This is a genomic window from Pedobacter sp. ASV28 (assembly GCF_016428855.1).
Taxonomy (GTDB): domain Bacteria; phylum Bacteroidota; class Bacteroidia; order Sphingobacteriales; family Sphingobacteriaceae; genus Pedobacter.
In genome coordinates this window covers 1-57,671 of record NZ_JAELTN010000029.1, presented here as the reverse complement: position 1 = coordinate 57,671, position 57,671 = coordinate 1, and the positions used below count along the sequence as shown (strand labels likewise).

The following is a 57,671-nucleotide window of genomic DNA, read 5'->3' as shown; positions in this document are numbered from 1 at the left end:
AATCTGACTGAACACGATTTTTGTTTCGTTCGCTGCTACTTTTTCAGGTGTTGGCTACCACCTGAAAAATGGGTTTCGAAAAACGTTTCCAGACAATGAGGCTTGGTTTTTCTATTTTTATTAATTCACATTCATTGGCATAGTTTCCCTAGTCTGGCCCATGCATAACAAAGTTCCATTTCCCGCCCGACCGCAGGTCGACTTCGTTAAAGGTATTGGTAAAACCCGCAGTACCCCCCACTCTGGCGCAAGCGTCCGCTTGGGCCTAGGTCAAAAAACTTTACCAGCTATTAAGCACAAGCACCGCTATCGATAAAACAGGTACAGGTTACGCTAATGCTTGCGCTAGACAAAAATGCTTAGACTAGAAGGGAATTCAAATCCCATAGAAATATGCAGGGATAGGCATATAACGGCCCTTATAAACAATGTAATTTGTGTTTAACCTTATTTTATAGCTATTCTCCATCTAACACAGGTACAATAGGAAGTAAAAAGGCCATTAGAATAATGGCGCCGACAAGACCAATCCATGCGGCTCTCCAACCAGAATAAGCTTTTGCTCCTTTGTCTAAATGCTGCTGTATGATAGCTCCCTGATATTTCTTGACCAAACTTTGTGCTATAGCTTTTTTTGAAGTTTAAGATCCCTCTATTTGTTAAGTATCTTATCAAGTTTTAAAAATAGGTAAAAAGGGCTTTAATGAAAGGGCCATATTACTATGGCTCCATTTCTATTTGCATTCGAATTTGTGATCAAGTGTGAAAATTATACCTGTGCTTTCGGTTATTACCACCTTAATTACGTTATCTACAGCATCTATGGAGTGGGTAAAAGTTTGTGTATAGCTCTGGGATGGGTATGTCCCCGTGCTCGTAATTTTTGCAATAAGATTTCTCGATGCTTTCCCAAAATATCCTTTAAGTACACCTGTTAGCTCGTAAGGTATAGCGATATCTGGGCCTGTTAGCATGGGGCTACCTTTAGCTTCGACCGCACTGTACTCAACCACATATGTCGTAGTTCCTATTTCTATCTTGGTAAGATTACCATTAGTGTAGCTATAGGTATCTATTGAATTACTTCCAATATGTTTTCGCTGTACAAGATAGCCATTGGCATCATAGAGGTATTGGAAATGCTCATCGGAAACAATTCTGTTCGAGGCATCAAGCTTATAAGTTGTGGTTTGCCCTTCAAAAATCTCCTTTATTTCTGTGGCAGCATAGGTATAATTGGTGGTGTAGGTATCTGTACCTTCTTTTTCAACAAATTTTGTAATTCTGCCATTGGCATCATAGGTATAGGTAAATGTTGTTTTGCTGGTATTGGAACCACTATAGGTATAAGCTGTTTCTGTATGTTGGCAATTTGTTTTTGTTTCTTCTGTTGGTTCATCTTTACTTTTTGAACAAGACATTATGATCGACAGCGTGACTACCGAGAGCATTAAGATTGTTTTTTTCATTTCGGTTATTAATTATTGATTATGAAGTAGCATATGACTAAAAATTGGAACAGCCCAAATTCGAGCACATCAGTCAATTTTAGACAAGAACGGACCTAGCAACGAATATCGACATCTTAAAATTAGGTTCAAAATACTTTTTAAATTTAGTAGTATAGAATAAAAACGCTATAAACACAGCTGTGCTCAGTTAAAGGAATTTCTGAACGCCAGAGGGGAAAGGTTGGTTTTAGCCTTGAACAGTTTACTGATCGACTGGGAATGTTCAAAGCTCCCCCCCTACTCATCCACGTTTCTACTTCAACATGAGCTGCCCTCGCACTTACTTTCTCAGGTCAATGATCTCTTTGTAAACCATAAACGAAAATGTGTTTTCTGTAGGCACTCGGTAAGCGCCCTTTGCTTTCATGAGATAAGCAGTTATGGCGGTCATTTCCCAACCATCATATTCGTCGGCGTACCATTTTCTTTTGGTCAACGGTTCCAATTGATGCTCCCGTCCATAGTCTTTGACTTTTAAAATAGCTGTTTTTATCTTTTCTTCCAGATGCGGATTTGCCCAAGACCAAAGCCATGTTCCACTTATTTTTGAAATGGAGCCCACCTCTTCATATTTTATTTTTAGCTTAATGGTATCTCCATCAGAAAATGTTAAATAACCTGTTGTCTGGTCATAAAACCATTTTTCATATTTTCCAATTCCGTATTTCTCTTCTGTAAGATCTTGTTGTTGATGTAGATATCCATAAGCTTTTTCACTTAAGCGCTTAAATTCTTCCGTGACTTCGGGCTTGTTCAGCTCCGGCACCTCAGCTTGATTGTCAGCCTCTCGTTTTGCGTTTGGCCTGTTCTTAAAAAAAGATAAAATACCCATTGTAAATTATAACGATGATTAATGTGTTTCCTACAGTTAATTAGTCCTAATATAAGCATAACTACAGACATCAGGCGCCTAAAAAAACCCTTGTCTTCGGCAGGTTTCAGTGACCAGAAAGCTTGTCCAATGCCGTTGAAAGGTAAGTCAAGAAATAGATATGCCCTATTTTATTGCTTTCCCAAATAAAATCCTTGATGCTCTTGCTGGTATAGGCACTAAAGTCTCCTACAATGGCCAAACGCACCCTATAATTAGAGAACTTTTGGAGTATTTCGCCTGCCATGCCATTTTTGAGGTCGAAAAAATCAGGGGTGATATTTTGTTGGTGGATAATGATCTTGTCAAAGCCCTGATAATATAAATTGCCCAGTACGTCCAATCCATCCTCTGCCTTTTTAATGATCAGCTCATCCGATATGAGTTCGGCTATCTGGGTGGCCTTGTGTTGGTGGTTTTTTATATTCATTTCCCTATCAATTTTTTGGTGAACAGCACTCTTCTGTCTGTCAAATCCCAGTTGGCAAGATAGCTTTCTACCTGTTCTGGATGTTTCTTTTTAATGTCGCGTAGGGCATTGCCCACCGATTTCCGCAGGTATTCGCTGTCTGCCGAACGGTGTGCACCGATCAGGTCAATGGCCACTTGGGGGTACTCCCTAAAGTAGGGCCTTCCGGTCCAGATTCTCAAGCCTTCAATTACAGCCCTTTTAACATTCGCCTGTCCATCCTGTAGCCAGGCTTTGATTATGGGCAATGCATTTTCATAGCCCAAATGGCTACAATAACGATCAAAAGCCTTGGCCAACATTTCCTGCACCTGCCAGCTTCTATCCTTACTTACCTTTTCCCTGAGTATTTTTAGTGCCTCTTCCTGATGGGCAGCAAGTTCTCCCAACATATAGGTACCCAGCATTCGTGCCTGATGGGCTTCCTGTTCCAACAACGAGCGCGCCAGTGCCAAATGATCTTGCCCACTGATGTGCAAAAGTTCATCGCCTGCGGCGATCATCGGTTTAAAACCGTGCTCTACCTTTTTCAATTCTGCAATAACCGTTTCTATTTTTGACATAAGTTTATGGTATTAGAGCCCTTTATTCGAACATAGGGTTAGACCAATTTACAAATTCTATGGTTCAACTGGCATTTCTAAAAGGTGGCCAAATTTAAATAGGGCTTTATATGGGCAGTTGAACACAGTTCCCCATCTCCCTTTGGCCACCTTAACTAATAGGCATATACCCATGGCTGTTTATGCTGTTGTTTGGCCCTCACCCGTTTCACATGTTCCTGAAACGTTTGGTGCGCAGTAGAGCAGATGCTCATCAAACCAGCTTGTTCATAATGGCTTTGGGCCTTGGCAAAATCCTGTTGTGTTTCGGCATAGGCGCCCAAAACTTCATGCAGCTGCCACTGGCAAACGCCAGCAGTACCAAATGCCTGCTCGGCTATAGCTGCTATCATTTTGTGTTTGCCCAAAGTGACCAACAATTTCAGGTAATGCTCATAAACATCGGGAAAAGCCGGATCTATGGTTATACATTGCTGATAGTAATAGCCTGCGCTTGGATAATCCTTAAATTCATATTGATATAGATTACCCAATCTATAATAAGCCCTGGCATAAGCTGCATCTGCTTTGATTATTTCGTGAAATAAATGAAGTGCTTTGGGCAGTTCGCCATAATATAGCTCTTCAATGGCCTGTAAATATTTTTCCTCTACAGTATATAAAATGTCCATGCGGATAAGTATTGAAAATTTTGATAAATGCCTTAAGGCCTCGATCTTTTAATGATAAAAAAATGAAATGGAATGGTAACGGTATAACGTTAGTGGCCCGAAAGGAAAATAAAATCCATACCCGAGCACTTTAACCCACAAGACGGGTTATGGCTATTTTTTTGGATATGTTTAATGCGTAGCATGATTTTATTTTTTGCAAATATAGCGTTTTTAAGGAATTATGAAATTTATTTTTTAATCTACCCTCCATAAACCACTTAGCTTCAACAGATAGCACCTAAAAAAACACCCTTAAGCCGATCCGTGAAAATAAACCCTGAAGGTAGTACCTTCTCCCAAAATGCTTTCTACTTCAATTTTACCGCCCATGGCCTCGATCTGGTTCTTGGTAAGAAAAAGGCCAAAGCCCCTGGCATCGCTATTGCCGTTAAAGGTTTGGTTAAGCCCAAAGAGCTTATCTCCATTCCGTTCCAAATCTATGCCCAGTCCATTGTCAGAAATGCTCAATACCCAATCGTCCGCTTTTCTTTCGCAGCTTAGGTTAATAATGGGTTTCCTGTCTGGATGGCTATAGCGCAGGGCATTGGAAATAAGATTGAGCAGTACGCTTTCCAAATAGGCTTTATTAAATACAACAGATACATGGGCGCCTACCTCATTGATCAAGACAGCCCGCTTGTTCAATAATTGGCTTTCTTGGGTGTGGATGGCCTTATCCAAATATTCCTTCAGGTTTAAAGGTTCTTTGACCACATCAATACTGGTCTGGATATTAACAATGTTGTTGAGGTTGTATAGTGTATCATTTAAATTGCCCACTACCTTTTGCAGCAGTTGGATCATTTCTGTTCTTTCCTCCTCGGTATCGGCATTGCTGATCAATGAAGTGATGCCATCAATATTACTGGCATGTGACCTGAGGTTATGGGAAACGATATAAGAAAAATTAAGCAGCCGTTTATTCTGTTCATTGACCAGCTCAAATGACTGGTTAAGCGCTTCTTCAGCATTTTTCACACTGGTAATGTCGAGCATAATACCCCTCAAAGTTTCTGGTTGTGCCAAACTGGGCGCAATATTTACAATATCCCTGATCCAGATTAACGAACCATCTTTTGCAATAACCCTATACTCATGCACATGCCTTTGCTTGGTATACAGTTCCTTTTCTATATAATCGAAAAATGCCTTTTTGTCTTCTTCATATATTTTACCATAGAGAAAATTAGGTTCGCTTACCCATTCTTGAGGGGTGTAGCCCAGAATATCATAAACCTTATTGCTAATGAAGGTATTGGCAAAATTATTCTTGATACTCGCTTCCCAAACGATCCCATCAATAGAGTTGATCAGTTCTTCGATATGTTTCTGTGAGGCGATCAGCTTGGTTTCATATTCCACTCTTTGGGTAATGTCTTCAACAATGACAATATGTTGGCTGGGCTTTTCATCTTGATTCCACAATGGCGTGATTACCGCATTGGCCCAGATTACTTCATTATTTTTATTGACATAACGCCTCACCGAAGAAAACTGTCTGATTTCGTTTCTAAGCAGCTGTTTAAAGTTTTTTGCATCTGCATCCAAATCTTCCAAATGGATAAGCGATTTGATTTTTTTATGTGTCAGTTCTTTTTGTGAATAACCAAAAAGCTTACAGAGAAAGGCATTGGCTTCCAGGAACTCCCCTGTTTTCGAATCTACCCGCCCTATGCCCACGGCCGCAAAGTCGAAAATGGTTTTATACTTGTTTTCAGCGGTGGCCAGCTGGTCATATTGTTGGTCTACCGTTTTAAACAGTTGCGATTGCTTGAGCAATAAACGCATTAACAGGTAACTGGTAAAGGCAGAGAGTATGACACCAAAGATGACCAGGGAACCCAACTGGTAAACGGCATAATTTTCCCTTATATCGATCAGGTACACCTTCCAATCGCCCTCATCGAACATCTTGGTCTTATAATTTTTATCCCTCAGTTCAAAGTCGTTCTCTACAAAAAATTCTTCTATGCCACTAACTGGATTAACCTTGGAGAACTGAAATTTGTAGAATTCATATTTTTCATTATCTATACCTGCATTTTTCAACAATTTGTCCAATCTGATCACTACCGCAGCAAACCCCCAGAATTCATTATTTATATATAGGGGCAAACGGCCAATTACGCCTACATTCCCCTGTACCAGTTTTACGGGTCCCTGAAAATACATTTTCTGTAGGAGTATGGCTTTTTTGGCTTCTAATGCACTGGCCTTACTGGCACTGAACAGGTTTAATCCCTTGGCATCTTCATTGCCCTTTAGTGGATAAATATATTTGATTACCCCATTGGGCACCAGTTGTAGCGCCTGCAGGTGTGGGTTGGCCTTCATAATCTTTTCGGCCACTGCTTCGAAATGCTGGGGTTCGCCGCGTTCATCGAGGGTAAGTGCCAGGGTTAATGCAATGTTCTGGGAGTTCTTCAGCAACTGATCGAAGCGCAGCTCTACATCTTCTAAGATGTCTGCAATATCTTTATCCCTATTTTCCTTTAGAATCTGATGCCGCTGATGGGCCATCAAAAAGATAATACCCAGTAAAAATGCAAAGAAAATAAGAGCGGTTAGGCGAGGGTTGGAGATCAACCAATTTCTGGTAAGTATTTTCTGCTTGCGGGTGAACATTATTAGGTTAAGCGTAAATTTTGGATTCGTTAATCTTATGGTCTAACCTGTATAAAGTAGTAGTATTTATCTATTTTAAGCATAAAGTTATAAATACCCACCTCATCAACTTTCTATCCCCATGCTTTATCACTACCTACAGTAGACCATCAACTTCAAACATAATGATTATCAATCACATCGCCTAAACCAATATTTCAACAATAAAAAAATATTGGATCACGGCCTTTCTACGCTTAAAACTCTGTTCTTAATTAATGGTGATAGCCCAACTATTATCCTATTACCATAAGAAGAACAGCTAGGGTAAGAAGTTGTTTTCGCCAGTGCTTATAATTTATCCAACAATTGCTTTGCCTTAACAGAATGGCTTGTTCCTTCTGGAATAAGCTTTAGCCATTTCCTGCAGTTCTCCTTATCTTTTTCTTTTAGATAGCTTAAGGCAATGACATATGCCGAGTTATATTTATATACAGATTCTCCGTTGAACAATGTCCGTAATACTTCCCTGCCTTTACCCAAGGTTCCAATTTCCAATAGACTGGAACCATAATAGTAAGCTAGCATAGCATTTTGTGGGTCTTTAGCATAAAGAGCGGACAAGATCGGTTCCGCTTCTGTGTATTTTTTTTCATTGTAAAGTGCTGCCGCTTTGTCTAAACTGGTTTCTTCGGCCGCTCCCCTTTCTACTACCCACATCTGATCGGCCACTGCAAATTGCCGATAGAGGTTTCCACGCCAAGGGGCCCATACCAATAAGCCTATGATCAATACCGCTGCTACACCACTTACCCATTTCAGGTAGGAACGGAAAGTCATTACTTTTGGGCCGGTCTCTGCGAAATGCGATTTGTTAAAGCCAGATAGGGTCTTTTCCAATGCCTTTCTCCCTTCATCAACGGCCAAATGTATACGTAAACCTTGATGTACTTCCCTATACTCTTTCAGGTATTCCTGTAATTCCATATCTGAAAGCAGGTGCTTTTCAAAATCGGCATGTGCTGTTTCGCTTAGTTCTCCCTCCACATACCTTGCCACCCATAAAATTTTATCTTCAGTCATGATTTTTCTTAATTAGCTTCATTAAACTTGCCATACATTCTGATTTTTTCTTTCTTAAATAACCATAAGTTACCCCCAGGGCATCGGCAACCTTCTCTTGGGCATCGCCCTGCATGCTCCATCTTATAATCTCCCTGCAGCGTTCTCCCAATTTCTCAAATGCCTTTAAGAACAGATCGGCCTGTTCCTTTTGCTGTGCTAAAAGGTCGGCCTGTTCAAAAGTATCCTCGCCAATATGTAATAAATCGTCTTCGGTTTTTGTTACCGGTATAATTGATTTTTTTTTCAGTTCGTTGAGCCATTTTCGTTTACAGACCAATAAAAGAAAGGGTTCAAATGGGCAGCTCAGTTGCAAATCCTTATATTTTGCCTGATTGTAGATATCTATCAACGCCTCCTGAAAAATATCGGCAGCATCGTCTACGCTCCCATTATTAAACAGCACAAATGATTTTACCTTGGCCGCACATTTCTTATAGATTTCGTTAACCAAAGCTACATCATTGTTCAATAGGGCAATAACATAACGCTGGTCTTCATGTACTTTTTTGGTCATTTATAGTCGATTTATCCTAAATGTAAAACTAATTAGGGAAAGTTTAAAAAACTGTTTGAGTTTCAGGAAAGAAAAGGCCCAGGTGGGCAGGAACATCTGCCCACAGCTCGTTAGCCAGTGTATCATGCGCTCGCCAGACACCCCCGATTAACCTTCCCTCCATTTTTAAAGAGGTCCCGGTAAATCTGCTTTAACACAAAATAGTTTCTCCGCTATCGCCCTGCAGGGCAACACCTTTTGTCGCTAAACACTTTACTCCATAACATTAGGGCTTGGCCAGATCAATTCGTATCGTTTACCTGGCCTGCTAAACCCGACAATAGCGAGCACGAAGCCGAAGTTTATGCTGGGCAAAGTAAAGCGGATGGCGGGACATTACTTAAATAGTCGCACCGCTCTTGCTTTTCTAAACCAGAAAAAATAGCTGATCCATTAGTGCACAAGACCTACTTAAAGGCCTTTTTTGGATATTTTTTTATTTTTTTTCAAAAAGTAGGGTAACATTTTTTCCTAAAGCTTGATATACCTACAAAACACGAAAATGGCGGTTGCTGAAAAGCCCTAAAAGAGTAAGCTTAACTAAATACAAAAGATGATGAGAACTTTAAACTTAAAAAATACCTTAACTGCTATGGCTCTCCTATTAACGTTTACCGCTTTTTTACAAGCTTGTAAAAAAGACAAGAGCAACAGGAACTCGGCCAGTAATGCCAAAGAGTTTACAGCACTATTTGGTCCACAGGTACAGCGCATACAAATTAACGCCAGTACCACCAATACCTTTACCCTGCAGGGAGGCACCAAAGTGACCATTCCTGCCGGTGCCTTTAAAAAAGATGGCAATACAGTAACCGGAACGGTCATGATCAGTGCCAGGGAATTTTTAAAAAGAAGCAGTGTTATTTTTGGTGGCACCAACACCAACCATATTAGTGGCGCCCCATTAATGTCCGATGGTTTTATCTACCTCAGTGCAAGTGTTAATGGCAACCAGGTAGACAAAGCGTTAAGCAGCAATATTTCTATAGCCATTCCTGCCAAGAGAAGTGGGGTAACCCAAATTTGGGAAGGCATAGAGCAAGTGGGCAATGCCAATCAAATGGCCTGGCAGGCACCAGTAAGAAATCCAAATGGTGGCGGCGGCATTAAACTGGAAACGGGCGAAGTACAGGGCTTTTATAATTTTGACATGGGCAATTTAGGTTGGATCAACTGCGATGTATTTTATGCCTATACCAATCCTAAAACCACCACAAGAGTAGGCCTAGTGAACAATCCAGGTAGTTTTGCCACCTTCATGGGGCTAACAGGCGAAACTTTTGTATTCTTTTGTGCAAAGGGCAGCAATGTAGTGGCACAATTGTACAATACCGATGGACCCAATGCAGTAAAGAGCTACGACAACATGATGCCAATTGGTGTACAAGGAAAATATGTTTCTTTTTCCATAAAAGATGGCAAGTATTATTATGCAGAATTGGAAACTACCATTACAGCAGACCAACAGGTGACTCTGACCCTGACAGAAACCAATGAGGCCACCATACAACAGGTGATCAATAGCTTGGATAATTATTAATATCCCTCCTAATTAACAGTGAAGGGGGTGTCCAAAATTCCATTCGTTATTCCGAACTTGATGCCAACCTCACCAATAGGAACGGAGCGCTAAGATGGCCAACACCGTTTACCGTTTAACCGACAAGGGCATGGGGCAGCAAGTTGAACATAACAGAAAAAGAGGATTTTGGACACCCTCTTTTCGTTTTTAAAGGATTGAAATTATATATATATTTAACTATGCGGACAACGTTATACCTTATCTTATTGATCTTATGCACTACAAGGCTTAGTGCACAGGTATTGCCCAGTGATACCATACCTGCGATCATCCACCATCAAACGGAAAATGGGCTAACCAAATTTACCAGCGAATTGAGGCCCTTAAGGCAAATTGCTGGAGCTCCGGCTCCGTTTTACACCTATTTTTGGGAATTTGGAGATGGTGGTTTCAGCTTTGAAAATGAACCTTCGCATCACTATACCCGTTACGATTCGATCGTGGTCAGGCTTTTTGCGACCAATAATTATGATGATGGCAAAAGGCCGCCCACCCGTCCAAAACCCATTAAGCCCACAGGCACCAAACCTTTGATGGCCTCCCTACCACTCCCCTCTTCTAATTTGTTCAAAATGGGGGGGAACATTGAAATGAAAACCAACTGCATGCCCAAGCCGGGAGATGACATGATGTTGGTTTTTGGCTATAGGAACAAAGTGGAAAACGGACAGCAGAACCTTAATGGAACCCTAGCCATACTCTATAATGATGTGGAGTTTAACCACAACAATTTTGAACTGCTGGAATCCAGAACCTATCACCAGGAAAAAAAATCGGATTTAAGACCCTTATTGGAGATGGCTTACCTGCCCTCTAAGTCTAATAAACCCATCTACTATGCTTCCCTTGAAAATGATCTTGGCCACCTATCAGTAGCCGCAAAAGAAAAAATATTACTGAAGGACAGGGCCAAAGCTTTTAGAAGCCAGCAGAGCTGGAAGTTTGACAACCTAAAGCCAAATGAAGAACGTTTCATTTTCATGCATTTTAAAACCACACCAGAAATGCTGAAAGACACGAATGCCGTAGTGCGCATTTCGGGAGCATTTATTCCCGACAATCCCTTGGTAGAAACCGAATTCTTCAACCTAGAACTACAGATTGTGGCCTCTCACGACCCTAACAAGATGGTATTGAGAAAAAGCAGAATGAACTACAGGTTTACCAGCAAAAACCGTGAGCTCACCTATAAGGTGCGTTTTCAGAATACGGGCAAGGGCCCTGCAAAAAAAATAGACGTGGGTGTCAATCTTTCTCCGGTATTCGATCCTGCAAGTCTTAAAATCGTAAAAACAAAACCCGAAGTGCTAAGCTGCGATTCGGCCTACAGCAATCAGAGCTGCCTAAGCACCACCCTTAAGGCAGATAGTATCCACTTTGTGTTCAACAATATTTACCTGCCCGGACTACAACAAAAGGGAGTAAACGATGCCGATTCCACCATGGGCTTTGTAGAGTACAAGATCAGGTTTAAGGAAAAACCGGAAAAACTGCCCATTAAAAGTGGCGCAGCCATTGTGTTCGACAAAAATGAACCCATTTATACGAACAGGGCCGTTGGCAGATTCAAGATGGGCCTTTCACCAGGCCTTATTTTAGGCTATGGCTTCCCATTTGAAACGAATAATCAAAGCTATCTCAACCATAAAAACCTAGTGATAGGTGCCAGTCTATCTCCCTATGCCTCGCACCGCTATTATTGGCAGGTAGAACTTTACTTCAATTCATTTAAGGAGAACACTTATTTGGCAGGCACCGATTTGAGCAGAAAAGACACTGTTATCAACAATACCGCCTACCAGGTATTGGCCAAGGAACTTTACAAGACCAATAAAGTAATGACCCTCAATGCAGTGCCCCTACAGATGAGGTACAATATCAATAAATACATAGGGGCAGGAGCCGGCACTTTGGTTGCCCTTGATCTTTACCAAAAAACCAGTGATGAGCTCAGGTACAAATTAAGAAATACAAATGCCCAGGGTACTTCAACAGACAGCGAGCTGAATAGAGATGTAGGTTCCATAAAAGATAATTTTTCTGATTTCAGGCTTTCGTTTTTTGCAGATGTACAGATAGGATGGGTAAGGGTTGGTCCTGCCCTGGGCCTTAGGTACCTATATGATACAAAAAGCAGTAACAACCGCCTGTCTACCTATATAGCCTGGAAGTTTTGAGCGAGTTGTTATCGTTTACCTATTGATCATTTTCCGGAAATAACAAATCTATTTAATAAATTAGCTGAAATGCAAAAATTATGCGTTCAGCTTTAAGGTATTGTGCTTTTATCCTACTATTTCTCGGTACCGCCATGGTAGCACAGGGCGATGAAATCGATGCGAAGCTACAAGCCTTAAAAACCCAAAACGATCTCAGCAATTGGATATATGAGCGGTTGGATTATGTAAATGAAAATGCCGACCAAAGGTTAAGTTTTCTGATGGCCAGCCAAAAGGACATATGGCGAAAACCAAAGACGGCCGATGAACAGTATGCATGGCTCCATATGCTCAGCACACAAGGCTATTATCAACTTTTGAACGGTAACATACTGGGTTCTATCAACAGCTATGAGAATGCACTTGGTTTTTATCTTGAACACCACATTGACACCTACGACATTGTGGAGTACATCCTTAAACCACTCAGTAATAACTACACGCGTTTAGGCGACTATGAACGGGCCTTATACCTGCAACAGCGCAGCATCAAGTTTCAATCGCTCATTGATAAAAACCCCGAAAAGATAGCCGCCATTTATTGCAACATGGCCATTTCCTATCGCGCTATGGGACGATTGGACGACGCCACCCTTACCCTTAAGAAAGGGCTAAGCTTAACCCAACCCAATACTACATTGACCATTATGTTGACCAATGTACATGCCGATATTTTATACGATCAGGGGCATTATGCCACAGCGGCCGCCCTCATTGAAAACAACATCAAAAAGCAAAAGCTGCTCAATACAGAAAGTGCCTATTGGCTAATGGGCTCTTATACTACTGCCGGCAATGTTTATCTGGAACTACAGGAGTTGAGAAAAGCAGCTCAATATTACCACAGGGCAATCGCCATATTAGACAAGTATTACCTTGGCACAAGAATTAGGGAAAGGGCAAGTTTGTACACCCAAATTGGCAAAACAGCATTGCAGTTAAACCAGCCCCAAGTTGCCCTCCAGTTTTTTAAGGAAACATTATCAACCCTTAAGATTTCAGATGGAAAGGGACAGGTGATGGCAAACAAAATTTATGGAGACAATAAGCTTGTAGAAGTTTTTGAACAAATGGCCAGTGTTCACCTGCTCCTCAAAAACCCCAGAGAAGCGCTTGTTAACATCAAGTTCTCTCTGTTGGCGGCAAATAAGATCAGAAGCGAGTTTGCCGACGACAAAACCAAGGAACGGCTACAGCGCTACCTAAAGCTCATCGCCGAAAAGGGTATAGAGATCAGCTATCAGCAATACCAACAGGCCAAGGACAAAAAACTGTTAAGTGAAATTCTAGAGTTTGCCGAACAGACCAAGAGCCGCACTTTACTGGATCAGATCAATAGCAATAAACAGCATAGTTCCATACTGGCAAAAGACAGTTTATTCATCAGAAAACTTACCCTAGAACGGGCCATCATCTATCAGGAGAAACAGGAAATAGAATCCAAATCACCAACCAGTACCAGCTCCATTGCTGCATTAAAGTACAACCTGTCTTTTATTAACAAACAGATTAAACAGAAATATGGCCATATTGACCCTGAAGATTATTCCCTAAACCTAAATACCACCAAACTACCAAAAGGAAGAACCATAGAGTATTTTTTCGGAAAGCATGCCCTATACCTGATCGACATTGATCAAGGTAGGCCAAACCATATGGTGAAGATCGAAAATGCGGCATTGGTCAAATCGGAAATTCAACATTATGTCAACACCTATTTTCAGGATGGGCCAGCGGCAATGCTGAATGCTCCCAAAGCATTTTACCAAAGCTCTTTCCACCTCTACCAAACACTACTTGGGAAAATCACTTTTGCCCCAAATGAGCACATCACCATTATCCCCGATGAAGTGCTTGGCTACATTTCCTTTGATGGACTGATGACCAAAGACCATTTCACGCCCAATATTTCAAGTTGGCCTTTCTTCATTAAACAGCACACCATCAGTTACGCATTTTCCCTGAAAACCCTCGCCCTAAACCAAACTAAGAACAGCAAAGGATCATTCACTGGATTTTTTATTACCCACCAAAAGGGCCATAACAAGCCATTAAAGGCCATAGCGGACGAAGCCAAGGGAATTCAACAATTGGTAAGTGGAAATTTTATATTTAATGAGCGGGTAAACGCTTCGTCATTTATGAATGCCTTTGAGAACAGCAAGGTGCTTCATATTGGCACGCACGCTTATCTATCTGGCCTCAACAAAGAACCCACACTCGATCTGGGAAGTGAAAAAGTCTATCTTTTTGAATTTGCAGATCAGCAACATGCACCTGACCTGGTGGTGCTCAGTGCCTGCCGCACTGCCGACGGATTGTTGGCCAACGGCGAAGGAATTATTAGTCTGTCTAGGGGCTTTAATGCCATTGGCACATCCAGTACCATAGCTGGTTTATGGAATGTAAACGATAGGGCTGCTTCGCTAATTACCCATACTTTATATCAAAATTTAAAGGCTGGCGAAACAGGCAGTGAAGCACTTCGCAAGGCAAAGCTGGCATGGCTCACCACTGAAAAACCAAATGATGGACTATACCTGCCCTATTATTGGGACAGCCTCATTTACATGGGCAGGGACCAGTCATTTGAACTTCGGTCGCCAGTTCATAATTTATTGATATGGGGCATGGGTTTGGCTTTAATTCTTGCTACTTTACCCCTAGTTGCCATGTTTATTAAGTACATTAAAAGAAAGGCCAACTAAGCTATCTTCGAACATTAAACGCCTACGGACACGGGCTTGGACAGTTTACCCAACAGTTCCTGGGCCTGATGATAATACAAGGTACCTTTTGGGATCTTAACCAACCACTGCTGGCAATCTAACGAACTACCTTGTTTTAAATAACTCAAGGCCATCATATAGGCTGCATCATATTTATGGGCCGACTTACCATCATATATAGGCATTAGCACCTCGCTGATCGTTTCAAAGCAATTATTCTCCAACAACATCACGCCATAATAATAGCCCAATTCTACATCCTCCGGATTTTTCATATACAGTTTAGCGACCACCTGCTTGGCTTCATCATACTGTTTTTCATTATAATATTTTGCGGCTAAGCTAAAATCTTGATAAGGTGCTTTGTCCAGATTGGCAGTTAAGTATTGCTCATTGATTTTAAACTGGTCATAAAGACTAGATTTCCAAGGCTGCCATAGCAATAGGGCAGTAACCATTGCTAATGCGACCGTAAAAAACCATAAGCGATCCAATCCGTAAGAAAGCTCTTCCGCTACATAAGGTTTATCTTGTGTTACTTTTGCTTTTTTAAAGCTTGGCAAGGCCAGTACATCCCTTATTTGAAGCCCTAGGTTACGGTGCATATCCCTATAGTACAACAAATACTCCTGCAATTCTTTATCGTATTTTACTGTATTCTCAAATTCAGTATATTCATTTTCGCTTAAATCACCCTCTACATAACGAGCCGTAAATAAAATTTTGTCCATGATTATAGGCATTAATTTTCCACTCTATTTTCATTATAAATCCACACTGTATATTTATTTCCCCAAAATTCATTTCGAAATAAACGTGTATTATTTTCTACAAAAACACACAATAAGAGTAAATCATTACCCAAAATACAATATATTACCCAATATATAAAATAAAAAGGAGATTTTTTTGAAATTTAAACCAGCGCACCACCACAAACACCAAACACAGAGAAATAAAAAAACAAATAACAGTAGAATTTTTTCCACACAATCAACCAAAAAAGCCTTTCAACATGAGCTCGTTTGCGTTAGAAAGGCTATCAGTTATGGGTTAGAGTTTATGGAAATTGACAGGCCGGGTAACTTCTAAAAAGTTAGATCGATGTAGCAGGCTGCCTAAATTTCACTCTACACTTGTTCCGCTACGTCGGAATAGACTTTTATAAAATCCAAAGCCCACAGAATATCCAGGAATGGAGGTCTCCTATCCTCGACATGACATTTTTTTTTACGGATATTGCTTATGAGGAGGGTTGTGGGTTGTGTTATATGCCAGAATTAGGCCAACACCTTAAAGCGCGGCGAAATAAATACGCTGGGGGTATTCATCAAAAATAAATTCGGCAACTTCACACAACCAGACCTTAAGATCAACTTTATTTTCCTGGTAGCTTTCAAGGAAATAATTTCCCCCTCCACCCAGATTAGGCTCGCCGATGCGTATCAGGGTTAAGAAATCTGCCCCTTCAAACTTTGCATTGGCTATGGCCACCTCAATCCTATCTCTATTTTCACCAAGCAGATCGAGCCATTGGTCCGCCCCTTCAATCATCTGGAGATCTTCGGGATCACCTTTCCATTCGGGCAGCTCCAAATACCACTCGTCCTTTTTATGCTTATAAAAAACGAACACTCTTTTTACCATCAGCTCTCCTTTTTAAAGACGACAACTCCCAATGGAGGCACATTAACTAAAATAGATTGATGTTGACGATGATACGGTATACCCTCTGTTTGTTTAGCGCCTATGTTCAGGTTTCCACTTCCAAAGAATTCCACTGCATCCGTATTAAAGATCTCTCTCCATTTTCCCTTCACAGGAATACCTATCCTAAAGTCCTGCCTATAAACGGGCGTAAGGTTTAGCACCACCACCAGTGTATCCTTAACCTGTGCAGACTTCCTTAGGTATATATATATTGAATGGTCTGCATCATCTGCCTCTAGCCATTCAAAGCCCTCACTAGAAAAATTATATTTATATAGGGCTGCTTCTTTTCGATAGAGCTGATTCAAAGCCCTCACCAATTTCTGCATCCCTTGATGTGGCGCATGCCGTAGGAGATCCCAGTTTAACGACTCCATGTAATTCCACTCTGACGTTTGGGCAAACTCATCGCCCATAAACAAGAGCTTGGCACCTGGATGGGTAAACATATAGGCATACAGCGCCCTGAGGTTAGCAAACTTTTGCCATTCATCGCCAGGCATTTTATAGATCATTGGAGACTTGCCATGTACCACCTCATCATGCGAAAAGGGCAACATAAAGTTTTCGGTAAAAGCATAGGCCATACTAAAGGTCAGCTGATGATGGGCATGTTTCCGGCTAATGGGATCCTGCTTGAAATACTTCAAGGTATCGTTCATCCAACCCATCATCCACTTCATACCAAAACCCAATCCGCCGGCATATACAGGCCGGGTTACCCCATCATAGGTACTGCTTTCTTCAGCAATGGTCTGTATGCCCTTAAAATTACCATAAGCCGCTTCGTTCATATCCTTTAAGAATTTCACCGCCCCCAGGTTCTCGCTTCCTCCAAATTCATTGGCCCCCGACTCTTCCGGCGTTCTACTGAAATCAAAATACAGCATGGAAGCTACCGCATCTACCCTTAGGCCATCTGCATGGTATTGGTCTAACCAGAACATGGCATTACTAATGAGAAAAGACCGCACCTCATTTCTATCGTAGTTAAAAATATACGATTTCCAATCTGGATGGAAACCCTTGCGCATGTCGGCATGTTCGTAAAGGTGTGTTCCATCAAAATGATACAAACCATTGGCATCTCCAGGAAAATGCGAGGGAACCCAATCTAATATAACAGCAATATCATGTCGATGAAGCTCATCGATTAAAAACATGAGATCTTGCGGTGAACCATGACGTGAACTTGCCGCATAATAGCCCGTTACCTGATAGCCCCACGAAGGGTAATAGGGATATTCCATAATGGGCAGGAACTCTACGTGCGTAAACCCCATATCCAATACATAAGGCACCAATGATTTGGCAATTTCCCCATAGCTTAGCACCCTTTCCGGATTGGAAGGATCTCGTTGCCAAGAACCCAAATGCAATTCGTAAACGGAAATAGGCTGGTCAAGTGCATTGCGCTTAGGCCGTTTGTTCATCCATGCCTTATCATTCCACTGATATAGCGTATCCCAAACAACAGAAGCTTTATGGGGCGGATGTTCAGCATGCAATGCATAGGGATCACTTTTTTCCAGATCACTACCATCAAAGCCTTTAATATAATATTTATAAACTTCCCCTTTTTTAAGATGAGGAATAAAACCTTCCCAAATTCCCGATTCGTCCCACCTGTTAAAGAGCAAGTGGCTTTCCCTATTCCATCCATTAAAGTTTGCCATGAGGCAAACCTTTTTTGCATTGGGTGCCCAAACGGCAAAATAAACACCCGCCACACCATCAACCTCGCAAAGATGCGCACCTAGCTTCTCATATAACCTGAAATGCTTTCCCAAAAGAAACAGCGAAATATCAAACTCGGTCAGCAAACTATGTTGCCAAACAGCCGAATTTAACCTTTCTGCCACCTGATCTGCTTTTTCAGTACTGTTCTTGGGTATTTTAGTTTTTTGCTTAGTCATATGGTCGTTTTTCCTGAGTAAGATAACAATTATTTTAGTCGCTTGTGTTGGGCAAGTAACCATAGCGCTTTAGATCGTCTACCGTATCGATATGGTAATTACTTCCATTATTTAACAATACCATACGGCTTGCAAATTGCAGTATGTGGCTATAATAGTGATCTGTAATTACAAAACCTTTATGGGGCAGCATGAATAAGATATTGGCCTTAATTTCCTCTATCATCAATGGCGACAACTGCGAGAAAGGCTCATCAAGCAAGACATACCTTGCGTCGCTATATATCATCAATAAAGCTTCTACAAGCCTTCTATTCCCTCCCGACAGATGACCGATCTTTTCGTTCAAATTATCCCTAACCACCTCTTGTTGTAGCAATTGCGCTCTATATTTATTTACATAAAGTTCTACCAAGGTGACCACCCGCATATAACGGGGAATAAAATAGGATTGCGGAAGATAAACGACTTCCCCACTTAAATATCCTTTTTCAATTATTTTGCCATCAATTCTCAAGTGCTTATTATGCGGACTGATGCTGCCAAAAATAGCCTTCAACAAGGTAGACTTGCCACCACCATTTCTTCCGAAAACACCTACTATTTCCCCTGCACCACACCTTAAATATACCTGGCTAAGCACATGCCCATTGCCAAAGCGATGATCTACGCTGTCTATACAAAGCTCGTACATAGCCAACAAAACATTAAAAGCACAGCACACAGCACGAAATCAATGGCAAAAAAAATACCTAACACCTTCCTATAACCTAAACCTAAATTATAATAGTAAAATTTACGACGGTCAAAAAGCAACTTCTCTGTCAGTAAAGTTACGACATAGCCCATCAGCTTAAATGCAGTCAATATATTATATAGGCCAACTTTACCAAAGCCTTTCAGGTAGAATAAATGGAGAAAGAATAAGCTCAAACCTAAATTCAGAACAAATACCAATTTGAAATGATTAGTATAAATGATCTTTAGTTTATTATACATGCAAATTCTTTCTATAAGTCTTTACCATGACCAGAACCTCTCTACAAAACAACAGCCCCAAACACGCCTGGTTATACACCTCTCATCACTATGCTTTCAGGATGTTAATGCGCATAAAGTTTTTGTTCGATTTAAATCTCAGGCATTTTTGTTCGTCAATGCTAAAATCAAAGATTTCTTTGTCATCTACAAAAATCTTACCCACGGTAAAAGGCAACCCTATTACATTATAATCATACAATTCATAATTTGGCGTATATAGTCCCTCGATAGACTGTTCGATATGCAGGCTACGCCCATCTCCTTTTACATTGAATTTCTTTTCCAGATAGATATCCTGCTCATAAGCAAAGGTATCACCATGATCTTCATACATAAAGGAATTGACTTCATAATCGGCATAATAAACGTTCAGCCATACTTCATCAATTGGTTTTTCGCCCACATATTGCATCACCGGATATTCTGGAACAATGGAACCTGCCCTAACAAAAAGCGGCATGGTTTCCAATGGGGTATCGATCACATATTCATCCTCTCCATTCAACAGTTCGTGCGACCAAAAGTTGTACCATTTCCCTTTAGGCAAATAAATCCGTCTTGAAGTAGCACCTTGCTCTAGTACAGGGCAGACCAAGATCTTATCTCCAAATGTAAATTCATCTTGACGGAAGTGATTGGCAATATTTTCCTGTTCCAACATGGCCAAAGGCCTGAGGATGGGAAATCCATAGCGGTGATGCTCCCAGAACACAGAATAGATATAAGGCATTAGCTTATATCTTAATTCAATAAACTTACGGTTGATACTGGTAAACGGTTCTCCAAAACTCCAAGGCTCACGCTCTGAGGTATCGCCCGCAGAATGAGCACGCATAAACGGTGAAAATACACCCAATTGTATCCAACGGGTAAACAATTCGCCATCTGGTTCTCCACTGAAACCACCTATATCGGTACCACAGAAGGGCACTCCAGAAATGGACATTCGCTGGCACTGGATATTGGCTATTTTCAAATGTTCCCAAGTGGCCACATTATCTCCGGTCCAAACGCAGGCATAACGCTGCATACCCGAATAGCCTGCCCTGGTAATGGTAAACGGCCGCTTGTTACGTTGCAATTTCTTTAGGCCATCATAGGTAGAACGTACCATTTGCATCCCATAAACATTATGGGCCTTGCGGTGCGAACCCCTACGCCCATCGTAATTATGCCTTACATCATTTGGAAAAGTACCCGAACCAAAAACAGCAGGCTCATTCATATCGTTCCAAACACCTGCCACTCCTAAATCTACCAATTCTTTATACAAACCTCCCCACCATTCCCTCACTTCGGGATTGGTAAAATCTGGGAACTGACAACGACCTGGCCATACATGGCCTTCCATAAAATAATCATCACTTCGGCGACAGAAATAATTGTTTTCCTTCCCTTCCTTAAACACCCAATAATTATCGTCTACCTTAATTCCAGGATCTATCATGACTACGGTTTTCATGCCTATATTGGCCAAATCCTTGATCATCTTCTTAGGATCGGGGAAATATTTCTTGTTCCAGGTGAAACAACGATATCCATCCATATAGTCTATATCTAAATAAATGGCATCGCATGGAATTTCACGAGACCTGAAACCTTCCGCTATTTCCCTCACCTTACTTTCCGGGTAATAGCTCCATCGACATTGATGATAACCGATAGCCCATTTTGGGGGCAATTGGTGTGTTCCAGTTAGGGATTGGTATCGCTTAACGACGTCCATCATATGTGGACCATGCATATAATAGTACTGTAATTCTCCGCCATCTGCCCAAAAGCTCGTTTTTACATTATCCTCTTTTCCAAAATCGAAATAAGATCTAAAAGTATTATCGAAGAATATACCGTAAGTGGCGCCTTCATTAATTCCCATATAGAACGGAATGGTCCTATATAGCGGATCTTGATCCCAACCATAGGAATAGGCATCGGTATTCCAATTTTGGAATTTCCTTCCCCTAAGGTTCATATTGCCCGACTTATCGCCCAAACCAAAGAAATTCTCCTCTGGCTGACAATGTTTGGTCGCAAATACATAGTATCCTCCAAATTCCACATTCTCCTCCCAGTGCATGGCAGAAGCATCACTACCGCTTACCAAGCCCGTGTGGATATCTATAAACGAGATCAGAAAATCGGCCTTACTTACCCTACAAGTAACCACATTGGTAGAAATGAGATAATGGTCTGTTGTTTCTTCCAACCTGAACAAGGTAACCTTTTGGTCTACCTGTGGTACAGCATAGGAGAAATCATCCAAAAAAACACCATGTGGTGCTAAGCGCACCCTAATAATTTCATCGCTAACCACCCTTACTTCTACCCTAGCGCTTCCATCAGAAAAATAGAACTTATTATTTTCTTTCTTAACCTCCTTAACCGAGGTTAGATATTGCTTCACTATAGGCTTTAAATCCGTTACCGGATTGTTTAAGTGTTGTATGCCCTCTTCATCGGGTATATTTTCATTCAGTGGTGATATATGATCTAGCTCGTTATTTAAACTTTCTTCCATACTATATGCTATTATAAACTTCTTGTTAAAACAAAAAACTGAGAGAATTATCTTTTTCGAAATGTATTTCCGGTTCTGGAACTACATTGTAAATATATAACAAATACCAAGCAAACAAAATCAAATTATGCTTTAATGAAGCTAGGGCACCGATATCCGCAAAAAAGCGACCGCCCCCCATACTGTCCTAATTCCATTTGCTTTAACCGCAGCTCTTTCAGCAGTAGCAAATACTTTACACATTGATAGGTTGCTATTTAAGTGCTTATCTTATTTTTGTAGCCTAGCGCAATTGGCACATGATCTCAATTCAATCTGTTTCACATCAATATGCCCCTGGACAAGTACTAAAATTTGCCGATTGGCAGGTTGACAATGGGGAACAATGGCTGTTATTAGGACAGTCTGGCAGCGGAAAAACTACTTTACTGCACATTCTGACCGGCTTACTTAATCCCACAGGTGGCAATATAAAGATAAACGGCACCAGCCTTTACCAACTTTCCTCCAAAAAACTAGACGAATTTAGGGGGCAGCATATTGGCATTATTTTTCAAAAGCCACACCTGATCAAAAGCCTGAACATTACCGAAAACCTATTATTGGCCCAAAGTTTTGCAGGCTTGCCCACAAGCAAAAAACGTATTGAAGAGGTGCTCGATTCTCTGGCTATGCTGGCCAAGAAAAATGCCTACCCTCAAGAGCTAAGCCAAGGACAACTACAACGTGTTACCATTGCCAGGGCAGTCCTCAACAAACCTGCCCTGCTCATTGCCGATGAGCCTACATCGAGCCTTGACGATGGAAATGCAGCAGCCGTATTGGCCTTATTGAAAGAACAATCGGAGCTTAACCGGGCTACCCTGGTTGTAGCTACCCACGATAAAAGAGTGAAAGATGCATTTACCCTTACCTACCATTTAACATGAGCCCATTTAACATTAGCTGGAAAAACCTTTGGTCCAAACCATTAAACGCAGCGCTCAACATCTTACTGATTGCCTTTGGAACGGGCATTTTAACTGTTCTGCTATTGGCTTCTACACAAATTGAAGACAAGCTGGAGAAAAACTCAAAAGATATTGACCTGGTAGTGGGTGCAAAGGGAAGTCCATTGCAGTTAATTTTAAGTAGCATTTACTACATCGATTTTCCAACGGGAAACATTCCGATGAAAGAGGCGAAGGCCTTAATGCGCAACCCTTTTGTAAAACGGGCAGTTCCTTTGGCCCTGGGCGATAATTACAATGGCGTGCGTATTGTAGGTACCGATAGCAATTACATCAGTCTTTATGGCCTAAAAATACAAAGCGGAAGATTTTGGCAAGCCGACCTAGAGGCCACCATTGGCGCCAACGTAGCCAAAGCACAAAACCTGAAAGTTGGAGACACTTTTTTGGGCGGTCATGGCCTCACCGAAATGAAAGACGAACACAAGGAGCATGCTTATCAAGTGGTCGGTATTTTAACTCCGCAACACAACGTAACGGACAACCTTATTTTGACCAATATTTCCAGTGTATGGAAAATGCATGGCGACGAGGGGGAAGAGCATCCTGACCAGAACAACAATAATGCTACAGACCATGATAAAGACAGAGAGTTTACTTCACTCCTGATCCAATACCGCTCGCCTATGGCCGTAGCCATGTTCCCTCAAATGGTCAATCAAACCACCACTATGCAGGCTGCAAGTCCTGCACAAGAAAGCACCCGTTTGTTTTCTTTAATTGGGATAGGAGTAGATACCCTGCAATGGTTTGCCCTATTGATTATGCTTATTGCGGCCGTTAGCGTATTTGTAAATCTTTACAACTCCCTAAAAGAAAGAGCTTACGACTTGGCCATTATGCGTACATTGGGCGCCTCTAAAAGTAAACTCTTTTTCATTATTATTTTAGAAGGCTTAATTTTGACTTTAATAGGTACGTTTATAGGCATAGCTTTGGGCCATGGCATTTTACAATGGATAGGCAGCTACCAGGAAAGTAGCCAGGCCAGAATAAACGGTATATTGTTTATTAAGGAAGAATTTTATTTATTGGCTGCAGGTTTATTGATTGGCATAATAGCCGCCATCATTCCTGCTGTACAGGCCTACAGATCAAATATATCTAAGATTTTAGCAAAAAACTAACACCATGAAACAACTCGGATTTGCATTTTTATTATTTATTGGCTTTACCTTTTCTGCAAAGGCGCAACATGACCCCAGCGACCAGATTATATCGGCTAATTGGGACATTATAGGCGATGTTGAATTTAAAATGTCTAAGGATGATACAGAAATGTATGCCATTTTTAACAACGACATTAAAAAACGTGCAGGAAAACCCTTCGAACTGGAAGGCTATATTGTACCCATTAAAGATGGCATGAAACAGACCAAATTCATGTTGTCTACCCTACCTATAAACCAATGCTTTTACTGCGGAAAAAACGGTGTGCCCATTATGGTCGAGGTGCAATTAACAGAACCTATAAAATTCACCTATCAGACCATTAAGGTAAAGGGCATTTTAAAGTTAAGCACCACCAACGCCATGGATAGTTCACCTATTACTTTGCTGAATGGAACGGTGGTGAAATAAATATAAACCGTCATTTGGAACGCATGTGAGAATTGAAAATCAACTAAGTTAATTCTGTTCTATAGAAGTTTTTTACTTGCAGATTTCTCAGTTGTACCTCCTTCGAAATGACGACATGAGTACATAAAAAAATCCCTAGGCGTTTTGCTAGGGATTTTTTATGCGCTGTCTACTGTCATCCAGAGCGTAGCGAAAGATCTACATATTTTTCAGATTCCTCGTAAACCAGGAATGACAAAAGCCTTAAAGCTTATTAATGTCCTGAATGGCCATCTGCACCATGTGCGTGACCATGACTTAGCTCGTCGGCAGTTGCTTCTCTTACCGTTAAGATTTTACCAGCAAAGATCAGGTTTTTACCTGCCATTGGGTGGTTCAAGTCAACTGATACATATTCTTCATGTACACCGGTTACACCTGCACGGAACTGGTTACCTTGGTTGTCCTGCAATGGAATTACATCGCCTACGTTTGGCAATTCACCACCAGCTTCCTTAAACATGCTTATGGGCAGGTCTACATGGGCAGCTGCATCAATTTCTCCATATCCGTCTGCTGGCGAAAGTTCAAAACTATACTCATCACCTACGGTTAAACCTTGTAAGTGCTCTTCAAATTTAGGCAACATCATGCCTACACCGTATAAAAATACTAGTGGGTTTTCTTCGTTAGCTTTTTCAACAAAAACTTGCTGACCTTCTGGAGTGGTAGTGTGAAGCTCATAAGTTAGAGAAACTACCGTGTTAGAACTAATATTCATTCTTTTGCTTTTAATTTATAAAATGTTACGCCTCATCAACTGTGTTTAGCAGGCAGCTGGCAAGTTTTATTTCGGCAAATGTACCCTTATTATTAAGTTTAACAAAAAACCACTTTGATTGTTGATAAAAAGGATACAAAGTTTAGTAACAGAGCGAAATTGACCCTAAAAAAATTTAACCTTATTAATTAGTGCCAAAGCTTATTTTTAATTAAAAAAGTCATCATCAAGCACCTTACCGGTATATCGAAACCATGTTTAATTTTGAGATTTAATTTCCGCCTGGCTACCCCACTTCACAAATGCAGAAGCAAATCTCAAACAACCCAACTTACTTATTATAGAACTATTTGATATGTCTTAAAGCCTCATCAACGCTATTTACAGGTAGTTGACAAGTTTTATTTCGGCAAACATAGATCTTCGTTTGTTCACTCTCCTTATACTTTAGCAAGGGGAGCTTGCTTTTTACCCCCGCCAATGTGATTTTATTGGGAATATAATGCTGATCAAATGTTTTCTTAACGGTTCTAAAGTCCTTTCCGGCAATGGCTATCTCATTAATCCCATATACTTCATTCAATAGCTGTATACTCCAGTTGGAATAGGCAGAACCATATGCTTTTATTCTTGGCAGCACTGCTTTCAGCATTTTTGATGCTTTTTCCAAATACAGTTCATGATCAAAGAACAATCCAAGTTGCTGTAGATTAATGGCCATTACCGAATTTGATGCTGGAATAACATTGTCCATTACCTCATGTTTGCGGGCAATCAGGTCTTCGCTCTTATTTGAGGTATAAAAGAACATAAGATTATTTTCATCACTGAAATTAGCCAGTACATAGTCGGTAAGCTCTTTGGCTTCATTTAACCAAGCTTCATTGAAATCAACTTCATACAAAGCAATTAAGGCTTCTATTAAAAAAGCATAATCGTCTAAAAATCCGTTGATGCTTGCTTTTCCATTTTTATAGTTCCTAAAGAGACCGCCATCTTCATCCATTAGGTGGTTAAGTATAAAGCTTGCCGCTTTTTTTGCTTTCTCGTAATATTCATCATTTGCCAATACCTGGGCAGCATCAGCCAGCGCCTTGATCATCATGGCATTCCAGGCGGTTAAACATTTATCATCTAAACCTGGCCTTACCCTTTTACCTCTTTCCCTGAGTAGTTTGGCCTTGGCTGTTTCAACAAGTGCAGTAAATTCAGCTTCACCGAGGCGATATTTTGCCATCAAATCATCATCATTAAGGGTACGCCTTAAGATGTTGGTGTGTTCTTCTTCCCAATTGCCCTCAACCGTAACGTTAAAATAAGCTGCCAATAAAGCCTGGTTTTCTCCCAACACTTCATCAAATTCGGCTTTGCCCCACACATAAAACTTTCCTTCCACCCCCTCGCTATCTGCATCTAAAGCCGAATAAAACAATCCATTTGGCGCAGTCATTTCCCTGTCTATCCAGCTGATGGTTTCTCTAACCACTGCAGCAAAAGGCTCATACCTTAAACATTGATAGGCCTCTGCATATAGGCTAATGAGCTGGGCATTGTCATATAACATTTTTTCAAAATGTGGCACATGCCACTTGTCATCTACCGAATAGCGGGCAAAACCGCCTCCTATCTGGTCGTATATGCCCCCCATAGCCATGGCCTCCAAAGTGTTGGTCACCGCCATCATCACGCTTTGATCTGCATTTAGAAAGCTGCTTCGCAACAAGAAAGTCCAGTTATTTGGCAAAGGGAACTTGGGCGCTCTATTGTAACCGCCTTGGATCATATCAAAATGACGTTTCCAAGGTTCGATGATTTCTGTTAGCTGCTCTTGTTTAAAAACCACCTCGTCTTCACCCGCACTAACCAGTTCTGCCTGCTGCAAACCCTCTGTCAATCGTTCTGCGTACTTGATTGCTTTTTGAGGTTCATTTTGCCATAAGCCTGCCAAATTCAACAAAATATTGATCCAATCTGCCTTGCGAAAATAGGTTCCCCCATAAATTGGCCGTTGGTCTGGCAAGCAGATGGCATTCAATGGCCAACCTCCATTGCCATTCATCAACTGTACGGCCAACATATAAATCTGATCAATATCTGGACGTTCTTCCCTATCCACCTTAATACAGACGAAATGTTTATTCATGACCTCGGCTACCTCATGGTTTTCGAAGCTTTCGTGCTCCATTACATGACACCAATGGCAGGCAGAATAACCCACGCTCACGATCAGGAGCTTGTTCTCATCTTTGGCTTTTTTAAGCGATGTTTCATTCCATTCGTACCACTGTACCGGGTTATAGGCATGCTGCAACAGGTAGGGAGAGGAAGCATGGATAAGGCTATTGGGTTCTTGCATAATGTAAAGGTACTGGGTTTGATTGGCATGTTTAAAAATTTGCTGTAATTTTATCACCTCGATGCATTACGTTATACCTAAAAAGAAGAACTGAACCCAAGCCTAATTTAGCAGGCAATGCACCCTAAATTATAAATCAAAACTCAACATGAAAATTACCCACACCGAGATCTACCGTTTTAGCATCCCTATGGAGCCTTTTGTAATTGCCACCGGCACTATGCATTTTGCACAGAATGTACTGGTCAGGATTTTTACCGACACTGGTCTGCATGGCACAGGAGAATGTTCCGCATTTCCAATGATTGTTGGCGAAACCCAGGAAACCTGCTTGGCCATGGCCAAAGATTTCGCACAAATCTTAAAAGACAAAGATCCTTTGGATATTCCAGCACGCATGAATGACCTATTGGGCTATGCCGCACATAACCCCACCATTAAAAGTGCTTTCGATATGGCACTGTTTGATATCGCGGCCAAACATGCCAACCAGCCCTTGTACCAATTTCTTGGCGGCCACAAGCGTACCATAGAGACTGATATGACCCTAGGTATTGACACGCCAACAAATATGGCCGCAAAAGCGCTGGAACACAAAAACAATGGCTGCAGAATCATTAAAATAAAATTGGGCAAAAAAGTACATGAAGATATTGAACGGGTAGCCACCATTAGAAAAGCGGTAGGCGATGAAACAACCCTACGACTGGATGCTAACCAAGGCTGGAGTTTTGACGATGCGCTTTTTGCACTGACCGAGCTGGCACAATACAACATCGAATTTTGTGAACAGCCCATGAGAACCTGGTTCGATGATCAGCTACCTGAATTAAACCTCAATTCTCCCATTCAGTTGATGGCTGATGAAAGCTGCTACAACTATCACGATGCCAGAAAATTGATCAATGCACAGGCCACCACTTTCCTAAACATTAAGTTTGCCAAGTCTGGTGGAATTTTAGAAGCGCAGAAAATACATGAGGTTGCCCTACAAAACGGGGTAAAATGTATGATTGGAAGTATGTTGGAAAGCCGATTGGCCCTAACGGCAAACCTACACTTTGCTTTGGCCAGTCCAAATGTGGTCTATTTTGACCTCGACACCTGCCTATTGGGCCATTTGGTAGATCCTGTTGTGGGCGGCTTAACCTATCACGGCTTCTTCTTAGACGTACCAGATACACCTGGCATTGGTGCAGAAGCAGATGAAATATTTTTAAAGGATTGTGAAAACTGGATAATATAGACGGAATAACGGCTAAAGTTATTTTTTGTTAGAAGAGATGCTTTAGCCGTTCGTCGAAATCCATAGCCTGTTCGTCGATTTTCATCATAAGCCTTGCAACGTTTTATCATGACCTGCGTCTCATCAATAAAACACAGATCAATTATGAAACAAAGAACTTCTTCGCTATTAGCTATCGGGATTTTAGCTTTAGCCCTTACCTCATCAACCGTTTATGCCAACAATTCGGCAAACTCGAACCTGAACATCCGCACTTATGAAGAAAACCAAACTGCTAAAAAAGTGATTATTTCTGGTAATGTAGAAGTAACTCTTGTACAAGATGCAGAGAGCAAGAAATTATACACCAACGACGGTACGGCAAAAGCCAGGGTATACAGCACCGATGATGCCATTTATGTATCTAGCAAAAAAAGTGGCGAAACTGCAAAAATCACACTTTATGTAGGCAACATCAGTAGAATAGACATAGAAGGTAATGCTGTAGTAAATACCAAAAACACCCTAAATCTTCAGTATTTACAAATTATCCTGAAAGATAATGCAAAGGCAGACATCAGCTCGAAAACTGAAAGCCTATACACCAAATTAGTTAACGAATCGTCATTGAAACTTAATGGAACCACTGGTACGCATGCCATTTCCACTAATGAGCTGGCCACTTTAAACACTAAAAACTTTAAAGCTGCAAAAACAGAAATTGAAAACCGTAATTCGGCCGACTACGCAAAAGCGAAATAATTTTAAGGTTTAATACAAACAGGAGCGTTGCGTTATTACGGAACGCTTTTTTTATGCCCCAAATTAATATTTAATAACTCACCTTTTTAATTTAGATTTGTAACCTAAATTATTGTTTAATACTTATTTACCCACATCGCTCGGTTAGCATGAAAAATATTACTGATAGGCACGAATATATTCTTAAAAAGTTAAAAGAGGATGGAAAAGTAAGCATCATCGAACTGATAGATTTAATGAAAGTTTCTGGGGTGACCATCAGAAAAGATTTAAAGATGTTGGAAGACAAAAACCTTCTTTTCAGGACAAGAGGTGGTGGTTCTATCAAAAATCCGTATGCCAGTGAAAGAAGCATTTACGAAAAAGAGCTGATTAATGCCGAAGAAAAGCAACGCATTGCGAAAGCTGCACTAAAGCTGATCAAGAACACCGATTCGATCACCATCGGTTCTGGCTCTACCGTTTTCGAAGTGGCCAGATTTTTAAATCCTGCAGAGCATATTACCGTGATCACACCGGCTTTAAAGGTGGGTTTGGAATTGAGCAACCGACACAATATAGAAGTACTGCAACTGGGTGGTATGATCAGGTCCAATTCTTCATCGGTAGCTGGCAATTTTGCCGAAAAAATTCTGGAAGAAATTTCCTGTGGCATTCTTTTTCTAGGCGTAGACGGCATTGATCTCGACTTTGGCTTTTCCATTACCAACTTGGCCGAGGCTGCCTTAGATCAAAAAATGATCGAAACTGCGCAAACCGTTGTGATATTGGCCGATAGCACCAAGTTCGACAAAAGGGGCTTAGGGAAAGTATGCACTTTCGAACAGGTTTCCTATGTGATTACCGACGATAAAGTGCCCGAAATTGTAGTACAACAGATTGAAGAAAAAGGGGTGAAAGTGATTATTGCCTAACTCCCACCCGCCTTTATCCTTTCGTCATTGCGAAGCAATCTTAAAAGTTTGTCATTCCAACTTTAGGGCGCACTCCTATTTATCGGAGAGGAATCTGTTAGTTTAATGAACTTACCCACAGTTGAACCTGCGTTGAAAGCATAGCCATCTTCTGCCAACTGAAATTCCTTTTTGAGCATTGGCTTGAGAGTATACACAATCTGCCAATCAAGGTAGTTAAATACAATGGCAAAAAATATCAATGCGGTAATTAACCAGCGTCTACGTTCTGGAATTAAAAAAGTTTCCTTCATCAGCTTTGGTTTAGGGCGAAGGTTTTCAGGCTAAAGCTTTTCTTTCCCAAAATATTGATGTTGTGGGGTTTTCTTGGGCACAATGCCTTTTATGGCTTCGGCCACTTCTACCGGCAGATCGGATTCTAAAATATCTGCACCTCCCTTAAAGATTTCTACATAGGCTTTGGCCCTTTCTTCTGCTGTGGTCAATTTATCATAGGTAGGCGCAGAAGAAATCATAACCATTACCCCTTTCTCCTGCAACAACTTCATCAAATCTTTATTTTCGGGCGTATATTCTGGTCCGATATAGGCAATGATACTTTCCCATGGAATACCTGCTTTCACATATTCGTCATACGCTTTTTTAGTTCTTATATGCACGGAAAGCATCCAGTTTGGATTTTGCTCGAGATAGAACTTAGCCTGCTTAGCATTGTGCACGGTAAGCATTACCGCTTCATTATTGCATTCATTTAAGATACGGGCCGTCATTTCCAATGGCACATCCTTTTTATCCAGATTCATTACGGTTTTACCTTTGCTCCATAAAATAGCTTCCTTAAGGGTTGGTATCTTATAGTCCGTAACATTGCCTTCCGGATCCCTTAACCTCAGTTTCTGTAGTTCTGCATAGGTATAATCCGCTAATTTTCCAGTACCATTTGTGGTCCTATCCAATGTGGCATCATGCATTAAAACAGCTACGCTGTCTTTGGTCAAACGAGGGTCGATCTCAAAAAATGAAGGCATGTATTTTAAGGTATTTGCAAAAGTTTCCATTGAATTTTCCGGAAATCCTTTGGTCATGCCGCCCCGATGCCCACTTATAATGGGAAAATGATTGGCACTATGCTTAAAAAATGCTTTCAGGTCCTTAACATTTTTGACCTTCAACACATTAATCTCCTTATTTTGGGCAAAGCCAATGCCCGACACGGAACATAAAAGCCCCAACAAAACAATCTGCTTTCTAAAAAAAGATTTAATCATCATAATTTATGGTCTACTATATTGTGGTATTTAATTTTTCTAAGGTAAACTCTTCATTTTCGCCTAATTGAAAAAAAGTTAGCGATGAGTTTTGCTGTACTATTTTTCTATAATTTTTAAGGGTCATCCCTAATTTATGGGCCATATAAAACCTATTAATTTCATTATGGCCAACTAAAAGCAGGATACCCTCCATTATGTTTGCCCAACATTTCGAAAAAAAAACGCCCTACTCTTCTACAACCTGCATTGCATTTTCGCCATTACCCCCTGCCTGCGCAGTTGCCAGATCATCTGACCACTTTGCCCACAACAATGGATTTTCGGCCACAAATTCTTCTCGTCTTTTTACTTCCCAATTAGCAAAATCTATTTCAATTAAACATGCATCGGTTGTTACCAAATGGTTACCAAAAGCAATTTTTGCAGTATCATAAGCTCTTTTTAACGGCGACGAATACACTGCATCCAATTTTTTATCCCTCAACCGCCTACACCTGCCCATGTCTTTATCATCAAAAGGGAGATATCAGTTCCGCCGCAATAGCGGTTGTCATATGCATTTATTACGACTTCAAAAATTGGTTTGATCCATATTTAGTTATTCAAATAAACGAAAAAGTGAAATTAAATAAAATTTAATTTAATAAAATTTAATTTTTATAAAAACACTTTTATTACTACAGAAAAGAAAAAGACCAAAAAAGAAACAATCCAAAGCAATCAACCAAGCCGATAAAAAATTTCAAAAAAAACAAACTTAATTTAGTCTTAATTGAATAAAAAGGGTAAAAATCAACACCTACATCAATATATCCCTCGATTTAAAACCAATATAAATAAGGGCAAAATTACAAACTCAAGGTTAACTAAGCATTAATAAATTATTTAAAAACAAATAAAAAAAATCATAAAGAAACAATAAAGCATAAAAAAGAAATAAAAAACAACACAAAAACCTTAAAAATATTTTAATTTATTACTTTAGCTTAAGCAATACACCCATGACCCAAATCAAATAAAAACTAAAATGAAGAAAAGAAAAGCGCAGCAAGAAGATTATTTCTAGACGCGATTTCATCATCGCCAGCACCGTCACAGGAATTAGCTTAACTGTTTTTGGATGCAAGAAAACTGCCGAGGCACCGCTCCCCACACCAACACCACCTACCGGCAATAACAACAGCCTAAAAATAACCAACTTCTCCATTCCCAGTAAGCTTATCTTTACAGTTAGTACCGATTTTTCTTTTCAAGGCGAAGGTTTTGCCATGGGCGACAAATTGATCTTCACCTCATTAACAGACGCCACAAAGAATTTCACGATAGACATAAAATCTGTAACTACCAATAGCTGTATTTTTACTATACCCACCAACTTCATTGCAAACAGCTATAAAATTACAGTAACCAGAGGCAACCAAAGCCTGCTTTTGGGTTCCAGCACCATTGAAGTCCCCTTCAACAACATACCCGATGTATTGGGCATGACCATTAAGGGAACAGTTTATGCCGCAGGAACGGGATTGGCCAACGTCGTAGTGTCGGATGGCGTAGAAGTAACCAAAACAGACCAAAATGGGATTTACTATCTACCATCTAAAAAGAATAAAAATTTTGTTTTCATTTCAATACCCAGTGGCTATGAAGTTGACACCGGCAATACCATATTACCTGTATTTTACAAAAGCTTTACCTCAAATGCCAATACTGTAGAGACAGTAGACTTTGAACTTAAAGCCGTTAACAACGACAAGCACGTTATACTTGCACTGGGCGATATGCACCTGGCCAACAGGAATAATGACATCACCCAGTTTCAAAATGGCTTTTTAACAGATGCCGGCAAAACAATTACCAAATACAAAAACGAAGGCTATAAAGTATATGCACTTACCCTGGGCGACATGACATGGGATGCTTATTGGTACGAGAACAATTATCGCTTTGGCCAGTATTTAGATTTAATGAAAACGATAAACGTTCCGGTTTTCCACACGATGGGAAATCATGATAACGACCCATTCGTAAACGCAGACTGGCAGGCAGAAAGCAGCTTTAGGGCAACACTTGGCCCTACATACTATTCATTCAATGTTGGAAAAGTACATTACATTGTATTGGACAATATTCAATATATTAATGACAAGGGCGCACAGGGAGTGCTTGGTGACAGAAATTATAATGGTGTAATTATAGCAGATCAAATTGAATGGCTCAAAAAAGACCTGGCCACCATTGCAGATAAATCTACACCTATTGTCATTGCCATGCACATCCAACTGAACAACAGCCCAACCTTGAGCGGACAAAATGAAACAGCCACCCTACGCCTTAACAACTCTACCGAATTTATCAACACGCTTAATGGCTTTACGGACGTCAATGTAATTACCGGCCACACGCATGTTTGCTATGCCTACGAAAACAATACGAGCTTGATGGAACATAATTCTGGTGCCATTTGCGCTACCTGGTGGTGGACAGGGAAAAATGGCTACGCCGGAAACCACATCTGTAAGGATGGCGCTCCGGGAGGATATGGTATATGGAAGTTCAACAACAGAAACTATCAATGGCTCTACAAATCCATTGGTTATGAAGAAAATTATCAGTTCAGGGCATACGACTTAAATAAAGTACACATTACTGCAGCCAAGTATGCACCAAATACTACCGAAGCTAAATTACTACCCTACACCAGTGGCTATGCCACCCCAAACAACAATAACGAGATCTTAGTGAACGTGTGGGGTTTCGATAAAAAGTGGAAAGTTGAAATACTGGAAAATGGTTCCCCATTAACCGTAACCAGGGTAAGAGCACTTGATCCGCTTCACATCATCTCCTATGAAGCCCTACGGCTGAATGCCGGATCCGACCCTACAGAGGATTTTGTGACCACCAACTCTACACACTTGTTTAAGGCCAAGGCTGCCAGCCCAACGTCGCCCATTGAAATTAGGGTCACAGATAGATTTGGCACCATCTATAGCGAGACCATGAACCGGCCAAAGGATTTGGTGGTTTCTATGAGATAACACAAATGCGCTTATAACCCGAATTCGATTATTATTTCTTTGGAAACCCTATTATAGGCGTAAAACCTAAACTCAACGTCGTGCTGAATTTATTTCAGCGTCTTTTAGCAAAAAAGCCCTTCCGATTTTAACAGAAGGGCTTTAGAACAAAAGAAATTAACCTTTATCTATTTTTTATTAAGCGCTGCAAAGTACTTATGGAACAAAGGAAGTGTCTCTATGCCTTTATAGTAATTGTAGATATCATATTTTTCGTTTGGTGAATGCAGGGCATCGCTATCTAGACCAAACCCAAACAATACAGATTTAATTCCCAGCACATTTTCAAACAAAGCCACAATGGGAATACTTCCACCTCCACGTGTTGGAATTGGCTTTTTACCAAAACTATCTTCTATTGCTTTTTCTGCAGCCTGATAAGCCACACTATCCGTTGGTGTAACTACCGGCTCACCTCCGTGATGAGGCGTAACCTTAACCTTCACTCCTTCTGGCGCAATACGTTCAAAATGCCTTGCAAAAATTTCGCTGATTTCGTCGGAATTCTGATGAGGTACCAAACGCATGGAAATCTTAGCATTTGCCTTACTTGGCAATACTGTTTTCGCTCCTTCTCCAATATAGCCACTCCAGATACCATTCACTTCCAAAGTAGGCCTTGTACCGGTACGTTCTAAAGTAGAGTAACCTTTTTCACCCCATTCAGAATTGATATCCAAGTCTTTCTTATAGGCTTCCAAATCAAAAGGCGCCGAATTGAGTGCCTGTTTTTCGGCATCACTCAACTCTACCACCTTGTCATAAAACTCAGGAATGGTAATATGATTATTTTCATCGTGTAGGGAGGCTATCATTTGGCAAAGAATAGTTGCCGGATTAGCCACCGCTCCTCCATAAACGCCTGAATGCAGATCTCTATTAGGTCCTAGCACCTCTACTTCCATATAGGCCAAACCTCTCAAACCTGTTTCAATAGAAGGATTATCCATGCTGATCATAGAAGTATCAGAAATCAATACCACATCTGCTTTCAAACGTTCAGTATTTGCTTTTACGAAAAGTCCCAGATTGGCCGAACCCACCTCTTCTTCCCCTTCAATCATAAACTTCACATTACAGGCCAAGGTATTGGTCTGCATCATCAGTTCAAAGGCCTTAACATGCATATAAAATTGTCCCTTATCATCACAGGCACCACGGGCATAAATCTTACCGTCACGAACGGTAGGCTCAAATGGCGGAGTTTTCCACAGTTCTAGCGGATCTGCCGGCTGCACGTCATAATGTCCGTAAATTAAAACCGTAGGTAAATTTGCATCTATTATCTTTTCACCATAAACAATCGGATAACCTGCCGTCTCACAGATTTCTACTTGATCAGCTCCCGCATCTTTAAGCTTTTGCGCAACAAATGCCGCTGTTTTCAGTACATCGCCCTTATATTTTGGATCAGCACTCACAGAAGGAAAACGCAACAATTCAAAAAGTTCATCTAAGAAACGTTGCTTATTCTCCTCTACATATTTCTTAATTTCTTGCATAAGATTTATATTTTGAACAAATATAGGTATTTTGAAATGAGCGAAATTGATATGATGAGGATAATTTAATTTCTACAATTTCGTTACATATCAATTCTAATATTATATATCTTTGTACACAAAATTTTATCCTTGCGCTCTTAATAAACAATAATGAGGTTAATAACAGCTGCGCTTTTCTATTTTTTATTTTCGGGAATTTCCTATCATGCAGTGGCCCAGATCACAGGAGCCAGTTGTCCGGAATCTGCAAAGTATTATTCAAAGGATAGCGTAAACGTGATCACTTTTGGGGCCAGTACCGTGGAAGGGGTTGGTGGTACAGACTTCCAATCTTATCTTACCCAACATTTCACCAACTGTTATACAGGCAAAACTATAAACGTCCAGAAATATGGGGTGTCTGGCGAAACTACCGAAAAATGCTTATTAAGATTAGACAATGCCATTTACGGTAAAACCGGTTTTATTGTTATTTTAGCAGGTGCCAACGATGCTGTCCAAATAGAAGCTGGCAAGCTTAAAATTTTGGCTACGGAAGAAAACATGAGAAAAATGATCGTGGCCTCCTTAAACCAAAACCTTGTTCCGGTTATTTGCACCATACAGTTTTTTGACGACAGGAACGACGAGCGCCTTAAAAGGGTCAATAATCAGGTACGGCTTATCAATAACCTCTACAGGAAACTAGTCTTGGAGTACAAAGTATATTTGGCAGACATCAATGCCGTATTTAGGCGTGATTTCTCACTCTATCAAGATGTCGTACATCCCAATGCGAGGGGCAACAGGTTAATCAGCTTTATTATTTTCGACACCATCAACAGGATTATAGCCGAAAGATTCTTGCAGTTCACGGTATCACAGAACTATCCAAACCCCATGCATGCTTATGCTTCTATAGATATTGTGATGCCAGAATCAGACAAAATAGAGATGAAAATATATAATCTCCAGGGAAAACTTGTGCAAACCGTGCTAAATGAATACCTAAATACCGGCAAACATGTCATCAAACTAGATTTAAGCCTACTCCCTCCGGGCATATATATCTATAAGATCAGTTCTCTTTCAGGGCAATACCACGTTACCAAAAAGCTCATTAAATCATAGCTATTGCCGCTTTGTGGCAATAGCGCTCGGATATTCATCTATTTTGCTTATTTTTAAGCTATGTTTTCCAATTTGTACAAATCCATTTTAATGAAAAAGATATTCCTTCCAATTACTTTACTCTCTATCGTTATCCTTTGTTCCTCTTGGGGTTTCTTTGCACATAAGAGAATTAATCAGTTGGCTATTTTCACCCTGCCTGAAGAAATGGTAGGCTTTTATAAAAGCAATCATAAATACATCACGGAGCATGCCATCGACCCCGACAAGAGGCGTTATGCAGATACGGCCGAGGCACCCAGACATTACCTGGACGTTGAAAATTATGAAAATCATATCGACAGTATCCCCGAAAAATGGGACGATGCCGTTAAAAAATACGGTGCAGAAAAATTAAGAAAGGACGGCATGGTGCCTTGGCAAATCCAACGAACGTACAACAATCTGGTAAGGGCATTTAAGGAGCGCGACTCGTTAAGGATCTTAAAATATTCTGCCGATCTTGGCCACTATATTGCAGATGCGCACGTCCCCTTACACACCACAAATAACCACAATGGACAATTGACCAATCAGGCAGGCATACATGGCTTTTGGGAAAGCCGTATCCCCGAACTATTTGCCAAAGATTACAATTTATTGGTCGGAAAGGCAAGTTATATCGAAAACCCTTTAAAAGAGGCCTGGAAAATTGTAAAACACTCCCATACTTTGGTCGATACCGTTTTAAAATTCGAAGCCAAACTTAATGCTTCCTTTCCCTCAGATCAGAAATATGATTTTTCGCAACGCGGAAAGAATGTAATGAAGCAATATTCTGTTGCCTACAGCAAAGCCTATCAGGACATGATGATGGGAATGGTAGAAAAGCAGATGCGCTCATCCATTCTTAAAGTAGGCTCTTATTGGTACTCGGCATGGGTAGACGCCGGACAGCCCGACCTTAGGAACCTTATAAAGGTGGAAGTTACCATAGAAGACAAGCAAAAAGCAGCGGATACAGACAAAAAATACCAGGAAGGAAAGATTATCGGCAGGGAATTTTAAGAGATGGTCTTGTTTTCCCCTGTGTTTTCTTTTTTCTTTAACAAAGACCTAATTCCGGCAAGGATAACGGGAGCGAATGTACCTATGGCTATAATTACAATAATGACCTCGAAATTTCTTTCTACAAAAGGAATTTTACCCAATAAATAACCAGCGAAGGATAAGCTAAAAATCCAAGCGAAACCACCTACAATATTATACAAAGTGAATTTACCGAACGACATGCTAGCCGCTCCCGCCACAAAAGGTGCAATAGTTCTAAAAATTGGAAGAAACCTACTAAAAACAACTGCCTTTGAGCCATGTTTTTCGAAATATTCGTGAGATTGATGATAATATTTTAGTTTCAGGATTTTATTTTCTTCCTTGAATACCTTTATCCCAAAATACCTTCCCAGGCGATAATTGACCGTATTGCCCAAGATACCTGCGCCTGTTAATATTAAACACATAAACCAGATATTCAATCCTGTGTCTCCCCCCGCAATTAACGCACCCACCGCAAACAACATGGAGTCGCCCGGAAGAAAAGGCGTAACTACAAAACCAGTTTCTGCAAAAATAATGATGAATAAAATAAGATATGTCCAGGTCCTATAATTTTGAATAATTGTGACCAAGGTTTCTTTCGTATCTGTAAGTAGCTTCAGCAGTAATTCTAGTATTTCCAATGTATTTTTTTTCTGCTAAAATAGAAAATATCGTGGTTAAAAAAATAGCTATTTATTAATTTGACTTAATTATAAGATATTTTATTGAGCATCCAGTTGGAGTTTGCAGAACCGCTAATCCAAAATACATAAATCTTACCTGTCTGTAGTTCATCTGCCGAAATGGTCCGTATGGTGCCAGCCACCGAAACCCTCAAATCCAAACCTTCATTGATGAGAAAGGAGGAGGATATATTTTTATAGGCCAACCCACCATACAACAATTCCTCGCTATCTAAAAATACGTTGGCATTTGCAGAAAAATATGGGCTTGTATTAACAAATCTTACCTTTACCTTTCCAGCGGGCACCGCCCCTAAATCGTCTTCCAAAGTTAAAACTTCTCCAATTCCATTTCTATCCTCTGTATAGAACGAGGTATAGGACAATGTAGAAACATAATTAAAGGAACCCAATGCTTTATCTTCATTTTCATGGACAAAGGCAACTTCTTTTGCTCCCGCATTAATTTTGATATAATCTGTCTGCTCTCCAAAAACCAATGGGTTTGGGTTGATCTTATTCCGATCTATCTGAAAGTCTAACGACGGAGAATTGGGTGCTGCATTGATTAATCTGATTTTTGCTTCCCCAGCTGGTCTAACTTCTGGATCTGGATTGTGTTTTTTACAGGAAAACAGACACATTAGTAATAAAACAGACACTATAAAAACAAATATAACTTGCTTAAATAGCCCTTTAGTAACATTTCCCATACAGATTAGCTTAATTTGGATATAAACAAATATGGCTTGGTCAAAAACCAAGCCATATTCTTATTTCTATATAAAAAAATACTAAGATTAGTAGCTATTATTTAGCATAACCGGCATTACGAGCATCAGCACATCTTCATTCTCATCATTGGTTTGCGGAATAAGCAGACCTGCCCTGTTTGGGGTAGAAAGCTCCAAAGTTACCTCTTCACCACTTAGGTTATTCAACATTTCGATCAAGAAACGGGCATTAAATCCTATTTCCAAATCTTCGCCATCATATTGACAACTTAAACGCTCATGAGCCTCATTGGCAAAATCTAGGTCTTCTGATGAAATATTAAGTTCGCTTCCGCTGATTTTCAGACGTACCTGGTGTGTGGTCTTATTGGCAAAGATAACCACCCTACGTAGGGTATTTAAGAAAAGCGCTCTATCAAGCACCAATTTATTAGAATTATTTGCAGGGATTACGGCCTCATAGTCGGGATAACGCTCATCGATCAGGCGACAGATCAGATTGATGTTTTCGAATTTGAAAAAAGCACTGGTGGCATTATAGTCTACCGAAACATTCACGTCATTGTTAGGTAATGCTGCTTTCAATAATGTTAATGCTTTCTTAGGCAAAATAAATGCCGAAGCTTTATCTGCTTTGCTGTCATTTCTTCTATAACGCACCAATTTATGTGCATCTGTGGCCACAAAAGTGATATTCTGAGGAGATAGTTGACAATACACTCCGGTCATTGCTGGGCGAAGTTCATCATTGCTTACCGCAAAGATGGTCTTGGTAATTGCTTCGCTTAAAACAGAAGCAGGTAAATTAACAGACGAAGCATTATCTACAACAGGAATCTTAGGAAAATCCTCACCATTTTCACCACTCAATTTATATTTTCCGTCTCCAGCACTAATTTCTATAGCAAAGGTGTTATCGTCTATATGAAAGGTGATGGGTTGATCTGGCAATGTTTTTAAGGTATCTAGCAATATTCTGGACGGAACAGCAACCTTACCTTCTTCTTTAGACTCTACTGCCAAAGAGGTAGTCATACTGGTTTGCAAATCAGTAGCAGAGATGGTCAGGTTACCGTCTTTGATCTCAAATAGAAAGTTCTCTAAAATTGGTAAAACCGTACTGCTGCTCGAAGCTCCATTAACTGTTTGTAAATGTTTTAATAATGTTGATGTGGATACTATAAATCTCATAGCTTGTGTTGTATAAAGTCAAAAGTATAAAAATTACTTTGCATACTTATATTTGCGATAATAATGTTGAAAAATTGCAAAACATATTAACAACAGAATGGGCATCACGGTATTAATCAGCTGCCATTTTGTTTTTTCAGTCCTTACCAGGGTCTTATCGAGCAATCTAACGGTTATTTCCTTATTTCGCAAGGCAATTAGGTTATCTTCATTGGTAAAGTAGTCGGCAATGTTTAACAGTAGGGCTTTATTGCCATAATTTTGTTGCGTATAGCGATCAAATCCCAAAGAGAATGGCGAACCATCAGTAGCACTTACCTGATTTTTAAAAATATCGCCATCTCCAAGCACAATCATCTTTGTAGGCTTGCCCTGATCGGGAACGTCATACTTCTCTACTATTCCTTCTGGAACGGGCCTGTTCAAAAAAACCGATTTAAAGCTTCCTTCGAGAAGTACCCCCGCAGCTTTAGGCCCGCCGGTAAATTCTTTGGGTGTAGGCTGCTCCTCTATCATTCTCAAATTGAACATTTTTGGCGCATTGTAAACCTTGTTATAGGGCGAGGTGGTCAAGATCACATGCTTCTGGATGTTCCTTGCCCCTACGGTATCGACCGTACTGGCAAATTCGCTACGAATGTGATCTATGTTTTTAACTACACTGTTACTGGTATCTGGCAACAAAATAGGATAGTACAACCAAGGTGCCATCTGAATATCTCCCTTTGGCCCTCCCTGCGTAGCTACCGGAATTTCGGCACAATTCACATCGGCAATAAGGTTATAGTTGATACGTGCACCATATTCAAACAGCATGTCGTCTAAATTCAGGTTATTGTTTAGGGCCATAAACGACCTGCCACTACGCAAACTATCCAAATCCATCCTCACCTGATCAATTGACCATACCAATTTGCCTCCCTTCAGCACAAAATAATTGAGCTTGTACTTTTGCACTTCCGTAAATGCTTTTAAAGGTTTGACAATCAACATCATCTTCAAGCTATCCAGCCCTTCTCTAGTTATCGAATCTAAGTTTACCCGACCTACTACATAGCTATCAGACAAGGAAGAAATGGCGTCATAAAGATAGGGATTGGTCGGTTCGCCATTTCCTTCTGTGAAGCCAATACGCGGATTATATCCCGAAATCACCTTTTTAATGGAAGAAGTAAAGATATACTCTAAGTTCTTGATCGAATTATTGATGTTTTGGTCGTAGTTACTAGCTTCTCCTCCTAAATTCTGCAATAACTTTACGGGCATCTGTCGGCCATTACTTTCAATGAGCGCCATGGGAAAGACCAATTTTTCGGTAAATCCAGCATCACTTTTGATGTTGATGTTTGTGGGTTTGATGCCCATCTCATATAACTGGTTAATCACCGTGTCCTGTTCGCTAAGGGTCAAGCCTGTTATCGGATCTACAAACAGCACCTTTATATTGGCTTTTGAATAGGCTTTATAATCTGCCAATAAGTCTTTGGTCGCATTGCGCAAACGTTTAAAAGCCGATGGCATTTCTCCATCCAAGAAAACGGTCACTACAATCTCGTGCTGATTATGCTGCAAAAGTGCTTTAGTCTTTTGGGTGAGTGTAAAACGTTTCTCTTTGGTAAAATCTATACGTACGTAAACATATTGTGCAATTACATTCAATAGCACCAATACGCTTAAATATATCAATACCTTTGTTATTATCGGTTTCTTTACCATTTTCTACCTCCTACTGTGAGTTTGGTAAGCCCTAGGAACAGACCTACGAAAGTGATAAAATAAATGGCGTCCCTGGTATCCAGCACTCCCCTACTTATAGATTGGTAATGTACTGAAATACCCAGGTCAACAAGTGTCATTTCCACAGATTGAAAAGCGCCAATCCTACTTATAGAATCGAAACCACTGTAACTAAAGAAACATAAAAACAGCGAAACAGCAAACGCAATGATCTGATTATTGGTAAGGGAGGAAGCGAAAATACCTATGGCCGCAAAGGTACTACCTAAAAGAAAAAGACCGATATAAGAACCTATAACTGCTCCGGTATCTATATTATTTTTTGGCAAACCAAGCTGTGCTATGCTATAATAATAGACCAATGTAGGCAATAAGGAAAAAAGCATGAGCACTATACAGGCCAAGTATTTGGCCAAGATGATCTGCCAATCTGTTAATGGCCGGGTAGCCAACAGTACGTAGGTGCCTTCTTTTCTTTCCTCTGCAAAAGAGCGCATGGTAATGGCAGAAAGGAGAAACATAAACAAGTAAGGCACCAAGCTAAAGAAGCCATCCATTTCAGCATAACCATACTCAAGAATGGAAGTGTCGGGAAAGAACCAAAACATTAAACCACAGGCCAACAGAAAAATACCAATGGTAATATAGGCCATTAATGAATTAAGGAAACTGAATAACTCTCTTTTAAATACTGCTAACATGCGCTTGTATAGGATTGACGAAGTTATACAATATCTGTTAAAACAAAAAAGCCCCGGCAAAATTGCCGGGGCCAAATTTATATTGGTTTCTAATCCTAGAACATAAAACCTAAGCCTACGCTAAAAACTTTATTTTTAGTAGCTAAGTTAATTCCTGAGCTTTTATCATTTAAAATTTTGCCCAAGCCTAGACCATAACCTGCATGGATGTTTAGACCATTAGTTAATTGATAGCCAGCCAAGAAATTAAGACCAAAGTCCATTCTTTTAAACTCGCCATCATTAGAACCAAATGGCATATCTTCTTTAACACCACCCGCTTTACCGTTTCCTGATAACGCATAAGCTGCATATGGCCCTGCCCCAACAAAAAACTTACCAGTACCAGTATTAAAATTAGCAATTAAATTAACTGGTAGTTCCAAGTAAGATATATTGATAGAACCATCTATTGCAGATCCTTCTTCTCCACTGAATGCTGCACCAGATTTAGTACCCTTACTCATAAAAGTTAAACCAGGCTGCACCGAAAACATATCTGATACTTTAATATCAGCAACCCCACCTACATAAAAAGTAGTTTTTGCATCAAGACTAACAGAGGTGCCTAAAGCAGAAAAACTTAAATTAGGGAATGCAACACCAGCCCTAACTCCAAAAGTTACCGGTTTGTCTTGAGCGTTTACAGCAAAATTTAAGCCTGCTGCCAGCGTTAATAATAGAAGAGTTTTTTTCATTTTGTTTTTATTTGTTAATCAATTTTTCAAAACTAAAAATTTAGTCACAACAAAGCCCTAATTTTTTTAAAAAAATTAGGGCTTTGTTGAAATTATTTCATTTAACTATAGACCAAACGCATAGGCTAATCTCAAGCCCACAAACGAAGAACTTCCATCTTTGGACCAAGTCTCATAACGAACGCCAAAATCTAAGCTAGATTTATCAGCAAGAGAGAATGACGCACCTAAGCCAGGAGCATATGTAAATGCTGTCCCTTGACCAGATGCTGTAGCAAAAGTGGCACCCAATTCTGCAGCTCCGTAAAAGTTACCACCAAAATAATATTTACCACCTGCTTTTACCGGAATATATCCATAACTAGTCTTTTGACCAAATGCTTCTAAAAGCTTTTTACTATCACCTGTAATGATATTAGATAAATATCCAGCAGATCCTGTAATGTTAAATGATTTCGCCACTGGATGCTCGTACTGTAATGAACCTCCAACGATCAAGTTGTCTTTAGATCCATCTCCGGTTGGGAAACCAAATTCAGCACCTACGCTAAGTTTTCTAACAGCACCTTCTGTTTGTGCATTTGCAGCGAAGCCTAAACCTCCAATAAGTGCTAATGATAATAATAATTTTTTCATACTGTTTAAGTAATTTAATTTGTGTATTGATAAATAATTGGAACAGTAGACACAATAATCTAGCCAATTGTTACAAAAAAACGACAAAAAGCAAAAACAAAAACCTAAACAATCTGTATGTCAATAAATTATTTTTATTCCTAAAAAAAGTAAATCTTATCTATAAATTGAAATTATAGCCTACTTTTAACCCCATAAATCCAAAACTTGTGGTCTTTAAAGTGGAAACTGATCCATAGCTGGTATTGGTCCATGCTTCGTACCTTAGCCCTACATCGATCTTGTTCTCTCCACTACCCGTTCTAAAACAGGTGCCAATACCGGGCGACCATACCAATGAAGTATTAGAGGTATTGCCAAACCGAAAAGCGGCACCTAACTGCCCTTCTACATAAAATTCTGGTGTAGTGTAATATTTAAATCCGAGTTTGGTAGGCAATGCATTCACATTTTCCAACCTGTTGCCAAAATATTTTTTACCAATAAAAGTATTGATACTGCCACTAGCCGTAATGGCATATTTAGGGCTAATGCCTATTTCTGCCTTTAAAAAACCACCAAAGCCAATACCACTGACATTAGATGCATTTCCCGTCGGAAAATTAACTTCGGGCCCTAAGCCTAACTGCACCTGCTGTGCCGCAGCGATAAAAGGGAAAAAAAGAACGACAAAGATTAAAGTTAAGAATCTGAATTTCATTTGCTTGGTCGATTAATTAAGGGTTAAGGTTTTAAAAATGGCTTCAAGCGACTTAGATTGGTGCTGTTCTTTGAGTGCTTCTATGGAGGAATTGGCTACCAAAATGCCTTTGTTGATGATGATAATATCATCGCAGATGGCTTCCACTTCCTGCATAATATGGGTAGAGATGATCACGGTCTTATCTTTTCCCAAACTTTTTATCAATGCCCTTATATCCGTTAGCTGGTTAGGGTCCAGACCCGAGGTAGGTTCATCTAGTATCAACACCTGTGGACGATGTATAATGGCCTGCGCCAAGCCCACCCGCTGTTTGTACCCTTTGGAAAGCATGCCTATTTTTTTATGTTGTTCTTGTGTTAGCCCGACCTGTTTGATCACTTCCTCCACCTGTTGGCCTGTATTTTTAAGTCCGTAGGACTGTGCTACAAAGCTTAAAAACTCCCTCACGTACATGTCCATGTACAAAGGTGTATTTTCTGGCAAATAGCCAATCAGCTTTTTTACCTCTATGGGCTGCGTAAGTATGCTTTTTCCGCAAATCTCTGCCTCACCAGCTGTCGGGGCCAAGTAACAGGTCAACATTTTCATTGTGGTCGACTTGCCTGCACCATTGGGCCCCAGAAAACCTAGTATTCGCCCTGGTTGTGCTGTAAAGCTAATCTGATCTACTGCTTTTTGCCCACCATAATGTTTGGCCAGCGATTTTACAATTACACTCAATTTGCTGAAAGGTTTAGGTTTTTAAATTTCAATTGATTTTTTGTCCGATAAGCATCCAATTGCGTTCCGGCAAGCACTAACTCATCGGTAGACAGCACATCTGCGCCATTGGCTATCAAATCGCCGTAAATATCTTTATGTTTATTGGCTTTTGCGCGATGATCTATATTCCCCATAGTGCCCAAAATAGTACTTATGCCTTTTCCATGCAAATATTGATATAGACTTTTATCGGGTTCCGATATGCCCACGAAAGCTATGATCTTTTGGTCAGGCACCCCCATCTGGTTCAAACGCTCCAAATCTTGCGCACTTTTTACAGTGGCAGAAATCATTAGATCTGGTGCTAATTCATGTACTTTTGCAGCTTGGTTTGCATTGTAGGTAATGATAATGGAATTGGTTTCCGATTTGGTCTTACGTACTGCTTCAATAATCTTTTCGTAAGGCACCCCCTTTTTGATATCGATGGTAAAAAGCACCTTATTTTTGCCCCAACGCAGCACTTCTTCCAAAGTTGGGATTTTGAATTCGGTGAGCTTGCCATCATTGTCCTTAAGGCGAAGCTTTTGTAGTTCTGCATTGGTCTGGCTTTCTATCAAACCACTTCCGCTTGTTGTTCTGTCCAACTTATCGTCGTGCATAATTACCAACACCGAATCTTTGCTAAGCGATACATCAAACTCTATAATAACAGGCTGATAAGTAGTTGCATTTTCAAAGGTTTCGATGGCATTTTCTGGGAAACCAGGCATTGGACCTCCACGATGTGCACTCAGTAAAGGGTAAGCCGTTGTTTTCCTATTCAAAAAGTCTTGAAATGCTTTCGCAGTTTTAAAACTGATATAATGATGTTGCCTGGGGGCTATACAGGCAATAGCCGATAAGCCAAGGGCTACTAATAGAAATCTTATTTTTTTCACGTGATTGCTTTGAACTACAAAATTAAGTTTTTACCTCCACTTAATTGTTTGTATTTAGCGACTAAAAGTTAATATGTCTAAAATTGTAAAAACAGTTTCAACACACAAGGCCCTGTTAGATTTCGGCTATGATTAATATGGAGAGCCAGAAATAACGTATTGATTAGCGTTTAGTGCAGAAACATTTTAAACTAAACCTGAACGATGTGGAAAACCCACAGACCGAATGTAATGAGGGCGAGGATTTAGAACGAAGTGCAGGGCTATAGCAGCCGATTAGCACCAAAATTGATTTCAAAAAACCTTAAGCCTTATACCTTTAAGCCCTCCTTTTTATTATATTTGCCGCACTATGGCTCAAAAAAATAACGACGAAATTTTCAAGAATGTAATATCACACGCTAAGGAGTATGGTTTTGTTTTCCAAAGCAGCGAAATATATGATGGTTTAAGTGCTGTTTACGACTATGGTCAACTAGGTGTCGAGCTGAAGAACAACCTTAAAACCTACTGGTGGAAGGCAATGGTGCAAATGCACGAAAACATTGTAGGAATTGATTCTGCCATTTTCATGCACCCTAAGGTATGGAAAGCCAGTGGCCACGTGGATGGTTTTAACGACCCGATGATTGACAACAAGGATAGCAAAAAACGCTACCGTGCCGATCAATTATTGGAGGATAAAATTGCCAGATATGAAAAAGATGGCAAAACAGAGAAAGCTGCAAAATTACAGGCTGATATGGATGAGGCCTTAAAGGCCGAAGATCTACCTCGCTTGAAGACCTTAATAGAAGAACATGAAATTGCCTGCCCGGTTAGCGGAACCAGAAATTGGACCGATGTGCGTCAGTTCAACCTCATGTTCAGCACTCAATTTGGTGCAATGGCCGATGGCAGCGAAGTGGTATATCTACGTCCCGAAACGGCCCAAGGTATTTTTGTCAATTTCCTTAATGTGCAGAAAACAGGTAGGATGAAAATTCCCTTCGGTATAGCACAAATTGGAAAAGCCTTTAGAAATGAAGTAATTGCCCGTCAGTTCATTATGCGCATGCGTGAGTTTGAACAAATGGAAATGCAGTTTTTTGTTCGCCCAGGCGAAGATGAGAAGTGGTTCGAATACTGGAAGGAAGCCCGCTTAAAATGGCACAGGGCCTTGGGTACAGCTCCTGAAAAGTACCGTTTTCACGACCATGTTAAATTAGCTCATTATGCCAATGCTGCTACTGATATAGAGTTCGAATTTCCATTTGGCTTTAAGGAAGTAGAAGGTATCCACAGTCGTACCGACTTCGATTTATCGCAGCACCAGGAATATTCTGGCAAGAAAATGCAGTATTTTGATAACGACCTGGATGAAAATGGCAAGCCTTATGGCAACTATGTACCTTATGTGATCGAAACGTCGATAGGCCTGGACCGTATGTTCCTGCTCACCCTGATCAATGCCTTGGAGGAAGAAGATTTAAGTACGCCAGAGAAACAGGACAGCAGAACCTTGTTACGCCTACATCCGGCATTAGCACCAATCAAAGCGGCTATTTTCCCATTGACCAAAAAAGATGGGCTACCAGAAAAAGCCCGTGAAATTATGGATCAATTAAAATTTGATTTTAACTGTATATATGAGGAAAAAGATGCCATTGGCAAGCGCTACCGTCGCCAAGATGCCATTGGTACGCCTTTCTGTATTACAGTTGACCACCAAACCTTAGAAGACAATACGGTTACCATTCGCCATCGCGATACCATGGAGCAACAGCGTATTGAAATTAAGGACTTGCACTGGACCATTGAAAGCAAGGTAAGTTGGAGAGGCTTATTGAGCTAGATGAATAGATTAGAAACCAGCCCCGAAATTTCGGGGCTTTTTTGTGAACCTTATTCTTCCATTCAACTATTTCTTTATTTATTTGGCAAACATCAATTAATTAGCTATTTATGCAAATATTTTATCCATTTAACCCTTAACAATTCAATGAGGAACATTTTCTTAAAGACAAGCATATGCTGTCTTATCCTTTTCACGATCTCTTGTGCTAAAACTACCGAACATATAAATATTCTACCCGACTCTTTTATGAAAGTCAAAATTGATGGGACTTTAACAGAGTTTAAGACGGTAACTGCTGTAATTATGGATGTAGCGCCTAAAAAGGCATTGCAAATCGTTGCATCAAAAGGTACTACCGAGGGGCTTAGCATCATGCTAAACGATTATACTGGTCAGAAAACTTATGACTTAAGTGGTAACAAAAGCATCGTGATATTTACATTAGATGCCTTACGACCTCTAGAAACAACATTTCTTGCTGAAGAAGGAAAAGTGGTTATCACTTCTGCCACAGCCGAATCTATATCTGGCACTTTTGAGTTTAAGGCGAAGAATATGTCGGACGATAGTGAAAAAATATTTAAAGAAGGCTCTTTCACTGTAAGCTTGGTAATACCAAAAGGTCCAAATCCGACTCCAACTCCTACTACCTACTATCTTTCGTTGAAAGTTGATAACAAGGCTGTAAATTTAGACTTTCAAACAGCTCTTCGTGGTCAAGTCAACGGAAACAACACCTTATCTATACAAGCTAGTGCAAAAGATAATAAAAATCCAAAGTTGTCATTTTATTATCCAGGAAGTTTTATAGGAATTGTAAAAGGTCTCAATATAGTTGGCTTTGGTAAAGATAGTGACAGTGAATTAAAATACACAAATGAGTCTGGCAAAGAGTATTCAACAAAATTAGACGAAGATGGTGGTTATTTTACAATTTTAGATGTAAAGTATGAAAATGGTGGCTACGTTGTAGGAAAATTTAGCGGTTCATTGACTTCATCAGATAAGAGTAAAATTACAATCACAGAAGGATTGTTTAAGGTTCAATTTAGTAACTAATTCGACTTTGTCATTTTAGCATACTAAGAAACTGCCCTTATTATGCGGGGGCTCTTTTATTTTCTCTGAGTTTCGAGCCTATAAACTTGGTGCATTTAAGTAATAAATGCGGACCTTACTTACGAACCTCAGTTCGATTATTATTTTGTTGATTTTTAACTACATATATATCGTTCATAGCATGCAGACGCCGAAATAAATTTACTCCGTAGCTTTCCGCTTCGCTACAGGTCAACATCTATTTTAAACAGCTATTTTAATGCATTACCAGTATTTTTGTTTCAAAACTTGCATTACAAAATACTTCTAATTGCTTCTTCGCTCCTAGCAATTACAGCTTTATCATCCTTTACAATAATCGGTCTTTGTATTAAAATAGGATTTTCATGCATCGCAACAATCAACTCTTCATCTGTCAAATTCTTTCCCCTATATTTTTCGTTAAATATCGTTTCGTTAACCCGAACCAACTCCAATGGCGTGATGCCCAATTGCTGAATAAGTTCTTTAAGTTCCTCCACACTTGGTGGATTTTCCAAATAGTTAATCGTGATAAAATCAATATGATGATTTTCTAGTGCACTCCAAGCCGCATTACTTTTGCTGCATTGGCTATTATGATAAATCTTTAAACTCATTATTTCTTACGCCAATACCAATCGTGTTGGTCTATCCTGGTAATTTCAGGCTTACCAATCTGGGTTAAAATGCGTCTAGCGCCTACCAAGGTTTTGGTCTGGTATTCATCATAATTAATAGCCGTAGGTAAAATGCTGCTAATTTTCACCATGCCTGCCGATTGTATAAATTCACCATTGCCCATATAAATTGCAGTATGGCTCACCCTGCCATTGCTAACACCTCTACGTTTGGCAGCAGAAAAGAACATTAAATCGCCGGGCTTTAGATTTTTAAGGCATTTATCCACACTAATTGAATCATTCTCTAAAACCTCTAATTTTTCTCCTACCAAAGCCTGTTGGGAGGCGTCACGTGGTATAATTATGCCATTTAAAAAGTAAGCTGTCTTAGTAAAGCCACTACAATCTACCCCTTTAATAGAAGTACCTCCCCATAAATATGGCACTCCAATAAGTGTTTCTGCCGATTGCAAGATTGCCTCTGCTGTTGGATTAGGCCGCTTTATCCATTCAGTATAATCGGCTACTTGATTTCTAGGGACATACGCTATACGCCGATCGGGGAAAGAGACCTTTATAAAGTTGCCTTCGGCACCCAAATCTTTTAAAATATTACCATTCACCAAATCAGAGATCCTAGCAGCATTCACCTCTGGCCTAGAAAAAGCATGGCCGTAGTCTTGAATAAAAACAACTTTCTTTGCGACCTGCCATTCTTTGAAATCATGTTCATTCATTGGCGCAACCGAACCCGCATCTGTCCAGGCCAAATAACCATCTGGCGATTTGACCAAATAAAATCCTCCCTGTTTTTTGAGCAGTTGGATAGGCGTGCCCAATAGGGTTTGTGTCATCAGCTCTGCGCCATGAAATGGCTGGCTTCTATTGTTGCCAACAGAAATATTAGTTACCCCATAAGTTAGTCCTTTTAGGCTGAGCCCTGGCAACAGAACAGTATGCAACCTTGCTTTTTCCTTTTCCGGAAAGGCCTTTTCAAAAGCATTAATTGCCTCAATTATTGTACTTTCTACGAAAACAGAGTCTGTTTTGAAACGTACATTAAAATATACGGCTCTTTTATCTGCTGCGTATTTTTTTTGGACAGCATTTGCTATCGTCCTATAAGCCAAGGTATCTACCTGTGCAAAAGCACTAAAAGTAAAAACACTGCATAATAAAGTAAAACAATACTTGATCATTTTTTATTTGTTTAATACGAAGTTACAATATAAAAATACCTCGACCATTGCTTAAACGTAATTTAATATTTACATAAAAAAATAATTGAGAACAGGTATACCCCAAAAAAAACCTATATCTTGAAAACCAACAAATAATAAAACATGATGTTAAAAAAACTACCCCTACCTTTATGGACCATCGCCCTCCCCATACTTGCATGGTTAGCCTATTTGGCCCCACTTAATGATCTTGGCTTTTTTCAAACCTTATTGTTAGCGATATTATTGATCGGCAGTGTATTGGCGGCAGTTCATCATGCTGAAGTAGTTGCCCATCGTGTAGGAGAACCTTACGGCACACTTATTTTAGCCTTGGCCATTACCATCATAGAAGTTGCCCTTATTGTTTCATTGATGTTAACTGGCGGTCCGGAAACCGATGCACTTGCCAGAGATACCGTATTTGCGGCAGTAATGATCATCCTTACCGGAATGATCGGCATTTGTTTATTGGTTGGAGGGGTAAAGTACAAACAACAGGTATTTAGTTTAGATGGGGTGAAAGCAGCTTTGGTCGCTTTAACTGCTATTTTAGTACTCACGCTCATCTTACCAAATTACACCACAAGCATAGAAGGCCCTTATTATACTGATGCCCAACTGATTTTTGTAGCGATCATTTCATTGATTTTATACGGTACCTTTGTTCTGGTACAGGCCGTGAGGCATCGAGACTTTTTTTTACCTCCAAGCAACGATGGCAATGAAGATGTACATGCTGATCCACCGAGCAAAAAAGTGGCATTATTGAGCCTTTTATTATTATTGGTATGCTTGGGTATTGTCGTTTTACTATCAAAAGCATTAGCTCCGGATATTGAAAATGCAGTCGTTAATGCGGGCGCGCCAAAGTCATTGGTGGGTGTAATCATTGCAGCAGTAGTGCTCCTGCCAGAAGGCTTAGCAGCTTATCGGGCAGCCAGAAAAAACAGATTGCAAACCAGTTTAAATTTAGCATTAGGTTCGGCATTGGCCAGTATTGGGCTCACCATTCCTGCCGTAGCCATCGTTTCCATGATCACGGGCATGACCATAACCCTTGGCATTGACACCAAATCAACTGTACTCTTATTGCTGTCACAATTTACCATTATGCTTTCTTTAGGATCTGGAAGAACAAACATATTGCAAGGCGTTGTACTATTAACTATTTTTGCGGCTTATTTATTCACTATCGTTTCCCCTTAACAAATTTCAACTGGGCAAAACGATGGTGCAGGAACTAACTTAAATGAGCCTAAGACCTAAGCAACCAAATTCCATCTATCTCAATTTATTGTATCGGCTATTGCTGTTGCTGATACTCTATGCCTTTTGTCGCTTTGGTTTTTACCTCACCAATAAATCTCAGTTTGCCCACTTAAGCGTGACGGAGATAGCTTATACCTTTTTAGGAGGCCTAAAATTTGATATCGTAGCTATACTTTATATCAATTCATTATATATTGTACTACAAACATTACCCTTACCTTTTAAATACCTTAATGGATACCAAAAGTTTTCAAAGTGGCTATTTATAGTGACCAACAGCATTGGTTTCTTAGCCAATTTTATTGACTTTGCCTATTATAAATTCACCTTAAAAAGGACTACGGGCAGTGTATTTTCACAATTTAGCCACGAACAGAACAAGCTGAAACTGTCGGCAGATTTTTTGCTTGAATATTGGTACCTCCTGATCATCTTTATCTTTTTTATTATAGCCTTTACCAAACTTTATGACAAGGTAAAAATCCAAAAAGCACCAAGGTTCACCTGGAAAATATACCTGGTTCAATTCGTGGCGCTTTTAATTACCGGTATTCTTTTCATTATAGGTGTTAGAGGTGGTTGGCGACACAGCACACGACCCATTACGCTCAGCAATGCAGGAGATTTTGTAAAGGCTCCAGGCGATATGAGCTTAGTGTTGAACACCCCTTTTAGTATCATGAAAACATTAAAGGCAGCCACTTTAAAACCTGTTCAATACTTTGATGAAAAAACGTTGGATTCCATCTATAATCCTATACACATACCAACATCAAAAGGAAATTTTAAACCGTTAAATGTAGTATTCTTGATTATTGAGAGCCTTGGTAAAGAACATATTGGCGCCCTAAACCAAGATCAGCTGAATGGAAAATATAAAGGGTATACCCCTTTTATTGACAGCTTGGTAGGTCAGAGTTTTACTTCTGGCCAAACCTATGCCAATGGCAGAAAATCCATAGATGCGCTTCCTTCTGTCATATCCGGTATTCCATCTATCAAAGAACCTTTTGTACTGTCGTCATATTCGAGTAACACGACCACCAGTATAGCCAAACTACTTGGCGATAAGGGCTATGAAACTGCCTTTTTTCATGGGGCACCAAATGGATCGATGGGTTTTTCTGCCTATACCAATTTGGCGGGCATCAAAAAATATTATGGCAAAAACGAATACCACAACGATGCCGATTTTGATGGCATATGGGGCATTTGGGATGAGCCTTTTATGCAGTACATGGCACAGACCATCAACACCTTCAAGCAACCATTTTTTAGTGCCTTTTTTTCCGTATCCTCACACCACCCTTTTAAGGTACCCGAGAAATATCAGGGCAAATTTCCCAAAGGGCCGTTGCAGGTGCAGGAACCTATGGGCTATACCGACATGTCCATTAGAAAGTTTTTCGATAGTGCCAAGAAAATGCCATGGTACAACAACACCTTGTTTGTACTCTGTGCCGATCATGCTACTGTTTCCTATCTTCCCGATTACCAGACCATACAGGGCTACTATTCCATTCCCATTTTATTTTACTATCCTGGTGGAAACTTAAAGGGCAAAAGCAATAAACTGATACAACAAATTGACATCATGCCCACCGTTTTAAATTACCTGAACTATGACCAGCCCTATTTTGCTTTTGGTTTCGATGCCTTAAATGCCGACAACCATAATTTTGTAGTCAACAACAACGATGGAAACTACAATTTATACGAAGGGGACTATTTATTGGTAAATGACGGGATAAAAAGTATTTCTTTGTACAATCTAAAACTAGATCGACGAAATACAAATAACCTGATTAACAAAGCGCCTTTCATACAGCAACAAATGGAACAAAAACTGAAAGCTTTTATCCAGCAATACAACAATAGGATGATCAACAACCAGTTAACCTATAAATCTAAAAGATAATCGTCCAAGAATAAGGCAATAAAACACATCAAATCTTCCACCACATGCGTAATTTAATTCTGGGTATTATCGATTTTTTTCATCCTCCGTTTAAAAAATTCATTTCCCTTCATAACTTCCGATATTTAGCTACCGGTGGCAGTACGTTCATTCTTGGCAATTTGGTTTATTACCTGGCCTACCGCTTTTTGTTCCATAGCGAAGAAATTGACATCTGGTTCTTTGCTCTTAAACGTGAAACAGCTGCACTTGCCGTAGATTTTGCCATCGTTATACCAGTAAGTTTCATCCTGAACAAATACATCATATTTACACATAGCAAACTTAAGGGCCGTACACAATTGTTCCGTTTTATCAATCTACAGTTCATCAATATTCTGCTCAACTTTGTATTGCTCAAGTTCTTTGTAGAAATCTTACAAATTTACCCTACCATATCTAGGTTCATTGTCTCAGTACTCATTGCTGTTTTCAGCTATCTTTACCAACATTATTTTACCTTCAGTGTAAAAAAAATTGGCAGAAAGGATTAATGGTTGTTTCTAGAACCATAGGGTAAAAACCATTCAAACTTTTGACCTGAAACTTGATTTAGATCATGGCATAAAATATCCCTGTTAAACGCCAACATACTATTTTTTAACTAAAAATGACAAATATCATATTATAGTTATTTAATAGACATTATTTGGATTACTTCCCCAAACCAGCTAATTTAGCCATATATGAACAAGCCTATCAGAAATGAGCGATTTTAATGACTTTAATAACAAGCAGGTAGCCAAATTGCCTAGACATTTAAGGCAATTTATAGTAGAGCAGAACTATGAGAAATATACGCCAATTGACCAAGCGGTTTGGCGTTATGTAATGCGCCAGAACTATAGTTATTTAAAGCATGTAGCTTATTATCCATATATTAAAGGCTTACAAAGAGCTGGTCTGAGCATTGAGTATATACCCGACCTGCAGACCATGAACGACAACTTGGGCAAGATTGGCTGGGGTGCCGTAACGGTCGATGGCTTTATTCCGCCTGCTGCTTTTATGGAATATCAGGCTTACCGCGTATTGGTTATAGCAGCCGACATCCGCCAGATCAATCATATCGAATATACGCCCGCACCAGATATTATTCATGAAAGTGCTGGGCATGCGCCTATTATTGCCGATACGGACTATAACAATTATTTAAGTTATTTTGGCTCTATTGGAGCCAAGGCCATGTTTTCAAGCAAGGATTTTGAACTGTATGAAGCCATTAGAAAATTATCCATCTTAAAGGAAGCTGCCAATGCTGATGAAGCAGAAATTGCCAAGGCCGACAAGGAACTCAAATATATTGCAGAAAATATGGGCGAACCCTCTGAAATGGCTTTACTAGGCCGTTTACATTGGTGGACCGTAGAATATGGTTTAATCGGTACTTTAGAAAATCCGAAAATTTATGGTGCAGGCTTGCTTTCTTCCATTGGAGAGAGTGCTAGTTGTATGGATCCGAAAATCAAGAAGATTTGGTATGACATCAATACCGTAAATTATTCTTACGACATCACCAAAGAGCAACCACAGCTGTTTGTTACGCCTACTTTTCAAAACTTGATCGATGTACTGGAACAATTTGCCGATACCATGGCCTTTAGACGTGGTGGTGCAGAAAGTATCTTAAAGGCAATAGAATGTAAAAATGCAAGCACAGCAGTTTACAGCTCTGGTTTACAGGTTACCGGAATATTCACCGATATGGGCATCAGTAAAGAGGATGAAGTAACTTTTATTAAGACCACCGGACAATCGGCATTGGCTTTTGACGGAAAAGAGTTAGCTGGACATGGCAAAAATTATCATAAAGACGGCTTCTCTTCGCCCGTTGGCAAATTAAAGAACATTGATAAACCGCTCGAGGACCATACTTTTGAGGACCTGACAGCCATAGGTATTAAAGTTGGCGAAACAGGTGAATTAATTTTCCAAAGTGGGATCACCGTAAATGGTAAGGTAAAAGAGGTCATCAACAAGAAAGACAAGATCCTGTTAATTGCCTTTGAAGATTGTACCGTGAAGGAAGCTAATGGGAATATCCTTTTCCAACCGGAATGGGGCACCTACGATATGGCTGTAGGCGAAAAAATTATTTCGGTATTTAATGGCTGTCTCTTATACACATCTCCGAGCCCACGAGACCTG

General features: G+C 40.0%; 51 protein-coding genes and 1 pseudogene. 18 read left to right on the top strand and 34 right to left on the bottom strand.

Going from position 1 to position 57,671, the window contains the following annotated elements; translation table 11 throughout:
• Window positions 1-458: 458 nt before the first annotated feature.
• The 9 genes from JHD79_RS12290 to JHD79_RS12250 all read right to left on the bottom strand — a co-directional run bounded on the left by JHD79_RS12290 (window position 459) and on the right by JHD79_RS12250 (window position 8,370).
• Entirely contained in the window at window positions 459-614 is a 156-nt protein-coding gene (locus JHD79_RS12290) for a hypothetical protein (RefSeq protein ID WP_199119532.1), read from the bottom strand.
• A gap of 120 nt (window positions 615-734) precedes the next feature.
• Window positions 735-1,469 (bottom strand): DUF4595 domain-containing protein, encoded by a 735-nt coding sequence (locus JHD79_RS12285; protein WP_199119531.1) that lies wholly within the window; start codon window positions 1,467-1,469, stop codon window positions 735-737.
• Window positions 1,470-1,791: 322 nt separating this feature from the next.
• Complete coding sequence (locus JHD79_RS12280) at window positions 1,792-2,343, bottom strand: DUF6882 domain-containing protein (protein WP_199119530.1); 552 nt, start codon at window positions 2,341-2,343, stop codon at window positions 1,792-1,794.
• A 106-nt stretch (window positions 2,344-2,449) separates the two neighbouring features.
• Window positions 2,450-2,812, bottom strand: a complete 363-nt coding sequence (locus JHD79_RS12275) for a DUF4180 domain-containing protein (protein ID WP_199119529.1) — start codon at window positions 2,810-2,812, stop codon at window positions 2,450-2,452.
• Complete coding sequence (locus tag JHD79_RS12270; RefSeq protein ID WP_199119528.1) at window positions 2,809-3,414, bottom strand: DNA alkylation repair protein; 606 nt, start codon at window positions 3,412-3,414, stop codon at window positions 2,809-2,811. Before JHD79_RS12270 ends, JHD79_RS12275 begins: the two co-directional genes overlap by 4 nt.
• Window positions 3,415-3,569: 155 nt before the next feature.
• Window positions 3,570-4,085, bottom strand: a complete 516-nt coding sequence (locus JHD79_RS12265; RefSeq protein WP_199119527.1) for a M48 family metallopeptidase — start codon at window positions 4,083-4,085, stop codon at window positions 3,570-3,572.
• 294 nt (window positions 4,086-4,379) lie between these two features.
• Complete coding sequence (locus JHD79_RS12260) at window positions 4,380-6,752, bottom strand: PAS domain S-box protein (RefSeq protein WP_199119526.1); 2,373 nt, start codon at window positions 6,750-6,752, stop codon at window positions 4,380-4,382.
• Window positions 6,753-7,082: 330 nt separating this feature from the next.
• Complete coding sequence (locus JHD79_RS12255; protein WP_199119525.1) at window positions 7,083-7,814, bottom strand: hypothetical protein; 732 nt, start codon at window positions 7,812-7,814, stop codon at window positions 7,083-7,085.
• Window positions 7,807-8,370 (bottom strand): RNA polymerase sigma factor, encoded by a 564-nt coding sequence (locus JHD79_RS12250; RefSeq protein ID WP_199119524.1) that lies wholly within the window; start codon window positions 8,368-8,370, stop codon window positions 7,807-7,809. The genes JHD79_RS12255 and JHD79_RS12250 overlap by 8 nt, the downstream gene beginning before the upstream one ends.
• A 592-nt stretch (window positions 8,371-8,962) precedes the next feature.
• Between JHD79_RS12250 and JHD79_RS12245 the strand changes: the two genes are divergently transcribed.
• The 3 genes from JHD79_RS12245 (at window position 8,963) to JHD79_RS12235 (ending at window position 14,918) form a co-directional block, all read left to right on the top strand.
• On the top strand, window positions 8,963-9,949 hold the full coding sequence (locus tag JHD79_RS12245) for a hypothetical protein (protein WP_233164673.1): 987 nt from the start codon (window positions 8,963-8,965) through the stop codon (window positions 9,947-9,949).
• A gap of 221 nt (window positions 9,950-10,170) precedes the next feature.
• Complete coding sequence (locus JHD79_RS12240; protein ID WP_199119523.1) at window positions 10,171-12,168, top strand: PKD domain-containing protein; 1,998 nt, start codon at window positions 10,171-10,173, stop codon at window positions 12,166-12,168.
• 80 nt (window positions 12,169-12,248) lie between these two features.
• Window positions 12,249-14,918, top strand: a complete 2,670-nt coding sequence (locus JHD79_RS12235) for a CHAT domain-containing protein (RefSeq protein ID WP_199119522.1) — start codon at window positions 12,249-12,251, stop codon at window positions 14,916-14,918.
• A 14-nt stretch (window positions 14,919-14,932) separates the two neighbouring features.
• Here the strand turns inward: JHD79_RS12235 and JHD79_RS12230 are convergent, their stop codons facing one another.
• From JHD79_RS12230 to JHD79_RS12205, 6 genes are all read right to left on the bottom strand, one after another.
• Complete coding sequence (locus tag JHD79_RS12230) at window positions 14,933-15,670, bottom strand: hypothetical protein (protein WP_199119521.1); 738 nt, start codon at window positions 15,668-15,670, stop codon at window positions 14,933-14,935.
• Between the two features lie 562 nt (window positions 15,671-16,232).
• Window positions 16,233-16,586, bottom strand: a complete 354-nt coding sequence (locus tag JHD79_RS12225; RefSeq protein WP_199119520.1) for a DUF6717 family protein — start codon at window positions 16,584-16,586, stop codon at window positions 16,233-16,235.
• Entirely contained in the window at window positions 16,586-18,565 is a 1,980-nt protein-coding gene (glgB, locus tag JHD79_RS12220; protein WP_199119519.1) for a 1,4-alpha-glucan branching protein GlgB, read from the bottom strand. The genes JHD79_RS12225 and glgB overlap by 1 nt, the downstream gene beginning before the upstream one ends.
• 34 nt (window positions 18,566-18,599) lie before the next feature.
• Window positions 18,600-19,259, bottom strand: a complete 660-nt coding sequence (locus tag JHD79_RS12215; RefSeq protein ID WP_199119518.1) for an ATP-binding cassette domain-containing protein — start codon at window positions 19,257-19,259, stop codon at window positions 18,600-18,602.
• Window positions 19,241-19,564, bottom strand: coding sequence for a hypothetical protein (locus JHD79_RS12210; RefSeq protein WP_199119517.1), 324 nt, complete (start codon window positions 19,562-19,564; stop codon window positions 19,241-19,243). Before JHD79_RS12210 ends, JHD79_RS12215 begins: the two co-directional genes overlap by 19 nt.
• Window positions 19,565-19,652: 88 nt before the next feature.
• A complete protein-coding gene (locus tag JHD79_RS12205; protein ID WP_199119516.1) occupies window positions 19,653-22,124 on the bottom strand; it encodes a glycoside hydrolase family 31 protein in 2,472 nt (823 codons plus the stop codon).
• A gap of 299 nt (window positions 22,125-22,423) precedes the next feature.
• On the opposite strand from JHD79_RS12205, the gene JHD79_RS12200 reads away from it, so the two are divergent.
• From JHD79_RS12200 to JHD79_RS12190, 3 genes are read left to right on the top strand one after another with little or no spacing between them, the layout of a single operon-like run.
• Window positions 22,424-23,053 carry an ABC transporter ATP-binding protein gene (locus JHD79_RS12200; protein WP_199119515.1) on the top strand — a complete coding sequence of 210 codons (630 nt, stop codon included), beginning with the start codon at window positions 22,424-22,426 and terminating at the stop codon, window positions 23,051-23,053.
• Window positions 23,050-24,261, top strand: a complete 1,212-nt coding sequence (locus JHD79_RS12195) for an FtsX-like permease family protein (RefSeq protein ID WP_199119514.1) — start codon at window positions 23,050-23,052, stop codon at window positions 24,259-24,261. Before JHD79_RS12200 ends, JHD79_RS12195 begins: the two co-directional genes overlap by 4 nt.
• 4 nt (window positions 24,262-24,265) lie before the next feature.
• Entirely contained in the window at window positions 24,266-24,715 is a 450-nt protein-coding gene (locus JHD79_RS12190) for a hypothetical protein (RefSeq protein ID WP_199119513.1), read from the top strand.
• A gap of 253 nt (window positions 24,716-24,968) precedes the next feature.
• On the opposite strand, the gene JHD79_RS12185 is transcribed toward JHD79_RS12190, so the two are convergent.
• Both JHD79_RS12185 and JHD79_RS12180 read right to left on the bottom strand, forming a co-directional pair.
• The gene (locus JHD79_RS12185; RefSeq protein ID WP_199119512.1) at window positions 24,969-25,475 is read right to left on the bottom strand and encodes a peptidylprolyl isomerase; all 507 of its coding nucleotides are present in this window, start codon (window positions 25,473-25,475) and stop codon (window positions 24,969-24,971) included.
• Window positions 25,476-25,821: 346 nt separating this feature from the next.
• Window positions 25,822-27,831, bottom strand: coding sequence for a thioredoxin domain-containing protein (locus JHD79_RS12180; protein WP_199119511.1), 2,010 nt, complete (start codon window positions 27,829-27,831; stop codon window positions 25,822-25,824).
• Between the two features lie 148 nt (window positions 27,832-27,979).
• On the opposite strand from JHD79_RS12180, the gene JHD79_RS12175 reads away from it, so the two are divergent.
• The 3 genes from JHD79_RS12175 to JHD79_RS12165 all read left to right on the top strand — a co-directional run bounded on the left by JHD79_RS12175 (window position 27,980) and on the right by JHD79_RS12165 (window position 30,732).
• Window positions 27,980-29,077, top strand: coding sequence for a mandelate racemase/muconate lactonizing enzyme family protein (locus JHD79_RS12175; protein ID WP_199119510.1), 1,098 nt, complete (start codon window positions 27,980-27,982; stop codon window positions 29,075-29,077).
• A gap of 144 nt (window positions 29,078-29,221) precedes the next feature.
• Complete coding sequence (locus tag JHD79_RS12170) at window positions 29,222-29,818, top strand: GIN domain-containing protein (RefSeq protein WP_199119509.1); 597 nt, start codon at window positions 29,222-29,224, stop codon at window positions 29,816-29,818.
• Window positions 29,819-29,967: 149 nt separating this feature from the next.
• Entirely contained in the window at window positions 29,968-30,732 is a 765-nt protein-coding gene (locus tag JHD79_RS12165; RefSeq protein ID WP_199119508.1) for a DeoR/GlpR family DNA-binding transcription regulator, read from the top strand.
• A 62-nt stretch (window positions 30,733-30,794) separates the two neighbouring features.
• Here JHD79_RS12165 and JHD79_RS12160 read toward each other — a convergent pair whose 3' ends face one another.
• The 4 genes and pseudogenes from JHD79_RS12160 to JHD79_RS22780 form a co-directional block, all read right to left on the bottom strand.
• Complete coding sequence (locus JHD79_RS12160) at window positions 30,795-31,025, bottom strand: hypothetical protein (RefSeq protein ID WP_199119507.1); 231 nt, start codon at window positions 31,023-31,025, stop codon at window positions 30,795-30,797.
• A 30-nt stretch (window positions 31,026-31,055) separates the two neighbouring features.
• Window positions 31,056-32,003 carry a glycerophosphodiester phosphodiesterase family protein gene (locus tag JHD79_RS12155; protein WP_233164672.1) on the bottom strand — a complete coding sequence of 316 codons (948 nt, stop codon included), beginning with the start codon at window positions 32,001-32,003 and terminating at the stop codon, window positions 31,056-31,058.
• A 13-nt stretch (window positions 32,004-32,016) separates the two neighbouring features.
• Window positions 32,017-32,505: pseudogene (locus tag JHD79_RS12150) on the bottom strand (histidine phosphatase family protein).
• Between the two features lie 474 nt (window positions 32,506-32,979).
• Complete coding sequence (locus JHD79_RS22780) at window positions 32,980-33,210, bottom strand: hypothetical protein (RefSeq protein ID WP_233164671.1); 231 nt, start codon at window positions 33,208-33,210, stop codon at window positions 32,980-32,982.
• 61 nt (window positions 33,211-33,271) lie between these two features.
• On the opposite strand from JHD79_RS22780, the gene JHD79_RS12145 reads away from it, so the two are divergent.
• The gene (locus JHD79_RS12145; protein ID WP_233164670.1) at window positions 33,272-35,041 is read left to right on the top strand and encodes a calcineurin-like phosphoesterase family protein; all 1,770 of its coding nucleotides are present in this window, start codon (window positions 33,272-33,274) and stop codon (window positions 35,039-35,041) included.
• A gap of 167 nt (window positions 35,042-35,208) precedes the next feature.
• On the opposite strand, the gene JHD79_RS12140 is transcribed toward JHD79_RS12145, so the two are convergent.
• Complete coding sequence (locus JHD79_RS12140; protein ID WP_199119506.1) at window positions 35,209-36,582, bottom strand: dipeptidase; 1,374 nt, start codon at window positions 36,580-36,582, stop codon at window positions 35,209-35,211.
• Window positions 36,583-36,735: 153 nt separating this feature from the next.
• Between JHD79_RS12140 and JHD79_RS12135 the strand changes: the two genes are divergently transcribed.
• Together JHD79_RS12135 and JHD79_RS12130 are read left to right on the top strand one after the other, a co-directional pair.
• Window positions 36,736-37,695, top strand: coding sequence for an SGNH/GDSL hydrolase family protein (locus tag JHD79_RS12135; protein ID WP_199119505.1), 960 nt, complete (start codon window positions 36,736-36,738; stop codon window positions 37,693-37,695).
• Between the two features lie 90 nt (window positions 37,696-37,785).
• Complete coding sequence (locus JHD79_RS12130; RefSeq protein WP_199119504.1) at window positions 37,786-38,742, top strand: zinc dependent phospholipase C family protein; 957 nt, start codon at window positions 37,786-37,788, stop codon at window positions 38,740-38,742.
• Here JHD79_RS12130 and JHD79_RS12125 read toward each other — a convergent pair.
• The 10 genes from JHD79_RS12125 to JHD79_RS12080 all read right to left on the bottom strand — a co-directional run bounded on the left by JHD79_RS12125 (window position 38,739) and on the right by JHD79_RS12080 (window position 47,537).
• Window positions 38,739-39,413, bottom strand: coding sequence for a VTT domain-containing protein (locus JHD79_RS12125; protein ID WP_233164669.1), 675 nt, complete (start codon window positions 39,411-39,413; stop codon window positions 38,739-38,741). The two genes, JHD79_RS12130 and JHD79_RS12125, sit on opposite strands and share 4 nt — an antisense overlap.
• A gap of 65 nt (window positions 39,414-39,478) precedes the next feature.
• Entirely contained in the window at window positions 39,479-40,117 is a 639-nt protein-coding gene (locus JHD79_RS12120) for a DUF4397 domain-containing protein (RefSeq protein WP_370583331.1), read from the bottom strand.
• Window positions 40,118-40,255: 138 nt separating this feature from the next.
• On the bottom strand, window positions 40,256-41,380 hold the full coding sequence (gene dnaN, locus JHD79_RS12115; protein WP_199119502.1) for a DNA polymerase III subunit beta: 1,125 nt from the start codon (window positions 41,378-41,380) through the stop codon (window positions 40,256-40,258).
• Between the two features lie 33 nt (window positions 41,381-41,413).
• Complete coding sequence (gene gldG / locus JHD79_RS12110) at window positions 41,414-43,066, bottom strand: gliding motility-associated ABC transporter substrate-binding protein GldG (RefSeq protein WP_233164668.1); 1,653 nt, start codon at window positions 43,064-43,066, stop codon at window positions 41,414-41,416.
• Window positions 43,067-43,089: 23 nt separating this feature from the next.
• Window positions 43,090-43,818: a gliding motility-associated ABC transporter permease subunit GldF gene (gldF, locus tag JHD79_RS12105; protein WP_199119500.1), complete on the bottom strand. Its 729-nt coding sequence runs from the start codon at window positions 43,816-43,818 to the stop codon at window positions 43,090-43,092.
• 95 nt (window positions 43,819-43,913) lie between these two features.
• Window positions 43,914-44,555: a porin family protein gene (locus tag JHD79_RS12100; protein WP_199119499.1), complete on the bottom strand. Its 642-nt coding sequence runs from the start codon at window positions 44,553-44,555 to the stop codon at window positions 43,914-43,916.
• Window positions 44,556-44,660: 105 nt separating this feature from the next.
• Window positions 44,661-45,191, bottom strand: a complete 531-nt coding sequence (locus tag JHD79_RS12095; protein WP_199119498.1) for an outer membrane beta-barrel protein — start codon at window positions 45,189-45,191, stop codon at window positions 44,661-44,663.
• Window positions 45,192-45,351: 160 nt separating this feature from the next.
• Window positions 45,352-45,891 (bottom strand): hypothetical protein, encoded by a 540-nt coding sequence (locus JHD79_RS12090; RefSeq protein WP_199119497.1) that lies wholly within the window; start codon window positions 45,889-45,891, stop codon window positions 45,352-45,354.
• A gap of 12 nt (window positions 45,892-45,903) precedes the next feature.
• Window positions 45,904-46,614 (bottom strand): ATP-binding cassette domain-containing protein, encoded by a 711-nt coding sequence (locus JHD79_RS12085; RefSeq protein ID WP_199119496.1) that lies wholly within the window; start codon window positions 46,612-46,614, stop codon window positions 45,904-45,906.
• The gene (locus JHD79_RS12080; protein ID WP_370583330.1) at window positions 46,611-47,537 is read right to left on the bottom strand and encodes a glycerophosphodiester phosphodiesterase family protein; all 927 of its coding nucleotides are present in this window, start codon (window positions 47,535-47,537) and stop codon (window positions 46,611-46,613) included. Before JHD79_RS12080 ends, JHD79_RS12085 begins: the two co-directional genes overlap by 4 nt.
• 352 nt (window positions 47,538-47,889) lie before the next feature.
• Between JHD79_RS12080 and JHD79_RS12075 the strand changes: the two genes are divergently transcribed.
• Both JHD79_RS12075 and JHD79_RS12070 read left to right on the top strand, forming a co-directional pair.
• Complete coding sequence (locus JHD79_RS12075; RefSeq protein ID WP_199119495.1) at window positions 47,890-49,371, top strand: glycine--tRNA ligase; 1,482 nt, start codon at window positions 47,890-47,892, stop codon at window positions 49,369-49,371.
• A gap of 249 nt (window positions 49,372-49,620) precedes the next feature.
• The gene (locus tag JHD79_RS12070) at window positions 49,621-50,433 is read left to right on the top strand and encodes a DUF6252 family protein (RefSeq protein WP_199119494.1); all 813 of its coding nucleotides are present in this window, start codon (window positions 49,621-49,623) and stop codon (window positions 50,431-50,433) included.
• 293 nt (window positions 50,434-50,726) lie between these two features.
• Here the strand turns inward: JHD79_RS12070 and JHD79_RS12065 are convergent, their stop codons facing one another.
• Window positions 50,727-51,071, bottom strand: coding sequence for an arsenate reductase family protein (locus tag JHD79_RS12065; protein ID WP_199119493.1), 345 nt, complete (start codon window positions 51,069-51,071; stop codon window positions 50,727-50,729).
• Complete coding sequence (locus JHD79_RS12060; protein WP_199119492.1) at window positions 51,071-52,273, bottom strand: SH3 domain-containing C40 family peptidase; 1,203 nt, start codon at window positions 52,271-52,273, stop codon at window positions 51,071-51,073. The genes JHD79_RS12065 and JHD79_RS12060 overlap by 1 nt, the downstream gene beginning before the upstream one ends.
• A gap of 144 nt (window positions 52,274-52,417) precedes the next feature.
• Between JHD79_RS12060 and JHD79_RS12055 the strand changes: the two genes are divergently transcribed.
• The 4 genes from JHD79_RS12055 to JHD79_RS12040 all read left to right on the top strand — a co-directional run.
• Entirely contained in the window at window positions 52,418-53,503 is a 1,086-nt protein-coding gene (locus JHD79_RS12055; protein ID WP_233164667.1) for a calcium:proton antiporter, read from the top strand.
• 43 nt (window positions 53,504-53,546) lie between these two features.
• A complete protein-coding gene (locus tag JHD79_RS12050) occupies window positions 53,547-55,484 on the top strand; it encodes an LTA synthase family protein (RefSeq protein WP_199119491.1) in 1,938 nt (645 codons plus the stop codon).
• Window positions 55,485-55,528: 44 nt separating this feature from the next.
• A complete protein-coding gene (locus JHD79_RS12045; protein WP_199119490.1) occupies window positions 55,529-56,017 on the top strand; it encodes a GtrA family protein in 489 nt (162 codons plus the stop codon).
• A gap of 211 nt (window positions 56,018-56,228) precedes the next feature.
• Window positions 56,229-57,671: aromatic amino acid hydroxylase (locus tag JHD79_RS12040; protein WP_199119489.1), on the top strand; the 1,443-nt coding region annotated here is incomplete at its 3' end.

Excerpts from the sequence above, each read along its gene's own strand:
- JHD79_RS12245 (WP_233164673.1), top strand. The coding sequence starts at position 8,963 with ATGATGAGAACTTTAAACTTAAAAAATACCTTAACTGCTATGGCTCTC.
- JHD79_RS12180 (WP_199119511.1), bottom strand. The coding sequence starts at position 27,831 with ATGCAAGAACCCAATAGCCTTATCCATGCTTCCTCTCCCTACCTGTTG.
- JHD79_RS12225 (WP_199119520.1), bottom strand. The coding sequence starts at position 16,586 with ATGGTAAAAAGAGTGTTCGTTTTTTATAAGCATAAAAAGGACGAGTGG.
- JHD79_RS12230 (WP_199119521.1), bottom strand. The coding sequence starts at position 15,670 with ATGGACAAAATTTTATTTACGGCTCGTTATGTAGAGGGTGATTTAAGC.
- JHD79_RS12075 (WP_199119495.1), top strand. The coding sequence starts at position 47,890 with ATGGCTCAAAAAAATAACGACGAAATTTTCAAGAATGTAATATCACAC.
- dnaN (WP_199119502.1), bottom strand. The coding sequence starts at position 41,380 with ATGAGATTTATAGTATCCACATCAACATTATTAAAACATTTACAAACA.
- JHD79_RS12195 (WP_199119514.1), top strand. The coding sequence starts at position 23,050 with ATGAGCCCATTTAACATTAGCTGGAAAAACCTTTGGTCCAAACCATTA.
- JHD79_RS12100 (WP_199119499.1), bottom strand. The coding sequence starts at position 44,555 with ATGAAAAAAACTCTTCTATTATTAACGCTGGCAGCAGGCTTAAATTTT.
- JHD79_RS12215 (WP_199119518.1), bottom strand. The coding sequence starts at position 19,259 with ATGTACGAGCTTTGTATAGACAGCGTAGATCATCGCTTTGGCAATGGG.
- JHD79_RS12055 (WP_233164667.1), top strand. The coding sequence starts at position 52,418 with ATGATGTTAAAAAAACTACCCCTACCTTTATGGACCATCGCCCTCCCC.
- JHD79_RS12065 (WP_199119493.1), bottom strand. The coding sequence starts at position 51,071 with ATGAGTTTAAAGATTTATCATAATAGCCAATGCAGCAAAAGTAATGCG.
- JHD79_RS12060 (WP_199119492.1), bottom strand. The coding sequence starts at position 52,273 with ATGATCAAGTATTGTTTTACTTTATTATGCAGTGTTTTTACTTTTAGT.
- JHD79_RS12285 (WP_199119531.1), bottom strand. The coding sequence starts at position 1,469 with ATGAAAAAAACAATCTTAATGCTCTCGGTAGTCACGCTGTCGATCATA.
- JHD79_RS12190 (WP_199119513.1), top strand. The coding sequence starts at position 24,266 with ATGAAACAACTCGGATTTGCATTTTTATTATTTATTGGCTTTACCTTT.
- JHD79_RS12160 (WP_199119507.1), bottom strand. The coding sequence starts at position 31,025 with ATGAAGGAAACTTTTTTAATTCCAGAACGTAGACGCTGGTTAATTACC.
- JHD79_RS12185 (WP_199119512.1), bottom strand. The coding sequence starts at position 25,475 with ATGAATATTAGTTCTAACACGGTAGTTTCTCTAACTTATGAGCTTCAC.
- JHD79_RS12240 (WP_199119523.1), top strand. The coding sequence starts at position 10,171 with ATGCGGACAACGTTATACCTTATCTTATTGATCTTATGCACTACAAGG.
- JHD79_RS12045 (WP_199119490.1), top strand. The coding sequence starts at position 55,529 with ATGCGTAATTTAATTCTGGGTATTATCGATTTTTTTCATCCTCCGTTT.
- JHD79_RS12130 (WP_199119504.1), top strand. The coding sequence starts at position 37,786 with ATGAAAAAGATATTCCTTCCAATTACTTTACTCTCTATCGTTATCCTT.
- JHD79_RS12200 (WP_199119515.1), top strand. The coding sequence starts at position 22,424 with ATGATCTCAATTCAATCTGTTTCACATCAATATGCCCCTGGACAAGTA.
- JHD79_RS12235 (WP_199119522.1), top strand. The coding sequence starts at position 12,249 with ATGCGTTCAGCTTTAAGGTATTGTGCTTTTATCCTACTATTTCTCGGT.
- JHD79_RS12140 (WP_199119506.1), bottom strand. The coding sequence starts at position 36,582 with ATGCAAGAAATTAAGAAATATGTAGAGGAGAATAAGCAACGTTTCTTA.
- JHD79_RS22780 (WP_233164671.1), bottom strand. The coding sequence starts at position 33,210 with ATGGAGAAGTTGGTTATTTTTAGGCTGTTGTTATTGCCGGTAGGTGGT.
- JHD79_RS12175 (WP_199119510.1), top strand. The coding sequence starts at position 27,980 with ATGAAAATTACCCACACCGAGATCTACCGTTTTAGCATCCCTATGGAG.
- JHD79_RS12265 (WP_199119527.1), bottom strand. The coding sequence starts at position 4,085 with ATGGACATTTTATATACTGTAGAGGAAAAATATTTACAGGCCATTGAA.
- JHD79_RS12205 (WP_199119516.1), bottom strand. The coding sequence starts at position 22,124 with ATGGAAGAAAGTTTAAATAACGAGCTAGATCATATATCACCACTGAAT.
- JHD79_RS12260 (WP_199119526.1), bottom strand. The coding sequence starts at position 6,752 with ATGTTCACCCGCAAGCAGAAAATACTTACCAGAAATTGGTTGATCTCC.
- JHD79_RS12155 (WP_233164672.1), bottom strand. The coding sequence starts at position 32,003 with ATGATGATTAAATCTTTTTTTAGAAAGCAGATTGTTTTGTTGGGGCTT.
- JHD79_RS12095 (WP_199119498.1), bottom strand. The coding sequence starts at position 45,191 with ATGAAAAAATTATTATTATCATTAGCACTTATTGGAGGTTTAGGCTTC.
- JHD79_RS12050 (WP_199119491.1), top strand. The coding sequence starts at position 53,547 with ATGAGCCTAAGACCTAAGCAACCAAATTCCATCTATCTCAATTTATTG.
- JHD79_RS12270 (WP_199119528.1), bottom strand. The coding sequence starts at position 3,414 with ATGTCAAAAATAGAAACGGTTATTGCAGAATTGAAAAAGGTAGAGCAC.
- gldF (WP_199119500.1), bottom strand. The coding sequence starts at position 43,818 with ATGTTAGCAGTATTTAAAAGAGAGTTATTCAGTTTCCTTAATTCATTA.
- JHD79_RS12255 (WP_199119525.1), bottom strand. The coding sequence starts at position 7,814 with ATGACTGAAGATAAAATTTTATGGGTGGCAAGGTATGTGGAGGGAGAA.
- JHD79_RS12275 (WP_199119529.1), bottom strand. The coding sequence starts at position 2,812 with ATGAATATAAAAAACCACCAACACAAGGCCACCCAGATAGCCGAACTC.
- JHD79_RS12250 (WP_199119524.1), bottom strand. The coding sequence starts at position 8,370 with ATGACCAAAAAAGTACATGAAGACCAGCGTTATGTTATTGCCCTATTG.
- JHD79_RS12170 (WP_199119509.1), top strand. The coding sequence starts at position 29,222 with ATGAAACAAAGAACTTCTTCGCTATTAGCTATCGGGATTTTAGCTTTA.
- JHD79_RS12145 (WP_233164670.1), top strand. The coding sequence starts at position 33,272 with ATGGGCGACAAATTGATCTTCACCTCATTAACAGACGCCACAAAGAAT.
- glgB (WP_199119519.1), bottom strand. The coding sequence starts at position 18,565 with ATGACTAAGCAAAAAACTAAAATACCCAAGAACAGTACTGAAAAAGCA.
- JHD79_RS12165 (WP_199119508.1), top strand. The coding sequence starts at position 29,968 with ATGAAAAATATTACTGATAGGCACGAATATATTCTTAAAAAGTTAAAA.
- JHD79_RS12280 (WP_199119530.1), bottom strand. The coding sequence starts at position 2,343 with ATGGGTATTTTATCTTTTTTTAAGAACAGGCCAAACGCAAAACGAGAG.
- JHD79_RS12210 (WP_199119517.1), bottom strand. The coding sequence starts at position 19,564 with ATGTATAATAAACTAAAGATCATTTATACTAATCATTTCAAATTGGTA.
- JHD79_RS12070 (WP_199119494.1), top strand. The coding sequence starts at position 49,621 with ATGAAAGTCAAAATTGATGGGACTTTAACAGAGTTTAAGACGGTAACT.
- JHD79_RS12090 (WP_199119497.1), bottom strand. The coding sequence starts at position 45,891 with ATGAAATTCAGATTCTTAACTTTAATCTTTGTCGTTCTTTTTTTCCCT.
- JHD79_RS12135 (WP_199119505.1), top strand. The coding sequence starts at position 36,736 with ATGAGGTTAATAACAGCTGCGCTTTTCTATTTTTTATTTTCGGGAATT.